This window comes from Deltaproteobacteria bacterium (genome assembly GCA_017302835.1).
In the GTDB taxonomy this organism is placed as follows: Bacteria; Bdellovibrionota; Bdellovibrionia; order Bdellovibrionales; family Bdellovibrionaceae; genus UBA2316.
In genome coordinates this window covers 1-57,241 of sequence record JAFLCC010000016.1, presented here as the reverse complement: position 1 = coordinate 57,241, position 57,241 = coordinate 1, and the positions used below count along the sequence as shown (strand labels likewise).

General features: G+C 37.7%; 63 protein-coding genes and 2 pseudogenes. 34 read left to right on the top strand and 31 right to left on the bottom strand.

Features of this window, described 5'->3' with window-relative positions:
• Positions 1 to 66 precede the first annotated feature (66 nt).
• Together J0M15_14300 and J0M15_14295 are read right to left on the bottom strand one after the other, a co-directional pair.
• Positions 67 to 537, bottom strand: coding sequence for a hypothetical protein (locus J0M15_14300; GenBank protein ID MBN8538221.1), 471 nt, complete (start codon positions 535 to 537; stop codon positions 67 to 69).
• Between the two features lie 403 nt (positions 538 to 940).
• On the bottom strand, positions 941 to 1,813 hold the full coding sequence (locus J0M15_14295; GenBank protein MBN8538220.1) for a LysR family transcriptional regulator: 873 nt from the start codon (positions 1,811 to 1,813) through the stop codon (positions 941 to 943).
• 121 nt (positions 1,814 to 1,934) lie between these two features.
• Between J0M15_14295 and J0M15_14290 the strand changes: the two genes are divergently transcribed.
• Entirely contained in the window at positions 1,935 to 2,345 is a 411-nt protein-coding gene (locus J0M15_14290) for a hypothetical protein (GenBank protein MBN8538219.1), read from the top strand.
• 117 nt (positions 2,346 to 2,462) lie between these two features.
• On the opposite strand, the gene J0M15_14285 is transcribed toward J0M15_14290, so the two are convergent.
• Both J0M15_14285 and J0M15_14280 read right to left on the bottom strand, forming a co-directional pair.
• A complete protein-coding gene (locus tag J0M15_14285) occupies positions 2,463 to 3,173 on the bottom strand; it encodes a pirin family protein (protein ID MBN8538218.1) in 711 nt (236 codons plus the stop codon).
• A 243-nt stretch (positions 3,174 to 3,416) separates the two neighbouring features.
• Entirely contained in the window at positions 3,417 to 4,724 is a 1,308-nt protein-coding gene (locus J0M15_14280; GenBank protein MBN8538217.1) for a hypothetical protein, read from the bottom strand.
• A 288-nt stretch (positions 4,725 to 5,012) separates the two neighbouring features.
• Here J0M15_14280 and J0M15_14275 point away from each other — a divergent pair, with 288 nt between their 5' ends.
• The gene (locus J0M15_14275; protein MBN8538216.1) at positions 5,013 to 6,149 is read left to right on the top strand and encodes a hypothetical protein; all 1,137 of its coding nucleotides are present in this window, start codon (positions 5,013 to 5,015) and stop codon (positions 6,147 to 6,149) included.
• Between the two features lie 59 nt (positions 6,150 to 6,208).
• On the opposite strand, the gene J0M15_14270 is transcribed toward J0M15_14275, so the two are convergent.
• From J0M15_14270 to J0M15_14260, 3 genes are all read right to left on the bottom strand, one after another.
• Positions 6,209 to 6,928 (bottom strand): hypothetical protein, encoded by a 720-nt coding sequence (locus tag J0M15_14270; GenBank protein MBN8538215.1) that lies wholly within the window; start codon positions 6,926 to 6,928, stop codon positions 6,209 to 6,211.
• Positions 6,921 to 8,036 (bottom strand): transglycosylase SLT domain-containing protein, encoded by a 1,116-nt coding sequence (locus tag J0M15_14265; protein ID MBN8538214.1) that lies wholly within the window; start codon positions 8,034 to 8,036, stop codon positions 6,921 to 6,923. Before J0M15_14265 ends, J0M15_14270 begins: the two co-directional genes overlap by 8 nt.
• A gap of 228 nt (positions 8,037 to 8,264) precedes the next feature.
• Positions 8,265 to 8,612: a hypothetical protein gene (locus J0M15_14260; protein MBN8538213.1), complete on the bottom strand. Its 348-nt coding sequence runs from the start codon at positions 8,610 to 8,612 to the stop codon at positions 8,265 to 8,267.
• A 106-nt stretch (positions 8,613 to 8,718) separates the two neighbouring features.
• On the opposite strand from J0M15_14260, the gene pepN reads away from it, so the two are divergent.
• The gene (gene pepN, locus J0M15_14255) at positions 8,719 to 11,394 is read left to right on the top strand and encodes an aminopeptidase N (GenBank protein MBN8538212.1); all 2,676 of its coding nucleotides are present in this window, start codon (positions 8,719 to 8,721) and stop codon (positions 11,392 to 11,394) included.
• On the opposite strand, the gene J0M15_14250 is transcribed toward pepN, so the two are convergent.
• Positions 11,391 to 11,783, bottom strand: coding sequence for a hypothetical protein (locus tag J0M15_14250; GenBank protein MBN8538211.1), 393 nt, complete (start codon positions 11,781 to 11,783; stop codon positions 11,391 to 11,393). The two genes, pepN and J0M15_14250, sit on opposite strands and share 4 nt — an antisense overlap.
• A gap of 8 nt (positions 11,784 to 11,791) precedes the next feature.
• Positions 11,792 to 12,721: an HNH endonuclease gene (locus tag J0M15_14245; protein MBN8538210.1), complete on the bottom strand. Its 930-nt coding sequence runs from the start codon at positions 12,719 to 12,721 to the stop codon at positions 11,792 to 11,794.
• A gap of 147 nt (positions 12,722 to 12,868) precedes the next feature.
• Between J0M15_14245 and J0M15_14240 the strand changes: the two genes are divergently transcribed.
• Positions 12,869 to 13,543: a Crp/Fnr family transcriptional regulator gene (locus J0M15_14240; protein MBN8538209.1), complete on the top strand. Its 675-nt coding sequence runs from the start codon at positions 12,869 to 12,871 to the stop codon at positions 13,541 to 13,543.
• An 8-nt stretch (positions 13,544 to 13,551) separates the two neighbouring features.
• Here the strand turns inward: J0M15_14240 and J0M15_14235 are convergent, their stop codons facing one another.
• Together J0M15_14235 and J0M15_14230 are read right to left on the bottom strand one after the other, a co-directional pair.
• Positions 13,552 to 14,142, bottom strand: coding sequence for a hypothetical protein (locus tag J0M15_14235; protein ID MBN8538208.1), 591 nt, complete (start codon positions 14,140 to 14,142; stop codon positions 13,552 to 13,554).
• A 91-nt stretch (positions 14,143 to 14,233) separates the two neighbouring features.
• Entirely contained in the window at positions 14,234 to 14,635 is a 402-nt protein-coding gene (locus J0M15_14230) for a hypothetical protein (protein MBN8538207.1), read from the bottom strand.
• Between the two features lie 385 nt (positions 14,636 to 15,020).
• On the opposite strand from J0M15_14230, the gene J0M15_14225 reads away from it, so the two are divergent.
• Genes J0M15_14225 through J0M15_14215 form a run of 3 tightly spaced genes read left to right on the top strand, consistent with a single transcriptional unit; the run spans position 15,021 to position 20,183 of the window.
• Complete coding sequence (locus tag J0M15_14225; protein ID MBN8538206.1) at positions 15,021 to 15,650, top strand: TetR family transcriptional regulator; 630 nt, start codon at positions 15,021 to 15,023, stop codon at positions 15,648 to 15,650.
• On the top strand, positions 15,647 to 17,086 hold the full coding sequence (locus J0M15_14220; protein ID MBN8538205.1) for a hypothetical protein: 1,440 nt from the start codon (positions 15,647 to 15,649) through the stop codon (positions 17,084 to 17,086). Before J0M15_14225 ends, J0M15_14220 begins: the two co-directional genes overlap by 4 nt.
• Position 17,087: 1 nt before the next feature.
• Positions 17,088 to 20,183, top strand: coding sequence for an efflux RND transporter permease subunit (locus tag J0M15_14215; GenBank protein MBN8538204.1), 3,096 nt, complete (start codon positions 17,088 to 17,090; stop codon positions 20,181 to 20,183).
• Here J0M15_14215 and J0M15_14210 read toward each other — a convergent pair.
• From J0M15_14210 to J0M15_14185, 6 genes are all read right to left on the bottom strand, one after another.
• Positions 20,164 to 21,294, bottom strand: a complete 1,131-nt coding sequence (locus tag J0M15_14210) for an ATP-binding protein (GenBank protein MBN8538203.1) — start codon at positions 21,292 to 21,294, stop codon at positions 20,164 to 20,166. The genes J0M15_14215 and J0M15_14210 overlap by 20 nt on opposite strands.
• A 152-nt stretch (positions 21,295 to 21,446) precedes the next feature.
• Positions 21,447 to 21,713 (bottom strand): glutathione S-transferase N-terminal domain-containing protein, encoded by a 267-nt coding sequence (locus J0M15_14205; GenBank protein ID MBN8538202.1) that lies wholly within the window; start codon positions 21,711 to 21,713, stop codon positions 21,447 to 21,449.
• 301 nt (positions 21,714 to 22,014) lie between these two features.
• Positions 22,015 to 23,388 (bottom strand): FAD-binding oxidoreductase, encoded by a 1,374-nt coding sequence (locus J0M15_14200; GenBank protein ID MBN8538201.1) that lies wholly within the window; start codon positions 23,386 to 23,388, stop codon positions 22,015 to 22,017.
• A 48-nt stretch (positions 23,389 to 23,436) separates the two neighbouring features.
• A complete protein-coding gene (locus J0M15_14195) occupies positions 23,437 to 23,646 on the bottom strand; it encodes a DUF2892 domain-containing protein (GenBank protein ID MBN8538200.1) in 210 nt (69 codons plus the stop codon).
• A gap of 80 nt (positions 23,647 to 23,726) precedes the next feature.
• Complete coding sequence (gene grxD / locus J0M15_14190; GenBank protein ID MBN8538199.1) at positions 23,727 to 24,032, bottom strand: Grx4 family monothiol glutaredoxin; 306 nt, start codon at positions 24,030 to 24,032, stop codon at positions 23,727 to 23,729.
• Between the two features lie 13 nt (positions 24,033 to 24,045).
• On the bottom strand, positions 24,046 to 24,267 hold the full coding sequence (locus J0M15_14185; protein MBN8538198.1) for a BolA/IbaG family iron-sulfur metabolism protein: 222 nt from the start codon (positions 24,265 to 24,267) through the stop codon (positions 24,046 to 24,048).
• A gap of 76 nt (positions 24,268 to 24,343) precedes the next feature.
• Between J0M15_14185 and J0M15_14180 the strand changes: the two genes are divergently transcribed.
• The 5 genes from J0M15_14180 to cysK all read left to right on the top strand — a co-directional run bounded on the left by J0M15_14180 (position 24,344) and on the right by cysK (position 29,700).
• Positions 24,344 to 26,275, top strand: a complete 1,932-nt coding sequence (locus J0M15_14180) for an LTA synthase family protein (GenBank protein MBN8538197.1) — start codon at positions 24,344 to 24,346, stop codon at positions 26,273 to 26,275.
• Between the two features lie 18 nt (positions 26,276 to 26,293).
• Positions 26,294 to 26,929, top strand: a complete 636-nt coding sequence (locus tag J0M15_14175; GenBank protein ID MBN8538196.1) for a hypothetical protein — start codon at positions 26,294 to 26,296, stop codon at positions 26,927 to 26,929.
• A gap of 7 nt (positions 26,930 to 26,936) precedes the next feature.
• Entirely contained in the window at positions 26,937 to 28,148 is a 1,212-nt protein-coding gene (locus J0M15_14170; GenBank protein ID MBN8538195.1) for a DUF1343 domain-containing protein, read from the top strand.
• A gap of 95 nt (positions 28,149 to 28,243) precedes the next feature.
• Positions 28,244 to 28,720 carry a hypothetical protein gene (locus tag J0M15_14165; protein MBN8538194.1) on the top strand — a complete coding sequence of 159 codons (477 nt, stop codon included), beginning with the start codon at positions 28,244 to 28,246 and terminating at the stop codon, positions 28,718 to 28,720.
• Between the two features lie 2 nt (positions 28,721 to 28,722).
• Positions 28,723 to 29,700 carry a cysteine synthase A gene (gene cysK, locus J0M15_14160; protein ID MBN8538193.1) on the top strand — a complete coding sequence of 326 codons (978 nt, stop codon included), beginning with the start codon at positions 28,723 to 28,725 and terminating at the stop codon, positions 29,698 to 29,700.
• Positions 29,701 to 29,709: 9 nt separating this feature from the next.
• Here cysK and J0M15_14155 read toward each other — a convergent pair whose 3' ends face one another.
• The 4 genes from J0M15_14155 to J0M15_14140 form a co-directional block, all read right to left on the bottom strand.
• A complete protein-coding gene (locus J0M15_14155) occupies positions 29,710 to 30,270 on the bottom strand; it encodes an Hsp20 family protein (protein MBN8538192.1) in 561 nt (186 codons plus the stop codon).
• 82 nt (positions 30,271 to 30,352) lie between these two features.
• A complete protein-coding gene (gene lpdA / locus J0M15_14150) occupies positions 30,353 to 31,762 on the bottom strand; it encodes a dihydrolipoyl dehydrogenase (GenBank protein MBN8538191.1) in 1,410 nt (469 codons plus the stop codon).
• Positions 31,763 to 31,794: 32 nt separating this feature from the next.
• Positions 31,795 to 33,003, bottom strand: a complete 1,209-nt coding sequence (gene odhB / locus J0M15_14145) for a 2-oxoglutarate dehydrogenase complex dihydrolipoyllysine-residue succinyltransferase (protein MBN8538190.1) — start codon at positions 33,001 to 33,003, stop codon at positions 31,795 to 31,797.
• Entirely contained in the window at positions 33,000 to 35,729 is a 2,730-nt protein-coding gene (locus J0M15_14140; protein MBN8538189.1) for a 2-oxoglutarate dehydrogenase E1 component, read from the bottom strand. The genes odhB and J0M15_14140 overlap by 4 nt, the downstream gene beginning before the upstream one ends.
• A gap of 177 nt (positions 35,730 to 35,906) precedes the next feature.
• Between J0M15_14140 and gpmA the strand changes: the two genes are divergently transcribed.
• From gpmA to J0M15_14125, 3 genes are all read left to right on the top strand, one after another.
• Positions 35,907 to 36,653, top strand: a complete 747-nt coding sequence (gpmA, locus tag J0M15_14135; GenBank protein ID MBN8538188.1) for a 2,3-diphosphoglycerate-dependent phosphoglycerate mutase — start codon at positions 35,907 to 35,909, stop codon at positions 36,651 to 36,653.
• Positions 36,654 to 36,826: 173 nt separating this feature from the next.
• Complete coding sequence (locus tag J0M15_14130) at positions 36,827 to 37,255, top strand: hypothetical protein (protein ID MBN8538187.1); 429 nt, start codon at positions 36,827 to 36,829, stop codon at positions 37,253 to 37,255.
• A gap of 239 nt (positions 37,256 to 37,494) precedes the next feature.
• The gene (locus tag J0M15_14125; GenBank protein MBN8538186.1) at positions 37,495 to 37,902 is read left to right on the top strand and encodes a hypothetical protein; all 408 of its coding nucleotides are present in this window, start codon (positions 37,495 to 37,497) and stop codon (positions 37,900 to 37,902) included.
• Positions 37,903 to 37,985: 83 nt separating this feature from the next.
• On the opposite strand, the gene J0M15_14120 is transcribed toward J0M15_14125, so the two are convergent.
• The 6 genes from J0M15_14120 to J0M15_14095 all read right to left on the bottom strand — a co-directional run bounded on the left by J0M15_14120 (position 37,986) and on the right by J0M15_14095 (position 41,369).
• Positions 37,986 to 38,522 carry a hypothetical protein gene (locus J0M15_14120; protein ID MBN8538185.1) on the bottom strand — a complete coding sequence of 179 codons (537 nt, stop codon included), beginning with the start codon at positions 38,520 to 38,522 and terminating at the stop codon, positions 37,986 to 37,988.
• A gap of 415 nt (positions 38,523 to 38,937) precedes the next feature.
• Complete coding sequence (locus tag J0M15_14115; GenBank protein MBN8538184.1) at positions 38,938 to 39,075, bottom strand: hypothetical protein; 138 nt, start codon at positions 39,073 to 39,075, stop codon at positions 38,938 to 38,940.
• 192 nt (positions 39,076 to 39,267) lie between these two features.
• Positions 39,268 to 39,966, bottom strand: coding sequence for a matrixin family metalloprotease (locus J0M15_14110; GenBank protein ID MBN8538183.1), 699 nt, complete (start codon positions 39,964 to 39,966; stop codon positions 39,268 to 39,270).
• A complete protein-coding gene (locus J0M15_14105; protein MBN8538182.1) occupies positions 39,963 to 40,358 on the bottom strand; it encodes a hypothetical protein in 396 nt (131 codons plus the stop codon). The genes J0M15_14110 and J0M15_14105 overlap by 4 nt, the downstream gene beginning before the upstream one ends.
• The gene (locus tag J0M15_14100; GenBank protein MBN8538181.1) at positions 40,355 to 40,840 is read right to left on the bottom strand and encodes a hypothetical protein; all 486 of its coding nucleotides are present in this window, start codon (positions 40,838 to 40,840) and stop codon (positions 40,355 to 40,357) included. The genes J0M15_14105 and J0M15_14100 overlap by 4 nt, the downstream gene beginning before the upstream one ends.
• A 10-nt stretch (positions 40,841 to 40,850) precedes the next feature.
• Positions 40,851 to 41,369, bottom strand: coding sequence for a hypothetical protein (locus tag J0M15_14095; protein MBN8538180.1), 519 nt, complete (start codon positions 41,367 to 41,369; stop codon positions 40,851 to 40,853).
• A 204-nt stretch (positions 41,370 to 41,573) separates the two neighbouring features.
• On the opposite strand from J0M15_14095, the gene J0M15_14090 reads away from it, so the two are divergent.
• A complete protein-coding gene (locus J0M15_14090) occupies positions 41,574 to 42,023 on the top strand; it encodes a hypothetical protein (GenBank protein MBN8538179.1) in 450 nt (149 codons plus the stop codon).
• Between the two features lie 180 nt (positions 42,024 to 42,203).
• Here J0M15_14090 and J0M15_14085 read toward each other — a convergent pair whose 3' ends face one another.
• On the bottom strand, positions 42,204 to 45,104 hold the full coding sequence (locus tag J0M15_14085; GenBank protein ID MBN8538178.1) for a DUF1566 domain-containing protein: 2,901 nt from the start codon (positions 45,102 to 45,104) through the stop codon (positions 42,204 to 42,206).
• On the bottom strand, positions 45,101 to 45,487 hold the full coding sequence (locus J0M15_14080; protein ID MBN8538177.1) for a hypothetical protein: 387 nt from the start codon (positions 45,485 to 45,487) through the stop codon (positions 45,101 to 45,103). The genes J0M15_14085 and J0M15_14080 overlap by 4 nt, the downstream gene beginning before the upstream one ends.
• 109 nt (positions 45,488 to 45,596) lie before the next feature.
• On the opposite strand from J0M15_14080, the gene J0M15_14075 reads away from it, so the two are divergent.
• The 6 genes from J0M15_14075 to J0M15_14050 all read left to right on the top strand — a co-directional run bounded on the left by J0M15_14075 (position 45,597) and on the right by J0M15_14050 (position 49,658).
• Positions 45,597 to 45,980 carry a hypothetical protein gene (locus J0M15_14075; protein ID MBN8538176.1) on the top strand — a complete coding sequence of 128 codons (384 nt, stop codon included), beginning with the start codon at positions 45,597 to 45,599 and terminating at the stop codon, positions 45,978 to 45,980.
• 88 nt (positions 45,981 to 46,068) lie between these two features.
• Positions 46,069 to 46,638, top strand: a complete 570-nt coding sequence (locus J0M15_14070) for a ferritin-like domain-containing protein (protein MBN8538175.1) — start codon at positions 46,069 to 46,071, stop codon at positions 46,636 to 46,638.
• Positions 46,635 to 47,192 carry a hypothetical protein gene (locus J0M15_14065; GenBank protein MBN8538174.1) on the top strand — a complete coding sequence of 186 codons (558 nt, stop codon included), beginning with the start codon at positions 46,635 to 46,637 and terminating at the stop codon, positions 47,190 to 47,192. The genes J0M15_14070 and J0M15_14065 overlap by 4 nt, the downstream gene beginning before the upstream one ends.
• A 24-nt stretch (positions 47,193 to 47,216) precedes the next feature.
• Entirely contained in the window at positions 47,217 to 47,864 is a 648-nt protein-coding gene (locus J0M15_14060) for a superoxide dismutase (GenBank protein MBN8538173.1), read from the top strand.
• A 688-nt stretch (positions 47,865 to 48,552) separates the two neighbouring features.
• On the top strand, positions 48,553 to 48,858 hold the full coding sequence (locus J0M15_14055) for a hypothetical protein (GenBank protein MBN8538172.1): 306 nt from the start codon (positions 48,553 to 48,555) through the stop codon (positions 48,856 to 48,858).
• Between the two features lie 59 nt (positions 48,859 to 48,917).
• The gene (locus J0M15_14050; protein ID MBN8538171.1) at positions 48,918 to 49,658 is read left to right on the top strand and encodes an alpha/beta hydrolase; all 741 of its coding nucleotides are present in this window, start codon (positions 48,918 to 48,920) and stop codon (positions 49,656 to 49,658) included.
• A 215-nt stretch (positions 49,659 to 49,873) separates the two neighbouring features.
• Here J0M15_14050 and J0M15_14045 read toward each other — a convergent pair whose 3' ends face one another.
• Entirely contained in the window at positions 49,874 to 50,752 is an 879-nt protein-coding gene (locus tag J0M15_14045; GenBank protein MBN8538170.1) for a hypothetical protein, read from the bottom strand.
• A 120-nt stretch (positions 50,753 to 50,872) separates the two neighbouring features.
• On the opposite strand from J0M15_14045, the gene J0M15_14040 reads away from it, so the two are divergent.
• From J0M15_14040 to J0M15_14005, 8 genes are all read left to right on the top strand, one after another.
• Positions 50,873 to 51,142 carry a transposase gene (locus J0M15_14040; GenBank protein ID MBN8538169.1) on the top strand — a complete coding sequence of 90 codons (270 nt, stop codon included), beginning with the start codon at positions 50,873 to 50,875 and terminating at the stop codon, positions 51,140 to 51,142.
• A 44-nt stretch (positions 51,143 to 51,186) separates the two neighbouring features.
• Complete coding sequence (locus J0M15_14035; GenBank protein MBN8538168.1) at positions 51,187 to 51,426, top strand: hypothetical protein; 240 nt, start codon at positions 51,187 to 51,189, stop codon at positions 51,424 to 51,426.
• Between the two features lie 10 nt (positions 51,427 to 51,436).
• Positions 51,437 to 52,081 (top strand): IS3 family transposase, encoded by a 645-nt coding sequence (locus tag J0M15_14030; protein ID MBN8538167.1) that lies wholly within the window; start codon positions 51,437 to 51,439, stop codon positions 52,079 to 52,081.
• Between the two features lie 643 nt (positions 52,082 to 52,724).
• Complete coding sequence (locus tag J0M15_14025; GenBank protein MBN8538166.1) at positions 52,725 to 53,210, top strand: hypothetical protein; 486 nt, start codon at positions 52,725 to 52,727, stop codon at positions 53,208 to 53,210.
• A gap of 340 nt (positions 53,211 to 53,550) precedes the next feature.
• Positions 53,551 to 53,691 (top strand): nucleotidyltransferase substrate binding protein, encoded by a 141-nt coding sequence (locus J0M15_14020; protein ID MBN8538165.1) that lies wholly within the window; start codon positions 53,551 to 53,553, stop codon positions 53,689 to 53,691.
• 74 nt (positions 53,692 to 53,765) lie between these two features.
• Positions 53,766 to 54,002 carry a nucleotidyltransferase domain-containing protein gene (locus tag J0M15_14015; GenBank protein MBN8538164.1) on the top strand — a complete coding sequence of 79 codons (237 nt, stop codon included), beginning with the start codon at positions 53,766 to 53,768 and terminating at the stop codon, positions 54,000 to 54,002.
• A gap of 4 nt (positions 54,003 to 54,006) precedes the next feature.
• Positions 54,007 to 54,417, top strand: coding sequence for a VOC family protein (locus J0M15_14010; GenBank protein ID MBN8538163.1), 411 nt, complete (start codon positions 54,007 to 54,009; stop codon positions 54,415 to 54,417).
• Positions 54,414 to 54,851, top strand: coding sequence for a DUF1801 domain-containing protein (locus J0M15_14005; protein ID MBN8538162.1), 438 nt, complete (start codon positions 54,414 to 54,416; stop codon positions 54,849 to 54,851). The genes J0M15_14010 and J0M15_14005 overlap by 4 nt, the downstream gene beginning before the upstream one ends.
• 153 nt (positions 54,852 to 55,004) lie before the next feature.
• Here the strand turns inward: J0M15_14005 and J0M15_14000 are convergent.
• A pseudogene (locus tag J0M15_14000) lies at positions 55,005 to 55,628 on the bottom strand (TetR/AcrR family transcriptional regulator).
• 88 nt (positions 55,629 to 55,716) lie between these two features.
• On the opposite strand from J0M15_14000, the pseudogene J0M15_13995 reads away from it, so the two are divergent.
• The 4 genes and pseudogenes from J0M15_13995 (at position 55,717) to J0M15_13980 (ending at position 57,174) form a co-directional block, all read left to right on the top strand.
• Positions 55,717 to 55,945: pseudogene (locus tag J0M15_13995) on the top strand (hypothetical protein).
• Positions 55,946 to 55,983: 38 nt separating this feature from the next.
• Positions 55,984 to 56,307: a hypothetical protein gene (locus tag J0M15_13990; GenBank protein ID MBN8538161.1), complete on the top strand. Its 324-nt coding sequence runs from the start codon at positions 55,984 to 55,986 to the stop codon at positions 56,305 to 56,307.
• Between the two features lie 42 nt (positions 56,308 to 56,349).
• Entirely contained in the window at positions 56,350 to 56,763 is a 414-nt protein-coding gene (locus J0M15_13985; protein MBN8538160.1) for an extradiol dioxygenase, read from the top strand.
• Between the two features lie 24 nt (positions 56,764 to 56,787).
• Positions 56,788 to 57,174: an SRPBCC domain-containing protein gene (locus tag J0M15_13980; protein ID MBN8538159.1), complete on the top strand. Its 387-nt coding sequence runs from the start codon at positions 56,788 to 56,790 to the stop codon at positions 57,172 to 57,174.
• Positions 57,175 to 57,241 lie beyond the last annotated feature (67 nt).

Sequence of the window (57,241 nt, the reverse complement as noted above, 5' to 3'; positions counted from 1 at the left end):
TCAATCTAGGAATTTTCAAACAATTCCCTGAGCTTTTAATTAAGTTTAGATATCGCCGATCCACACTCACTTTTGAAAATAAAGAGCTCTTACGCAAATCTCCATGGGTTCGACAATGCTAGATACAACCACACCTTGGCTATTTAACTTTTCGTATAAAATAAGGCCGGTCAAGGAAGCACCGAAGTCCTGAATAACTAAGGAAGTTCTTGAACTACCTAAAGTTCCAAAAACACTGTCTGAACGAAGAACCTGACCACTCATTCCTGCTATTGGTCCACTCACAGCTGCAAGTTGATACCTGTAAATATTAGAATAGGATTCTTTTTTTACAATCTCATACCTGGTTTTATCACCACCATTCATTCTCACATTTATAAAAGCACCTTGGGAGCTAGAATTTAGTTCAACTGAATTGTATAAAGCGCCCCCGTGGCCAGAAGAGGTAGGGTTATAACCGTTGCAAGTTAAAGGTGCACTCAAAGCTGTGGCGGTAATTAAACTCGCGAATAAAGTACCAAATAAAATCTTTTTCATAGAAAATTCCTTCATATTTATGGGTTTAAGCAAATGAACCATCCAAAATTGAAATACTAATTAAATTGATTAATTCCTAATCCCTTAGGACAGGTAGAGATATACCTAAATTAATCCTAATTTACACTTCCAAGATGAGACTTTGTAAATTTACCAGTATCAAATTCTAACTTTGGAGCCTTTTAAAAAATTTACCAAGAGATTCTTAATTCAATTTTCAATTCTTTATTCTTCATTCTCTTGATAATATGAGGATTTCTAAACCACTAATAGAATCTACTGAATTAAAAAGTATTTAATCATAGATCAGACAAACTCCATAATTTATACTTAAATATTAAATTTGGAATAGCTTCATGAGTAAACCTCGAAAGTTAACGATTCATCCTCTGGAAAGTACCTATTAAATCTGATCCCAAAGTTTATTCAGCCAACCAAGGGCCGTGGGATTTTTAGTTACAATTCTAATAGTTTGCTGACATGAATAGGGACATCCAGACAATTTGAGGGAAGTAAGCCCAGCACTCTCAACAAAGTAGTCAGGTAAGTACCCCAAAGCCATTCCTTCTTGTATGAGATTTTCCATCAGTTTCAATCCGCAAACTTTGTACCTAATCATCCGCGGAAACTTGTCATCTCGCCAACCGTCAATAGAGAAAGACTTCGCAATTTTTCCTAGAATTGAAGAGTCAGGAGCGACAAAAGGATATTTAAGTACTTCGTCAATAGGGATTGCCTTGTTTCCATATTTTTTAACTAGCGGGTGACTTTTAGAAGCGCAAGTTTTGAATTCAACTTTTGCCAATACACGACTAATAAGATTTTCAGGTGGGTCCAATGTGATAAGAGCGAAGTGGGACTCACCGTCCATAACCTGATTAATAGCGGCTACTTCGCCTCGAATCGTAAACTGTATTTTCGCTTGTGGAAAAAAATTCATGATTTTTTTTGCTATTTCAATTCCGAAGGAAGTCTGCAATATTTCTTCTGAAGAAACATAGACATTGAGACTCCCGTATTCTCGCCCCCTTAATTCAAGACGAGCATCCTCTTCGAGATAAATAATATTAGCTGCTTTCTTTTTCAAAACTTGCCCCTCTGGAGTTAATCTAATACCTCGTCCAGACTTAAAAAAAAGTGGTGTTTGTAGTTCTTCTTCAAGACGGGCAATAGCTTTACTAAGTGATCCAGAAGAAACATTAATCTTTTCAGCAGCTCGATTGACATTTTCAATCTGGGCCACGGCTAAAAAGTATTTAAGCTCAAATATTTCCATAATCGAAACAATTATTTCATTTACATTCCTTTTTCAAGATCAATTTTTAGCTTATAAGCACCAAAACAACAAATGAATAAACAAGGTAAAAAATAAACGCATTACAAAAAAGGAGAACCTAATGAAAATATCAGTTTTTAACATTATATTCGGACTTGTATCTATGGCTGCAGCACACGCCACTGAAGTCAGTCCCTCATTTGAATGTAAACTCCCTACGGGAGAAGTCGCTAAATATCAGACTTTAAAAGATGTTGACCTCACCCGACCTCTCTCTTCAGGTTATGGTGGCATTACGGGAAAGAAAACCATTCCTCTGTTTGTCAATGGTAAAGGTCCCATTTACTACTCCTTGCAAATTGTAACAACTCGAATTGGTGATGAAGTTCATTACACATTCAAAGATCGATATTTTTTAAATGATACAACCTTGAAGTATTTCGCACCTACATACAATCGAAATGAATATGTGACAGGCGAATACAGAAGCGACTATGCTATTTATCGGCTCAATTGTGAAATAAAGAGATAATTTTTTTGATCGCGGAAAGCAATAAAAGGATTATTTGTCTTTTCCCAAAAGTCGGTTTCTTTTCAAGCAAATCAACTTGGCAGCTGTTTTAAAGCTTTAAATCTTCATCGTAGATTCTTAAATTGAAATCATAGGAAGATCAAAGAGCAAAAACTCACAGCCTTGATCGGCACTTAGTTTTAGAGACTTTTCAGCTTCTAGAGCCAGTGCATCACCAGGAGCTAGTTGAAGATCATTAACTAAGGGAACTCCATTTATTATTTGTAAATAGTAAATCCGATCAGGATGAAGTGATTCTGCAATTGAAATTTTTTCATGCGACTTAAATCCATAAAGTTTAATATCTTGATGGATTTTTAAAGACTCTTTTTCCTGCGTCGGCGAAACTAAAAGGGTTAATTTTTTTTCATCTAATGCCCGAGTAAAGGACTTTTGTTGATAAGATGGTGGCAGTTCTTTTTGATCCGGTTCAATCCAAATTTGCAACAGATGAACCGGTGAATCTTTACGATGATTAAATTCAGAATGTCTTACCCCCTGTCCAGCTGTCATCCTTTGAACTTCACCGGCACGAAGTAGTTCAGAATTTCCCAGGGTGTCTTTATGCTCCAAGGTCCCTTCAATCATATAGGTGATGATTTCCATATTTCTATGACTGTGGGTAGGAAAGCCCGCTTCAGGCGCTATGAAGTCCTCATTGATAACCCTAAGAACACCAAAGCCCATATATTGGGGATCATGGTATTCAGCGAAAGAAAATGAGTGATAACTTTTAAGCCATCCGAGGTTAGCCTGGCCTCTCGTATTACTAAGACGATGAAAGATCATAAGAACCTCCTATTTCAATTTAAACTAGAGAAAGTTTTTCCTCAAGTCATTCATTATCCACAGACTTGCTAATTGTCATCAGAAGAGGAAACCACGTGTTAAATGAAAATCTAGAATTTAAATTCTGCCATAAGATTTTATGGCTACTATTTGAAGGAAATTTTCGCAATTGTTTTCCTGAAAGGGCCCTTTCAGATATAATATTGCTATTGCTTCTCCCAAAGAATCAAAATCAAAATTATATTATTTTTGATTTGTGGATCTTTCTAGAAATCCAAAGGAAGAGCTGGGCGTCCAACTTTTCCAAAGTAAAAAAAGGGGAGGATTCCAACCATTGACTAATATATCACCTAAATTGATTAGTTTCGATCCCACTATCTCCGTGATATCTTGGGCTGCCTCCACAATTTTTTCCTTTACTTCGATTGTTAATTTCGAATCCTTGGAAGCATATTCTGTTAAGAAAAATACTGTTGATACCAGTTCACGTAAATAGAGCACTTGAGCGTCTCTAATTTTAGAATCATTGCCATCAACGATAGAAGATAACTGGCTTAGTTTGAACTTTAAAAAAACAAAAATAGGGTTATCTTTAGAGGAAATTGGAGGAAAGGCCAATTTAGTGTCCGTCATCTTTTGCAAGGTATATGCAACTTTAAGAAGATGTGAAAGTCTTTGCCCTTGAAACAATGATTCTTTTGAAGAACTTAGTGACTCCGTGATCTCTTTTCTAATGAAGTCACTGATATTCCGTATTTTTTCAAAATCTCTTTGGTAAGGACTTTCAAATAATGGATTACTCAATCGCCGAGTCACAAAAAGTTTTGCGTTTGGTATACTTACATTTATAATACTAAGAAGGTCACGATAAAGTGAATTAGCAATATCCGGCGTTTTAGCTTTTTTTCTCAAATTTTTATAGGAAAACATAGAAAGAAATTCAGGTCTCAATCTTAACAAAGTTCTAATGGTATTTATATCTGGAAAAAATTCTTTATGGTTTATTGAATATTCATTGAAGAAATGTTTAATCAAAGTATCAATCATTGGGGAGTCATTGATTGTTTTGATTTCATCATTTAGAAAAACTACCAATAAATTTCTATAAATTACGAACTCAAAATCCGTCCATTTTTTTTCAAATCGACTCTCAACAGCCGATACTAAATCAGTCAAATTTACGCCTTCAAAGATCTTCTTAAATTCACTTTCGAATTCATCCCATTTCGCATCCAAATTTAAATCATCACCATTTTTTGAATTTGTGCCCTCCGAGTTCTTCTCGTTTTTTATAATCCAAAGTTTTTGGACTTCTGCTAAAAAGGGCATCAATTTTTGTTCTAGTTCATTTAATTTCGATTCTATCTCGCGAGATTCAGAAGATTTTTGTGGCACAATTGAATGTGCATTGCTTTTTAAATCTATTTTTGGTTCATAATAGTAGGTACAACTTTGGTCAGCAAAAACAGGTGCCGTGGTAAACTGCATGAAAATCGAAAATTTAACAACAGAAAAACCAAATTGACTTGCTTTTCTCTTAATTAATCTCATGTTTAATCCTTACATTCTTACAAAGCATTTAAGGCTGTTCCAAACTTCTTTGGATTTATTTCTCAAGTGTGCCAACCGGACTGACCTTTATTGGTGAGTAGTGCGATTATCTTGCCAAGTGTGAATTACTGTTAGGGGGCATTGTGACGTAAGAGGATTCCCTAAATGAGATCCATGGGCTGACAGCTGTCTTATAAATTGACATCGATTTGCCTCTTTCTCAGGGTTTTAAATACAACCCCTATACTCACCAAAAGATGGCCCACTTTTTGAAAATATAATTTGAGTATGATTAGATTATGCAAATTCGGAATTAACTTATTTTACTTAATACTAAGTACTTATTTTTCTCTTTCTGTCTACGCCAATGAAACCACCATGGAGAGTTGCGCTTTCAAGAATTTAAATGACCGTCTAGGGCCCATTAGGGATCAAAGTGACATGGGTTGGTGTTTTGCCAATACCGCAGCTGATTTGCTGAGCTACGCGCATTGGAATGAAATTGAATCCCATTTAAATTCTCAAAACCAACTCATGAGTTTATCCCCAATAGCTCCTGCTGGGTCTGAGCATCAGGTCTCTGCCATTTATACAGCTCTGAATTATCAATGGGCGCAGATTAAAAGCAATATAAAGCCTGAAGAAATTTTTTCCTCAGGTGGCCTCATTTATGAAACTTTAAATATCATTCAAGAAAAAGGATTTTTTTGCCCGCAATCACTTGATTACTCGCTGCTTAACACGGGATTTAAAACAAAATTACGTGAAAAATTTAATCGTTTCAGTGAAATTCATGAAAACTATCAAAAATACATCTCTACAAAAAACGAAAATTTTAAAGCACAATATGTGAAAATGATTAAGGAGTTAGAATCACAAGGAACATTTTTATCCAATTATGATAAGAAAAAAATCCAATCCGTTTTAGAAGAACCATTAATTCATAATGCCGTGTTAAAATTAACCGAGGTTGTTTGTGAGGATAGAAAAATCGGCATTAGCAAAAGAAAAAAATTTAACCGTCTTGCCTCCTACAGAAACAGCACAGAGGAGTTTTACAACGAAGAATTGCATCAAAAAATAACTCAAAATGAGGTTCTAAACATCATTGACAAGGTTCTTGACAATGAAAAGCCTCTGGGAATTTCGTATTTACTTCAAAATGTTATCAATTCAGAAATGAGTAATACCATAGAGCATGCCTCTATCATCTCGGGAAGAAAATTTACAAACAACACTTGCTATTATCAAATTAGAAATTCTTGGGGAACTGATTGCCATCGCAAAGCTTTCATTAATTCTGTTTATATCCCTGATTACCCGATTTATAAATATGAATGCGAGGGCGGCACCTTTTGGGTCCCGAGAAAGGACTTACCTCGTATTTTGCTAGAAGTTTTTCACGAAGATTTATTGTCGCCCTAATTCATCTTGTTTTATGTAGACTGCGCAAAAAGACTGGTAGAGCAATGTTGGACTGCGAATTAATAGGAATTGGAAGCTAAATTAAACTGTAGAATTTTCTGTTCAAGCAGGCTCAACTGGCAATAATGAAAGGCCATAAAACATTCATTGCTCTTGAAATCATAATGTGAACGAATTTTTTTTGCCAAGGTAGAAAACTGATGACCTTTAACTGTAAACCTAATAAGAACTGGACTTTTAAATCTCTCGATCAAGTTCATTTTCGTCAATTCGTTGTTACTAATTCTAATAAGTATACCCGAACTGGATACATTAACAGATTCTGAAATTATATTTAATTCTTTATCGATATAAACAGCTTCTTGCAAAGAGAATCTCCGAGGAGTCTTCCAATAATGAAGTGCTGGATTGTAAATTAATTTTTGATAGCTAGGATTAAACAAAAACATTAAAGGGATGACAAAAATAACTACAGAAATCATTGATTCCATTATCGTGTAGTTCACCTCTGTCAGGCCCACTGCTAAATTATTTACGGAAACAAGAAGGACCAATCCTACTGCGACGTAATTTATATATTTGTAAACCCTCCATATAAAAATGCTAGCAATCAAACAGGAAGCCATTACCAGCCAATTTATAAGACTTAGCTGTGAAAAACATAAATAAATATCACTAAGTTCATATTCAAATAGATACAAAATTTGCGCTGGAAAGGAAATAACCACTCCTAATAAAAATAGGGATAACCATGAAAAATAAGATGGCTTTTTATTCATAAAGTTTCCCTGAAAAAGCAAAGCAATAACTGGAAATCATGTTAACGTACCGTCGTGCCTCACTTAATTCAACGTCATTAAGCCAACTACTTTTATTTTTGAAAATTGAATTTCTTACACGAGTAAATCCTGAATTATAACTCGCTAATATAATCCATTCGACTTCCTTTTCAAAATTAATATCATCTCCCAAGTTTCTATCTAAAAATTCTTTTTGTTCATTTTTGTTCCAGTAAGTTTTTAAATAATTTAAATAGGCCAATCCTCCTTGAATTGATTTCTTAGGGTCCAATCGCCACTCGTTAGTCGCATTAATTTTTCCAAAAGAAATTAAAGATTTCAATTTCAAAAAGCTAAGATTATTTATTTTTGGAAACCTTGGAAATTCTGGATATTCAGATATAATTTCCTTTTCAGCAATTGGAGTGATTTGAGTCAATCCAAGAGCTTTAGAATAGCTTAAAGCCTTCGTGTTAAATCCAGATTCTTGAGCAATCAACCCCCCAAGAAGAATGGGGTTAACTCTTTCTTTTTCACCTAAATAATTGATCCATTTTAACATATCTGAATGAACCGAAAACCATTCTGTTGATTTAATTTCATTTAGCTCATTCCAAAAGCAAGTAGGAGGAGTGATATCGATTTTTAATTTCTTATTTTCAGCTGACTTAAAAGAAAAATTAATTTTATTTTCTTGTTTGGGATTTAATTTAAAATTTTCAAATTCAAAAACTAAATTGTTATTGTTATTTAAAATCACTTGGGCTTTTTTATAAAACTCGTCAGTCATATTAACACCGTTAAATTTCACAGTGATCTTATTTTTCATATTTAATTTCAGGGAATCATGCAGATGGACTCGCAAATCCTGTTTTTTATGAAAAACTTGATTCTTTGGACTAACGGCAATGTAGGCATTATTTGTAGCTGCTATCCCACGGGCCGGCATTAAAGGGTCAGACCGCATGTCTGGGTCACTCAATTCATCTGGAAGCCCCTTTGAAATTCTATAGATTTCCTTTATGGGAACGGCACCAAATGGAGTCGCTGGTCCAGCACACCCCAGCAGAAATAGAAATGTTATGCCAATCATTGTAAGTTTAACCAAAGTAATTACCTCAAAAAGATTGATGACTACCCTCTTATTATTAGCTATTTATCGACTTGTTTTTAAATTATTTTACAAAATGGAGTGGATTTATTATCAATGCTTTATGTAGATTCACTTGACACCTTTAATCCATTGCGAATTCAAAAAGATATTCTTCTGTGTATTTTGTCTCTACATTTTTTAAAACATTTGTCTTCATTTTTTATTAAAAAAATGAGACAAAAATTAGTAACTCGTGATTTCTACGGACCGGCCATCAGGATCCATAAGAATGGCTTTTTTACCCTCTTTATCGTCTATAGGATCTAATATCCCTATAAAACCGGCCTGGGTTAACTTATTAAAAATGCTATTTATATCTGAAACTTTAAAAGAAAAAGTATAGTGTGGTTGAGAGTCCACCCTTATATTAATTTTTTCTATAAATGAAATTTCTAAATTCTCAATTTGGGAAGTGTAAAACTCGGTACCCAGACTGACCTGATTCCTTTGAAAAACCAACCCAAGTAATTCATAAAAATTTAATACTTTTTTTAATTGCGAACTCGCAATGATGACAGATCTTAATCTCATATTTTACTTTCTCTGAAGAGCATCTTTTTAATCTACCGTGAAACTTTAAAAGTGACAATACAAAGTAGCTCTTATACTTTATTTAAATACAGCTAAGGACATTTAAATGACTACAGATCCGCTTACATCTCAAAAAGTTTTTTTAAAAGACTACCAGGCTCCTCATTTTGAAATCAAATCTACAGAGCTCATTTTTGAAATTTGGGAAGACAAAGTCCTCGTTACCCAAAAATCACGTTATCGTCTTTTTGAACTTAAGCCTATCTATTTAAATGGCTCTCAATTAACCCTTCTGAGTATTTCTCAAAACAATCATGTTCTGACTCCAAATGAATTCACTTTAGAGACGGACAAGGAACTACTTGTGCTCCGTCCAATGGAAATGGAGTTTGAACTTTTAATTAAAACAGAAATCGACCCATACAACAACAAGTCACTTGAAGGTCTTTACAAAAGCAATAAATACCTTGTCACCCAATGCGAAGCTCAGGGCTTCAGAAAAATAACTTACTTTCCCGACCGCCCTGACATCATGACAAGTTTTTTAGTTACTATTGAAGCTGACAGAACGATTTTTCCAGTTTTACTTTCAAATGGAGAACAGATTAACAAAAAGGATATCTCTTTAAATAGACATCGAGTCACCTGGCAGGATCCTTGGAAAAAACCTTGTTATTTATTTGCGCTTTTTGCTGGAAATGTTGGCAACATCAAAGACAGTTTTACAACAATGACTGGGAAAAAGGTTTCCTTAGAAATTTATTGCGACCATGGAAAAGAGTCTCGTTGTCATCATGCCATGGATTCTTTAAAAAAAGCCATGCTCTGGGATGAGCAAGTCTTTCATCGTGAATATGATTTATCTCAATATCTCATCGTAGCTATTGATGATTTTAATGCCGGAGCCATGGAGAATAAAGGATTAAATATCTTTAATTCTCGACTCATTTTTGCTGATCCAAAAACAGCAACTGATATGGATTTTTTTAATATTGAATCTGTTGTCGCCCATGAGTATTTTCATAATTGGACAGGGAATCGCATCACCTTAAGGGATTGGTTTCAGCTTTCTTTGAAAGAGGGTTTAACAGTTTTTCGAGATCAGGAATTTTCAGCAGACATGACAGAAAAAGGGGTACAGAGGATAAAAGATGTCGACACCCTTAAAGAGAAACAATTCCCTGAAGATGCTGGCCCCAACGCCCATCCAGTGAGACCAGACTCCTGTTTCAGCGTTGATAATTTTTTTACATCTACTATCTATGAAAAGGGTGCAGAGATCATCCGCATGATGAAAAATCTTTTAGGAAAAAAACAATTCCTAATTGCCATGAACAATTATTTTAATAAATTTGATGGTCAGGCCATTACCACTGACGATTTTAGAAAAATTATTCTAGATGACTCTGGAATCATGTCAGAAATATTTCGTCGGTGGTATGAGATTTCCGGAACTCCAGAAATCATCGTTAAAGAGACTTTCAATGAAGCTACCAAAAGCTACACTCTTTCGATTGAACAGAAAGACAATCTATTTCATTTTCCTATTTTTATAGATTTTTTCGACAAGATCGGAAATAAGTTAGATATTCTTAACAAAGACATTCATATCAATTCGGATGGGGAAAAATTTATTAACTTAAAAGAACCCTTGTTTTTTTTACAGCTGAATGATTTAGCCACTAAACCAGTTATCTCTTTTTTAAGAAATTTTTCTTCCCCACTTAAAGTAACCTGGGAAAGAACTTTAGACGATTTATTTATTCTGGCAAATCATGACGATGACACTTTCAACCGAAGGGAATCACTTTCTACTATTTACATTCAGCTCTTTAATGGAATCTATAAGAGTGCTAAAATAGATCCGCATAGGAACCTCATGGAATTGGTTGATGAAGATCAGGATCTTCTTTCATACTTAAAGACATTCAGTGAATTGGTTTTATCCTGTATTAGAAATGAAAATTTGTCCGCTATCGTAAAATCAAAATTATTACTATTTCCAAACCCTCAAATTGTCATCCAAAATATAAAAGTTCTCGATTCAAGTCTTTTACAAAAGATCGAGAATTTCATAAAAAAACATATTGTTGAATCAAGTTTTCAAGAAATTAAATCTTATTTGCTTAAACTCAAAAATGAAATTTCAATCTTAGAATCAGCTCCAGCATATGATTTCAAAATGGCGGCCCAAAGAGAATTATTAAATAATCTTTTCGAACTCTTATGTTTCTCTGACCAAAATGAGAATCTGTTAGCTTTGCTTTCGGAGCTCAAAATAGACCATAATTTTAACCAAGAAATTAATTATTTTAAGTTTAGAATGCGATTGCTAGATGATACTAACAAAATTTCGGAAATGAATTCTTTTTTAAAAAAATGGGAACATGAGCCCTTGGTTATCCAAAAATGGATGCAAGTCATTGCCGACACTAATTCTGAAACCACTTTCGAACTTGTGCAAAAAATTTACCATAGTGAAGGTTTTAATATTCAAAATCCAAATCAAGTTTATTCTTTAATTCGTACTTTTGGACAAAATATTTATGTTTTTTACTCTAAAGAAAACTACTGGGATTTTTATCTGGAGGTTATAAAACGAATTGATTTATTCAATCCTCAAGTTGCTGCGAGACTCGTTTCGGCATTTCAAATTTCAAACTTATTGCCTCAAGAAGTCAAAACACTCTTATCTGCTAAAATTTCTCTTTTTGTTAAAGATAATAAACTTTCTAAAAATACATATGAGTTATTATCCAAATACGAGGCGCTCGTTGGTTAAAACTGCTTTGTGTTGATCCTCAGAAAAAACTCATGGATAAGATTGTTAGTTTTGATGTTTATTAAATTAAATTGAATCAATATGAATTCTGTCGAGGCCGGTTCATCCATAAATACAATTTCTAATCTATAAATCCCCTTTTTATTTATCTTTATAAACGGAAGGTCGCCCAACAAATGACTGCTTTTTTTAGATTGATATTTATACTTTACATTTTTTATTAAGCTCCAATCCTTTGGCAGCTCATGGCTCATCTCTTTTTTTTCAATTTCATTTACAAGATATGTTTGAAATGGGTTTAGTGGCTTTTTCTCTGTCTTTAAATATAAATAGCCAAAAAGACTTAATGAAATTGAAATTAAAAAAAGGGCAATAATATTTTTTATCATAACATAAATTAATGTCTTATACTTGTCGCTGGCAAGCTAGGTTCCAAAGGGCTTACCTGTTTTTTTTCATAGGATGGAGCCACATTATAATCGCAGAGATTGTAATTATCTTTCATCCACTTTCTTTGGGCGGCTAATTCATCTAAACTAACCTCAAATAGGATCGAACTACAGCTATATTTTTTGTAAGCATCCGCGATTGCCTGAACTTCTGGAGGAATCAAAGCCAAATTCCAAATCAATTTTATTCTTAACCATTCTGCCAGATAGGTACAGACGTAATTGGAATTAGGAGGTAAATAACTATAGGGGGAAGAGTCTCCTTTTGATAAATTTTCAAAGGCCGAAGACGATACCAAATGACCTCTATATCCCATATAATTTGCATACAGACATCTGAGTTTGTTATCCCATTTCCATGCCCCCGCAATATAGGCGTGTTTTAATGGGACCATGTGGTCTATTTGAATTTCTTTAGATAAAACGAATAACCGATTACTATAGGGATCTAGCCACTTACCCTGAGAAACAAAGCATTTATTTCCTGGAACCAAACCTACTGGATCTTTTGAATCACGAACAAGCACAATTCCTCTTTGGTTTAAACAAGTGCCATTTCTGCTATCGACAATCCAGGTACCAAATTGCTTCACTCTATCATAGGGCACTAGAGGTACCTGTAGGGGTTGATGAAATTTCTGCCAAATTAATAAATTTAATTGATTGGTTACAGGAATCAATCCTGTTTTTATGGCACTTCTTGCAAACTCAGTTGGATTTTCAAAGCGACGACGATCCACAGTTTTATCAGAAAAAAAATAATAATGATCGTAGGCTTGATTGTTTTCTGGGGCCGAACCCGAATGCTGAACGGTTGAATACAATCTAAGGCTGATTAAGAGCACTGCAATGAGAATCTTACTATATAGATTGTTCATCAAAACACCGCCTCGAGATCAATTAAAGTCTGAAAAGAGTGACTTTGGCAATACCGATTCTGCAAAAATATCTATTTCCAAAATGTTTAGACTCATTGCAGTCAATAATTCCTCGCTTTTTATTTTTTTTTCATTTAAAACCACCCTATGTCATTAAAGAAAGACTCCTGTGAAAATTGCGAAAACCACACCGAGAGTGTGTTATGTGTTTTTTCTGAAGTGAGCACTCTATTAGATAAAATCAAAGTAAAATGTAGATACAAACACGGCCAATCTATCTTTATGGAGGGCAATGAACCCTTGGGAATTTTTATTCTCCAATCGGGATTAGTGAAATTGGAAGTCAATTCCTGTGAGGGAAATTCCCACACATTAAGAATTATTGGACCTGGTGGCATTATAGGGTACAGATCTCTTTTGGCTGGCGAATCTTATAAAGCGAATGCTATCGCCATTGAAGACTCTGATCTATGCTTTATCCCAAAAAATGAATTCATTGAGATTTTAAAAAAACATCCCGAATCCTCTTTAAAATTTATGCAATTTATTTGCAAAGACTTACGCCAGGCTGAAGAAAAATGGATAGACCAAATTGATAAAGGGGCCCCTCAAAGAGTTGCCGAAGCCATTTTGTTTTTACAAGACCAATTTAAAGATCAACAATGGACTCGAAAAGAAATAGCACAATGGGCCGGCACAACTCCTGAAACAGTCATGCGAACCCTTGCTCAGTTTGAACGGGATGGGCTTGTTGATCAATCTGGAAGAAAAATTCTAATCTTAAAACGCGATAAAATTATAGAGAAGTCCCATCATTTATAGTTAAAATGCTAAAAATACCCTATAAGGTTGGCACTTGTTGCCGATTCAGCATATTGGTTAACTTTGGTGTTTAATTCAAAACCAATTAAATTATCATAATTATAAGATACAGCAGCTCCATAATTTAATAAGGTCTTCGATGTACTTGCCGAAGTATCCATAACTCCTCCAAGCAAACTTACTTGGACTAAATTCCATTTGTTTACAGAAAGGTTAACGATGGAATACTTTCCATAGGCTGAAAGAACATGAATATTTTCTTTATATTCTCGGGCTGTTTGATTTCCAAAATCATCTTGATTTAAAAAACTAGAATCACTAGCGATAACTCGCATATTGGCATAACTCGCCCCAGCGGACCATCTATCAGATAAAATTCTTTCAATCCCAACTCCCAGGCCATTACCAGTTCGGCTGATACTCCCATTCTGCATCGTCAGACTTGAACTACCAACAAGAACCTTCCATTGCACTGCCTGAAGAGGCTTAAAATCTTCCCTTTCGACATTAATCAAAATCTGGTTAGGCTGCTGAGCGTGAGCCAAAGTAAGAGCTCCAAAACTGAACAAAAATATTAAACAAAATACCATTTGATTCATAAAAATCCCTTCTTTGAATTTCAATTGTCATTAAAATTCAAAGCTGAGTTTTTGTCTATAAAAAAAATTAGCAATGCTTTAAGCAAGCCCCCTAACAACGATTTCTAGATATGACATTTGTTTCTTTTTGGCAACCCTTGGGTTCACATCTTTCATATCTTAAGTAATCGCAACGATCCATAGCCTTCTGTTCGAGCCTCCACTGAGAGGAACCTTCCTCAATAAACTCACGAGTGGTCCCATAACGATCAGTGCCGAGAACAGTACACTTATAGGTCTCTTCGTAACATGTCCTAATACATTTTCCATGATGCTTTAAGCATTCTCCACAACTGTCATGGCCACCTCCATGCTCTTCCCAGCCTTTATCTTCAAATGAGCATTGATAATTGCCGTACCCACGGTGATCCCTGTCCCTCGCAACTGCTGAATTTAATACTCCCATAAATAGAATCATTGTTGCTAACGCAAGTTGATTTAATACCATTTTCACATTTCCCCCTTTTGTTTTATTTGATTAATTGATTAGAAAACTTATCTGTTCTACTTAGCAATTACCAAGCTAAGCAAAACTAAAGCCAAGATAATTTGACACCATTAATCTGCTTAAGTTTCTGACGCAGGAACTTTACTCTCTTACTTCCAGGATCTTTCGCCTGTCTTTACATTTAGGAACGAAATGCACAAAATGCACAAATCAATCATAATTGCACAAAATGAACAAACTGGCTGGAATTGATAGCTTCTGTCGTGAGCTTAGTCTGAATTTAATTTCAAATTTCGACTTAGGTCGGTCTAAATAGAATTCTCAATTTCAAACGATTGCTTGAATTTGATTGACTTATTTCAAACAATCGTTTGAAATGGTGGTCATGTCTATGAAAGTTGAGGAAAACAGCGCAAAAAGTGTTATCATGGAAAAGTCACTTAGGCTTTTTGCCGATTATGGTATTGAGGGTGTCAGCGTCAGAGACATAGCTAAGGAATCCAAGCAGAATGTGAGTCAGATAAGTTACTATTTTGGTAGCAAAGAAGGCTTGTATCAAGCTATCATCAAAGAACATTCCCTTTTAATTTCATCTAAAATTCATAAGGTTATCCAAGGTCTTTCCGCTGAGGATTTAAATGAAATTCTTTTTGAAAGAGAAATGAAAAAATTTATTTCTATCTTTGTGGATATGAGATTAGAAAATCCATATATTGCCAAAATCATGCAGCGGGAAACCTTAGAAGGAATGCCATTTGCTAAAGAAATTCATAATGAATCTATTAAGCCATTAGTTGTCTTACTTGAGTCGATTATGAAAAAAGCTCAACAAAAAAAAATAATAAAAAAAAAGATTCCAATAAAAGTTTTTTTTATTCTTCTGACGGAATCGATATGGGGTTTTATGTCGAAAAAGGAATGTAAATGGGATTTGATGGCAAATACTTTTGTTTTTCCAAAGGATAGAATTAGATTTATTCAATCCATTTATGAAATTTTTTTTAAAGGGATCATCGTGTGAAAAAAAATAGAATGATAGTTAGTATTTTTGTAACTTTAACCGTAATGATGTCTTCAGCACAATCACAAAAGCCTATGAGCTTAGAAGAATTCATCCTTAATATCCGTGCAAAGAATACCTTATTTAGGGTATATCCAGAGTCCAAGGAAGCCTCGTTGTTAAAGCAGAAAAGTGGAGATATTTCCCTCGCTCCTGTTTTGTTTTTAAGTGCCGGGTATTTATCAGATAAAAAACAACCCAGTCAATTATCTGCTAATGAATCCTTGGGTAAAAAATACTCTTTGGGATTAAGTCAGAAATTAGCTACAGGGACGCAGATAAAAATTTCCACAGATTTAATGGAAGTTGAAAACAATGGGATTCAGAGCCCCATCTTTTCTTCCTACGCTAAGTATGCAACAGGATCCTTGGGGGTCAGTCTTTCGCAATCGCTATTGAAAGATTCCTGGGGACGCTTAACTTCTATCCGGCGAGAACGAGAAGTCATCCAGAAAGATCTGGAATTAGTATCATTAACATTACAAGAAAAGCAGCAAGTTTTCGAGGCGGAATTGTTATTTTGGGATTCACTTTATTTAGATCTAGAAGTCCTTCAGCGAGAAGCTTCTTTACAAAGAGCAACTAAAATTGAAAATTGGATCCAAAAAAGGTATGCCGATGGTATCGCCGATAGAGCTGACTTAATGAATGCCAAAGCTTTAAAAGCGAGCAGAGAATTACAATTAATTTCGAGCTTAGACGAAAAGAAAAGCAATAATCAAAAAGTACGAGATTTTTTAGAATTGAAAGAAAACGAAGTGAGCCCAGGTTTTGTTGGCGATATTAATAAAAGCCGATCACTGATCCATTATTTGCCTGGAATAAAAAATATTTCTCGAATGGAAATTCAAGTTTCTTTATTAGAAACAGCCCTCAGAAAATCTCTGGTCAATGAAATTTCTGAAAATCAAAAGTCTGATTTACAACTTTCAGCTTCGTACAACACCAACGCCTATGACACAACGAAAGCCGCTTTTTCTTTAGGAGGGGAATTAACAAAAACCCAAACCCCTACAACCCAATTGGCATTGACCTGGACTTATTTATGGGGGACCGACGCAAAGAATGCACTGACCTTGCAATCTGAAAAAGAACTTTTAGTCAGTGAGTTGAAGCTAAAACGAAAACAAATTGAAAGTAAAACTTTGTGGGACGAATTAAATCGGCGATTTAATGAACTTACAAACAAAATCAATGCTCTAGCTAAAGTTACCGAATATCAACGAGAACGAGCGAAGGCGGAGCAAGATAAGTTAGCGAAAGGACGATCGATTACCTCTCAGGTTATCACTTCAGAACAAGAGGCAAGCGAATCTGAACTAAGTCTCATCAAATTGAAAGCCGAGCAACGAAAACTTGAAACTCAGGGACTGTTGTTTACAGAGATTAAGGAATAATATGAATTTAGCTGAGCTATCCATTAAGCGTCCTATTTTTATTACATGTGTAGTGAGTTTGATGCTCATTTTAGGTTATATTTGTTTGAAAAAAATGCCCGTGGATTTATTTCCAGATGTGACCTTTCCAACGATTTTTATTCAAATAGCCTATCCGGGAGCTTCTCCCGTCGATGTTGAAAAACAAGTTGCCAAACCTATTGAAGATGAATTGGGCTCCTTGTCTGGACTAAAAACTATCACTTCAAATAATTTAGATTCCGCTTCCATTATTATCCTTCAATTTAAACTAGGCTCGGATATTAAGGAAGTGGAACAGCAGGTAAGAAATCGAATCAGCAATGTGCGACGAAAACTACCAAATGATATTAAAGAGCCTATCATTCGACGTTTTGATCCTGCCGACCAAGCCGTTATCACCTTAGCCGTTATTTCTAAGATGGATGCCGCAAAAATTTATGACATTGTTGATGAACAGATAAAGGCGCAAATAGAACGAATTCCCGATGTGGGGCAGCTAAATATCATTGGCGGTAGAAAACAAGAGATTCACATTTCAGTAGATAAAACTAAACTGCAAGATAGAAATTTATCCATGTTACAAGTCTCTCGAAGAATTGAGGAGACCTCAAAAGATGTTCCCATTGGCAAAGTGGAAACCTTAAAACAAGAAACAGTGATGCGAACCCTAGGGGAATTTGCTGATTTAGAACAAATCAAAAATATCTCAATTAATTTTCTTGGTTCCGATCGTTCTGTTAAGTTAAAAGAGATTGCCCAGGTTGAAAGATCTTTAGCTGATGTCAAAAGAATTTCAAGTATTGACAATCAGAACGCTATTTTTCTTGATGTTTTCAAACAAAGTGGAACCAATACAGTTGCCGTCAGCGATGCGGTTAAAGCGAGCATGGAAAAGATCAATGAGTATTTAAAAAGCAAAAACTTAGATGCTAAATTAATTCTCATTAGAGACTCCTCTATACCTATTCGACTGAATATCGCTGATGTCAAAGAAAGCATCACTTTTGGAATCTTGTTATGTATTGTCGTTGTCTTTTTCTTTCTAGGGTCCGTAAGATCTACCTTTATCACTGGGATGGCGTTACCAAACTCTCTTTTAGGTGGATTTGTCATTATGTTTATCATGGGATTTTCAATTAATATCATGACACTTCTGGCATTGTCCCTTGCCGTGGGATTGTTAATTGATGATGCCATTGTGGTACGAGAAAATATTTTTAGACATTTAGAAATGGGTAAAAAACCTTTTCAAGCGGCTCTTGAAGGAACTGCGGAGGTCGCCCAAGCCGTAATCGCAACGACTTTGGTTGTTGTTGCGGTTTTTGGTCCAATTGCTTTTGTTCAAGGGATGGTCGGTCAGTTTTTTCGTCAATTTGGATTGACCGTTGTTTTTACGATGCTGATATCCTTATTTGATGCCTTTACCATGGCGCCAATGATGTCAGCTTATCTAGCAACAAAAAATGAACATGAAAAAGGCAAAGGACCCATAGCCAAACTATTGGCACAGTTTGATCGCTTGCAGACCGGTCTTGAGCGGTTGTATGAAAAAACAATTATTTTTACTTTAAGGTACCGTAAATCCGTTTTGTTGCTTGCACTGATCGTTTTTATTTTTTCATTGGTATTGGGAAAATATGTGCCTAAAACTTTTCTGCCTCCCAATGACATCGGGGAATTTGCAGTCAGTGTGGAAAAACCCGTAGGAACTTCGATTTTTGAAACAGAAAAATTTATGAAAAAAGTGGAAGACTTGATTCGTACGGAAGCGGCTATAGATTTTGTAGCCCGAACGGTAGGAAACAATGAAGGAGAAGGGAATAAAGGAAACTTTTTAATTAAACTAGTTCCAGCGAATAAAAGAAAGGCAAACACAACTGAGTTAAAGGATATTATCAGGAAAAAATTAAAGATTTTTCATGATGAAGCTGTATTGGCCGTAACTGATATTGATATTTCAGGTGCAGGACAAAAACCATTAAATCTGTATTTAACGGGTGAAAACTTGGAGGTTCTGACTCAATTTGCAGACAAACTCAAATCTCGAATTTCTCAAATTAAAGGATTTGTGGACGTCGATACCAATTTTCGAAGTGGAAAACCGGAATATCATGTTCGCTTTGATCGAGAAAAATCAGAGTCATTAGGCATCTCCACAGGCACAGCAGGGGCCGAGTTGCGAGCTCGCACTGAAGGCACTGAACCTGCCATTTTCAGAGAGAATGGTATTGAATATCAAGTACGACTTAGGTTTCAAGAGGCTGACAGAGACTTGCGAACGCAATTTAACTCAACCTTTCTTCCTAATTCTAATTTCAACATGATAGCTTTAAATAAAGTGGCTAAAGGCGAAAATAGTTTTGGTTACTCACAAATAAATCGACAAAATAAAAATAGATTTATTGCTATCACCGCTAATTTGGATGCCAATGGGCGACTCGGTGATGCCTCTCAAGAGATTGAGCAACTTTTAAAGGCAGAGTTAAAACCACCCCTGGGAGTCGAGTACGCCTTCGTAGGTCAAGCAGAAGATTTTAAAGATTTAATGGCAAATATGATGTTAGCAATGGGATTAGGAATTCTGTTTATTTATCTGGTATTATCTTCACTGTACGAAAGCTTTATCACACCGATCACTATTTTGTTAGCTCTGCCCTTAGCCGTAAGTGGCGCGATGGGAGGTTTATTTATCACCCATAAAACGATTGATATTTTTTCATTAATTGGGATTGTAATGCTTTTAGGAGTGGTGGCTAAAAATTCGATACTATTAGTGGATTACTCAAAGAAACTTCTAGATCAAGGAATGGACATGAACCAGGCGATAGTGACATCTTGTAAGACCCGCCTTCGTCCCATCTTGATGACATCTCTGGCATTAATAGCAGGAACCTTACCTATTGCTATTGGTTTGACGGAGCTTGGAGCGCAGAGACAATCCATGGGGGTTGCCATCATTGGAGGTGTTGCGAGCTCAACCTTATTAACACTTATCGTGGTACCAGCCGCATTTGGATATATTGAAAATATGGGTCAATGGATAAAAGGAAAGATTCTTACTTCACAAGATCTTTAAGATGGTGAATATTTAAAAATCTAATTTGATGCCCATTTATGTCTTTAGAATAGGAGTCTTTAATATCAGTTGCAATGCACCAGTTCTCATTTCCGTTATGAATTTTTCTAAAACTTTCCACCCGGTTGGTTGCAAATGATTTTGCTTGCAATTTGCATTCTATGGTAACAGGGTCACGCCCTCTTAGTTTTAAAATAAAATCTATTTCAGTTTGATTTTTATCTCGCCAATAATAAATTGAATCAGGATGATAGAAAGATAGAAGTTCATTAAGCACTAGATTTTTCCAATAATGTCCCTTAAGCTCACTAGACAGCTGAGAAATACCGCGAAAATAGCTGATAAATCCTGTATCAAAAAAATAAACTTTTGGGGCCGCAACGACTTCTTTTCCTGAGTTTTTATGGAAAGGACGCAATCGATAAGCAATAAAACTTAACTCCAAAATATCAAGATATTTCTGAATTGTAGGTCGAGACACTTCACATTCACTAGAAAATCTCGTAGCTTCAAATAAGTCTCCAGATTGAAGGGCTAAAAGTTCAAAAAACTTTATAAAACCATGACGTTTTTCGACTTTAAAAAGCTCCTGAATATCTTTAGCCCAAAAGGAATCAATCCAATCCTGATAAAAGTTTTCATTAAAGCGTTCGGACAGAATTGCCGGCGGCAAACCTCCTTTTATCATTCTCTCATTAAGACTTAATCCAAAGTCTTTTAAATCGACAGAGTTCATTGGGGTAAAAAAAAGAATTCTTTTTCTATCCGTTAAGGAGTCTTTAAATTTATTCAATGCTTGAATAGAGGACGAACCTGTTGCAATAATTTTTATTTTAGGAAAATGGTCAGTTGCAATTTTAAGAACATTTGATGGGTCAGGCAATTTATGAATTTCATCAAGAGCAATAACCGGTGATTTCATATTAGTAAAAAATGTCTCTGGGTCTTCGAGCTGAAGACGAACAGAGCCTAGTTCACAGTCGTATATTGGCAATCTTAAATTTTTACATAGAGTTGTTTTTCCAGAACGCCTGACTCCTGCAATCCAGATCAGATTTTTTTCTTTCCACAAAGCATCTATCTTATCTTCCCAAAAAGTTCTATTGATCACCACGGGCCCCCAACTTAAGAGTATCAAGCTCCTTTTCCAAACGCAACTAAACTTTCATTTAGCTACTCTAAACGAAAGTTTAATTGCGTTTGGAGTAGCTAAAGATGGCAATATTTAAGAAAATAAGGATACCAAAAAGTCTCAACCGCTAATTACCTGGAATAAAGCAGGGATTCTAATTTTCCTTCTTCATCGAGTGCTTTTAAATCCATATAACCGCCAATGACTTGATCATTAATCAATATGATAGGAACTGTTCGCCATCCTGTTTGGTCTTTAATTTTTTGAATTTCATCCGGTTTGTCTGTAAGATCAATTTCAGAAAAATCTAGTTTCTTTTCTTCCAATAAATTGATGGCCCTATCGCAATAAGGACAAGGGACCTTAGTATAAATCACAATTTTTGCTGTTTGCTTCATAGTCGATTTTTTCCTTATTTAAAAATAATCCAGAATGATTTTTTGTTTTTATTTCCTAAGCGGCAAACAAGTCAAGTTCTAGCTGTTGAATCATCCTGGTATCCAGTAATCTCGTAGTTACCTTCACTAATGGACAAAAAAAGGAGGTGGATTTTTCTCGTTTTTTGAAAAATCCACCTCCTGTTTTTAAGGCTCTTCAAGATAAAAATGAAGTCAAAAAACTTCTGTTAATCCCGTGGGTGGAGTTCAGTAGGATTGTGGTGCTGACCGAAGTGCTGGTTTTCTTTTTTCTGCCTAAAGTTCAATCCAAAAGTTTCCCAGGGTTGATGATACCTTGAGGGTCGAAAATCTTTTTGATCTGTTTTAAAATTTGGATTTCTTCGGGACTTCGGCTGTAGTGAAGAAAATTCTTTTTTGTTAAGCCGACACCATGTTCTGCAGAGATACTGCCAGAATATTTTTTCAAACATTGAAAAATTTCAATATCCACTTTACGACATTCCTGTACGAAAAGTTCCTTTGTCATTTCTGGCGGGCGTAAGATATTTAAATGAAGATTTCCATCCCCTACATGACCAAACCAGACAACGGTCCAATCAGGATAATGTGTCTTGATGATATTTTCCAATTCAGCAATAAAGGGAATCATTTTAGAAATTCTGACAGAGATATCGTTTTTATAAGGAAAAAATTTAGCTAGGGATTCACTGGTATCTTCTCGGTAGCGCCAAAACGTCTTGGCTTGTTGTTCTGATTGAGCGATCAAGCCATCTGTGATAAAGGATTCCGTGAAGGCTGTCTCTAGGGTGGATTGAATTTTATTTTCAGCTTCTTCAGAGGGTTTTTCTATTTCAACAAGGAGAAAAAAAGGATATTTATTTTCAAAAGGGGAAGGCAAATGAGTATTCAGTAGAACTTTTTCAAGAGCGATATCCGAGATCATTTCAAAAGCAGACAGTGAAGTTTCTTGATTGAACAGTCTAAAGGTATGAAGAACATTTTCCATAGAACTACATGCCAGTAAAAGAACTTCCAAGGGAGGTGGCGGATTTGTAAGTTGTATGGTTGCTTCGGTGATAAAACCCAAGGTGCCTTCGCTCCCAATAAATAAATGTCTCAGATCATAACCGGTCGCATTTTTAACAAGATTATTGTTGAGTTTTAAGACCTCACCCTTTCCAGTCACAACCGTTAAGGACGTGACCCAGTCCCTGGTAAGACCATAGCGAATCACTTTAATTCCACCCGCATTAGTCGCAATATTTCCTCCAATTTGCGAGGAGCCACGGGCGGCAAAATCAACCGGATAGAATAAATTTTTGCTTTTGGCAAAATTTTGCAGTTCTTCAGTGATCACTCCCGCTTGGCAAACAACTGAATTTTCAGAGGAGTCAAATTCTAAAATTTGGTTCATTCTTTCAAAGGAAACAATCACTTCATTTTGGATGGTGCAAGCCCCGCCAGATAATCCTGTTCGACCGCCCGAGGGCACCAGAGCTACATTTTCTTTATTGGCCCACTGGACAATTTGGACAACATCTTCAGTGGTTTCGGGGAAGACCAGGGCAGAACTTTGAATATCAAAGTAAGTTGTCCAATCCTTTCCATAAATTTTTAATTGTTCAGGATCAGTAGAAATTTGATTTTTAGCGAGGTTTAATTTTAATAAATTCATAGGGGCATTTAATAGGAAATTACTCAAAATTTCAATCTCTGGTTCGAACTATTTTTTAAAGAACTCCCTTGAAACATTGCCTTTTAGAGTCTGAATCCTAAAAAAAGCGTAGAGGGCGCAAAATCCCCACGCGGCGGTAAAAATAAAATAAATTCCAAGAAAAAGCCATGGAGGGCCGCCAGCAATGGCGTAGGCAAGAGTCAAAACTCCTAGGAGAAATCTTAAAATGCGGTCCCAAGTAGCTAGATTACATTTCATATTTACATTTCATATTTACATTTCATATTTAAAATTCCTAGGCTGTCCTATCTCTCATAGGATGTTATTTTAAACAGGGTTTACTTTAATAAATCTTGAAGCTCGCCAGTCTCGTACATTTCCATCATGATGTCAGAACCGCCTACTAGTTTTTTATGTACATAAAGCTGTGGAATGGTTGGCCAGTTACCATATTCCTTGATTCCAGCTCTCATTTCTTCGTCTTCCAGGATATTGACATCGTGGAAGTGGACACCCAGGTCTTGAAGAATGGCACAGGCTCTGGCAGAAAAGCCACACATAGGAGAATTTTTCGTCCCTTTCATAAAGAGAACTACTTTGTTTTCATTTAATAGATTATCGATTTTTTCTTTAACTAACGGCATAGAAGCTCCTCATTTAAATAATTTTTGTTTTGATGGCGATGGCGTGCAATTCCCCGCTCTTAAGCTCTTGATCAACAGCCATCATGACTTGTTGATGCTGTTCAATACGACTTAAGCCGGCAAAAGAACTGCTCTCGATATAAACTTCAAAATGGACATTGTCCTCTGAATGGACTTTAATATGAGCTTGAGGGTACTTTGATTTTAACTTTAATAAAAGTTCGTCTTGAGTCATAGGCTGATCCTATAACATAAAAACTAATTTAAATGCAAGACTAATGGGCAAAATTATTGTGTTAAAGAATAGAGAAATGAATTTCGAAAAAAAAATTTTAAATTGGCAACTTTTGAGGGTTTATTTCTGGGCTCTGATAATTTTAATGTTCAGTTACTCTGTTTTGAGGGCTTGTTTTTTGTATTGGAATTGGAACCAATTCAAAAATATGAATTTCATTGATATCACCTATGCATTTTTTATAGGTCTACGATTTGATTTGTGTGCTGTGGGACTATTGTTTTTACCCGCGTTTCTCTTGACCTTTCTTGTTGGTATTTGGTTGGAATCCCGGACTTGGAAAAAATTTTTCCTTTTTTCGGTACTTCTTATTCAAATTCCTTTTTGGATTTTAAATTATATTGATATCGAGTTTTTTAATTTTATTGGCAGGCGAGTCACTTTGGCTGGTCTTTTTATTTTTACCGAAGCCAAAGGGAAAATGACCAGTTTTTTTTCTACCTACGGGTTCTGGATTTTTATTATTTGTCTCATGATTCTTGGATTTATTTATCTTCTGATGAGATTTATTAAGGTTATAAAATTTGAAAATGATCCTAAAAACTCAAAACTTTCCTATGCCTTGACCCATTTTCTATTTTTGATTCCATTGATTGTTTTTGCTAGAGGAGGCATACAATTAAAACCCATCGATTTTGTTTTTGCAAGTGTGTTTACCTCTCCGGTACTGAATAATCTGGTCTTGAACTCCACTTTTTCCATAATTAAAAGTGCAGATAAAGACAAAATTTCTCCTGTTCAATTTTACGCCAAAGAAGAAGAGTATTTCTCCCTTCTGAATGGTTACAAAGAAAAAAAATCTCTACTTGAGGGACATCGGCCATTAGAAAGACAAAATGTGGTTATTTTTATTCTTGAAAGTTTCGCCTTTGAATTTATGGGAGATGTAAATAATCAAAAAGGTTATACCCCCTTTCTGGATGATATAGCTAAAAAGGGATTATTATTTAAAAATGCCTTTGCCAATGGAAGAAGGTCTATCGAGGGAATATCTTCGATCATGGCAGGAATACCAGCGATGATGAGTGAGCCATTTATCTCATCAGAATTTTCTTCAAATTACTTTTTAGGGGCTGGTTCACTGTTAGAGCCTTTGGGTTATGAAACCAGCTTTTTTCATGGGGGCCATAATGGAACTATGTATTTTGACAAATTCATTAACAGTGCAGGAATTCCAAAATATTTCGGGGCAAGCGAATATCCTGGGATAAGTGACGACAATGATAAAGTCTGGGGAATATTTGATGAGCCCTTTTTAAAATTTTTTGGCGAAAAATTGGGGGCCGGAAAAAAACCATTTTTTTCGGCTTTGTTTACCTTAAGTTCTCATCATCCTTACACGGTTCCTGAGGCTTTAAAAGGAAGATTTATAAAAGGACCATTGGAAATATTAGAGTCTATTCAGTACACAGATTACGCATTAAAAATCTTTTTTGAAACTTACAAGAATCAAAAATGGTTTAAAAATACTTTATTTATTTTTACGGCTGATCATACCCAAAAGAATTTACTCCCTGAGTTTAATAATGAAATAGGCAGATACAAAGTTCCTATTCTATTTTATCATCCCCATTTTAAGTGGCCACAAGTTGATTTAGATTTACCTGTCCAGCATATCGATATTTTGCCGTCAGTAATGGATTTTTTAAACCTGCCAATGAAACAAAAGATTTTATTAGGAGAAAGTGTTTTTAAGCCAGATCCTGAAAAAACGGTGACACTTTTTCAAGATGGCAACTATTTCTTAATAAATAAAAAAAATATTCTTTTTTGGAATCAAAGGGATCCAGTAAAAATATTTGATTCTACAGACTGGAATCTCAAAACAGATAATTTGGAGTTAGAAAAAAAAGAAGATGTGGATCATCTAGACCGGAAGCTCAAAGCCTCCATTCAGTATTTTAATAAGGGATTGTGGGACAATCGATTGTATTTCCCAAATAAATAAGGAGATCATGAGTAAGAAATGAAAACTATCACGTTAAGACCCTATTGCGAAGCAAATCGAAACAGCGAAGCAAATCGAAACAGCGAAGCTGTTGAAAAGTTTAAAATTCAAGTTCAGGCAGAAATTGAGTCTGGAGTTCTTAAAATTAACTTTTTAATAGAAGACCCACAAAGAAAAATGGACTCCTTCTACCCCCCTCTATCTCAAGATTTGAACTTACTTAAACAAACCACCTTTGATCGCTCCTATCAAATGGATGAATTGTGGAAAAAAACTTGCTTTGAGTTTTTTGTTAAAAAACAAAATCAGGAAAAATATTTTGAATTCAATGTTAACACCCTCGGCAATTGGAATTTTTATAAATTTGTGAAATACCGGAGTCCAATTCAAATTGAAGATAAAATTCAAAAAATTAGGTATTCTTTTATTCCTGCCAGGAATTACTCCTATGACTTAAGCTCAAGCGGAGTCTCCAAATTAGCAATAGAAATAGACTTAAATCCTTTATTTAAAGTCGGTGATGAGCTTGAATTTAACTTTTGTTCCATCATTGTATGCGAAGAACAGATCACTTATTGGTCTCAACAACATTCTTTAGAAAAGCCAGACTTTCATGACTCTAATAACTTTACAATTTATCAAAAAATGAAATAATTTGAATATGAATATAGATAGCCATCATCAAGATTTTAAATTTGGAATAGATGTTTTACTTTCGAACTCTCAACTTAAAAATGATTTAAGAAATAAAAGGGTTTCCTTGGTGGCTCATCCAGCTTCCGTGACGAGAGGTTTAACCCACAGCCTGGATGCTTTGATCCATAATGGATTTTCAATGGTATCCTGTTTTGGTCCTCAGCATGGAATGAGGGGTGAAAAACAAGATAACATGATTGAAAGTGACGATTATCTTGATCCGATCCATAAAATTCCAGTCTATAGCCTTTATGGAAAAGTGAGAAGACCTAAATCTGAGTGGATGACTTCCTTTGATGTCTGTTTGTTCGATTTGCAGGATGTGGGAACTCGTATTTATACTTTTCTTACGACTTTACTCTACATGATGGAAGCTTGTCAGGCCCATCAAAAAGAACTTTGGATTCTGGATAGACCAAATCCAGCTGGCAGACAAGTCGAAGGCTTAACCTTACGCCAGGGCTGGCAAAGTTTTGTGGGGGCCGCTGAAATTCCCATGAGGTACGGAATGACCTTGGGTGAAATCGCTTTTTGGTTTAAAGATCATTTTAAATTCGAGTTGGAATTAAAATTGATTAAAATGGAAAATTACGGCTTTAAAAAACCATGGCCTGAAAACACACCGTGGGTAAATCCAAGCCCCAACGCATCGAATGTTTTTATGGCTCGATGTTTCCCTGGTACCGTACTGTTTGAAGGGACCACCCTTTCTGAGGGAAGAGGAACGACGAGACCCTTAGAATTATTTGGAGCTCCAGAAATTAATATGACCAAGGTATTGAAACTCATGAATGAAATGGCTCCACAATGGATGAAAGGCTGTTTGTTGAGACCTTGTTTTTTTGAGCCTACATTTAATAAACATCAGAAAGAACTTTGCAGCGGAATTCAAATCCATGTCGATGGTAGTTTTTATAAAGAAGAAGAATTCCAGCCATATAGGCTTGTTGTTTTATTTTTAAAATCTTTGAGAGTTATTTACCCTGAGTACCCAATTTGGAGAAATTTTTCTTACGAGTATGTTGATGACAAGTTAGCCATAGACATTATCAATGGAAGTACGTTGTTAAGGGAATGGGTTGATAATCCAAACTCGCAAATTTCAGATTTTGAAAAAATGTGTCAAGAGGATGAAAGAAATTGGCTTAAGGAAAGAACGAAATACTTGCTTTACTGAAGTTACCTTCATGCGAAGTCTATAAATTTTTATTTCTAAATTTTTTCCTTGATGAGTGCTGTTTGAATTACTCATAATGAGTTTCAGGAGTTTTTTTGCCAAAGTTTTCTTTTAAAAAAGTAGAAGAGCTGACTTTTGTAACTTTTTATTTTGAAGGTATTATTGATGAGTCCTTTTCTTTAAGTAATTTAAAGTCTCATCCAAACAAAGCTGTCAAAGTGGATTGTCAAAAAATCACCAGTATTAATTCCATGGGAATTAGAAATTGGATACTTTGGATAAATTCAAATCCAAAAGTCAAATATACTTTTACAAATTGTCCTGTCTGTATTATCGAGCAAATCAACGCCGTAAAAGGATTTATTCCTTCAAAATCAATTATTGAGTCTTTTGATGTTCCCTATTTTAGCGAGACAACCGGTGAAGAAAAACATGTCTTGTATGAATTAAAAAAAGATTTTAGGCCAGGAAAGAATCCAACGATTAAATCCGTTAAAGATTCAACAGGAATGAAGATGGAGTTAGATGTTGCCCCTCAGAAATATTTTAAATTTTTAGTAAAAGGAATATAGCTGTGAGAGTTTTTGAAGACATTACCAAAACAATTGGACAAACACCCTTGGTTAAAATGCAACGATTAGGTAAGGATTTACCTGGACAATTGCTTTTAAAATTAGAATTTTTTAACCCTTTGGGTTCAGTCAAAGACCGCATTGGTCTAAATATGATCGAGCAAGCTGAGCTCAGTGGAAAATTAAAATTAGGAATGGAAGTCATTGAGCCTACAAGTGGTAATACAGGTATTGCATTAGCTTTTGTCTGTGCCGCCAAAGGGTATTCTTTAACCTTGACGATGCCAGAGACCATGTCAAAAGAAAGAAGGACTTTGTTATTGCTCTTGGGTGCCAAGGTGATTTTGACACCAGGTCTTTTAGGTATGAAAGGTGCTGTCGCCAAAGCAAGGGAATTAAACGAAAAAAATTCCAATTCCTTTATGCCGTCTCAGTTTGATAACCCGTCCAATCCCGCAATACATAAAGAAACCACAGCGCTCGAAATCTGGCGTGATACCGACGGTCAAGTGGATGTTCTGGTGAGTGGAGTAGGAACCGCCGGCACCATCTCGGGAATTGGAAGTGTTTTAAAAGCAAAAAAACCTTCTGTAAAAGTCATTGCCGTGGAGCCAACGGAGTCCCCAGTGTTGAGTGGAGGTAAACCCTCACCTCATAAAATTCAAGGGATTGGAGCCGGTTTTATTCCTAAAAATTATGATTCTAAAATTGTCGATGCTGTTGAGCAGGTCTCTTCCGAAGAGTCCTTAAGCACGGCCCGTGAAGTGATAAAAAAAGAAGGAATCCCTGTAGGCATAAGCTCGGGAGCTGCCATTGCTGTTGGCCTCAGAATAGCTGCCAAAGCTGAAAATGCTGGAAAAAAGATTGTGGTTATCGTTCCCAGTTATACCGAAAGATACTTGTCGACTTTGCTCGCTCAGGCAGAGCGAGAACAGGCAGAAAGTCTTCCTGTTGCAAGCATTGACGAGAAGTATTTATAACGAGAATTTCTACTGAGTCTTGGGGATTTTAATGAGTACTTTGGAATCTTTATTTTCCACCTCTATTTTATCTAATTGGGCATTGGGTGGCGCAGGGAAGGATTTTGTGAAGCTTTGAGAGACCGAGTGAGATGAGTTTTCATCCGACTGGCTACTTTCTAATTGTGCCTGGATAATGACTTGGTTATTCTCTACATTCACATTGAGAGTTTTTGCTTTGAGGTCATTTAATTTTAGGGTGAAATAGTAAAACTTTTCATCTTCACTAGTTTCTATCTGTTGATCACTATTTATTCCAAAATTAAAATGAAAATTTTGCGGATCTTCATTGGGCTTTTCATTATCCATTTCATCCATCGAATTTGAGAATTTTTTTGAGAACTCTTCAAAGGGGCTGCCACCCATTAAAAGATCTGCTAATGATTTTGGTTTATTATTTCTTAGTAATTCACGGATATTCCCATATTTAGTATTAAAAGGTTTAAAATAATTCAAAATAAGTACCGAAAAAGATCCTGTTAAAACTCCCAATACAAATAGAAAAATTCCTAGCCGCTTTGATTGATTCATCTAAATTCCCTTTTTTAATACGATCTTTATTAATTTTATGACTATCTGTAATGGCTCACTATCATTTTTTTTGCTATCGCAGTTACATTTGTCGTTGTCGTCTATCCACCGCCAGGGCCGCTTCCCTGATGACTTCGCTGAGGGTGGGGTGGGCGTGAAAACTGCGTGCTAGGTCTTCACTGCTTCCACCAAACTCCATACAAACTACAATTTCGTGGATAATTTCAGAAGCGCTGGGACCAACAATCGCAGCACCTAAAACTTTATCTGTCTTTTGATCCGCAATGATTTTTACAAAACCTTCCGTAAAACCTTTCGCTCGAGCGCGGCCATTGGCTAAAAATGGAAATTTTCCAATATTTACGGTTAGCCCTTCCTTTTTTGCTTGCTCTTCTGAAATCCCAACCGTGGCAATTTCGGGATGAGTGTAGATAACGCCAGGGACGGTGTTATAATTAACATGCCCTGCTTTTCCAGCAAGTAATTCAGCCAAGGCGACGCCTTCTTCTTCAGCTTTATGAGCGAGCATTGGACCGTGAATGACGTCTCCAATTGCATGAATGCCTTTGATATTTGTTTGATAGTGGGAATCAACACTGATGCGCCCCTGAGGGTCTTTCTGAATTCCAAGCTCTTCGCAGCCAAGGCCTTGAGTAAAGGGTTTTCTCCCCGTGGCAACTAAAACCACCTCTGTAGAAATTTTATTTTTCTTCCCGTCGGTTAAGGATTCATATTCAATGTCAATGCCTTTGCTCGTTTTCTCTGCGGCAAAGACTTTTGTAGACATCAAAAATTGTATACCTTCTTTTTGTAGATTCTTTTTTAGAACCTGCATGCATTCGGCATCAGTGGTGCCTCCCAGACGATCGGTGTACTCTATAATCGTGACTTTAGAGCCAAGTCGAGCCCATACAGATCCCAGCTCAAGGCCAATCACACCGCCACCAACAACTACCAAGGTGGCAGGGACTTGCTTTAAAGTGAGGGCACCCGTATTGGAAACAATGTTTTCTTCATCGTATTTTAGAAAGGGCAATTCGGAAGGGACACTGCCCGTGGCAATCATGATATTTTTAGCTGTTAAAACAGTACTTGTACCATCGCTCGCAGTTACCTGCACCGTACCTGGTTGAGTGATTTTTCCATATCCCTTGTAAGGCGTGATTTTATTTTTTTTAAAGAGGAAGGCTATGCCCTCGGTATTTTGCTGAACCACTTTATCTTTTCGAGAAAGCATTTGTGATAAATTTAAATCCACCTTCGAAATTTCAACTCCATGGGATTTGAACTCGTGGAGCGCCGCTTGGTAGTGTTCGCTGGATTCCAGCAAGGCCTTAGAGGGAATACAGCCTACATTTAAGCAAGTGCCACCAAAATTTTTATCTTTTTCCACAACCGCCGTTTTTAAGCCTAATTGCGCCGCTCGAATGGCCCCAACATACCCACCGGGTCCGCTGCCAATAACAATCAAATCATATTGAGTTTCGCTCATTCTATTTGCTCTCCTTAAATTTGAAAGACGTCTTAAATTCCAATGAGAAGTCTTTCAGGATCTTCAACCCCTTCTTTGATCTTAACCAAAAAACTAACACTTTCTTTGCCATCAATAATCCGATGATCATAGGAAAGTGCTACGTACATCATAGGTCTCACTTCAATTTTACCATTGATAACAACGGCCCGATCTTCCACCTTGTGCATTCCTAGGATGGCACTTTGGGGAGGATTCAAAATCGGAGTGCTCATCAAAGAGCCAAAGACACCCCCATTGGTAATTGAAAAAGTACCACCGGTTAAATCATCGACTCCAATTTTTCCATCCCTTGCTTTTAAAGCAAATTCTCTGATGGCCATTTCAATCTCTGGTAGCGACATCTGGTCTGCGTCTTTTATCACAGGGACCATGAGGCCTTTTTCGGTGCTCACTGCAATTCCAATATTGTAATAATTATGATATTCCAAATCAGTTCCCTGAATAAAAGCATTCACGGCTGGGTAGGCTTTAAGGGCCTCGATAGCCGCTTTGGTAAACAAACCCATCATTCCTAAGGAGATTCCGTATTTCTCTTTGAATTTATCTTTATACTTATTTCGAATCTCATTGAGTTTTGATAAATCAATTTCATTAAAAGTGGTGAGAATCGCCGCTGTGTTTTGCACTTCAACCAATCGCTCGGCAATTTTCTTGCGGATGGTGGTCATCGGAATAATTTTTTTATCCCCTTGCTTGCTTTGTCGAGAGCTTGTTGGAAATAAATTCACCGCCGCCGCTTTCGTAGGTACAGGCACTTGTTTCGTTGTATCGATGGCGGCTAAGACATCCCCTTTAGTCAATCTGCCGTCCTTACCCGTTCCAGAAATTTGCGAAGGTTTTAAATTATTTTCGGTGACGATTCTTTGAACCGCAGGACTTAGTGTTGCTGAAGTTTGTGTCGGAGCTGTTGCCGCTGTAGGCGATGCCAAAGTGGAGGATGCCGTGGTCGTTGCCGAAGCTTTTCCCTCTGTATCGATAGAGGCTACGGTGGCACCAATTTTCACAACTTGTCCAGCGGCCGCGAGTATCTGAATCGTTCCTTCATTTTCAGCGACCACTTCAACGCTGGCTTTATCTGTTTCGAGTAGCAATAAAACATCATTTCTTTTAACAAACTCCCCATTTTTTTTATTCCAACTTCCAATAGTTGCTTCCGTCACCGATTCTCCAACAGCTGGGACTTTGACTTCGATATTCATACTAACTCCTTCATCACACCTTGAATGATTTCATTTTGTTCGGTTTTGTGTCGATAGATTGAACCTGTGGCAGGGCTAGATCTTTCGGGTCGTCCGATATATTTCAAATTCCAATTTAAGTTCTCTTTCTTGAACATGTCCATAAATTTAAAATAAACATGCTGGTAAGAACCCATATTTTTGGGTTCTTCCTGAGTCCACACCACGCTGGTTAACTGAGAATAGGATTTGATCACTTCTAAAATTTGTTTTTCAGGAAAAGGATAAATCTGTTCAACGCGAACAATGGCAAGATCCTCTTTTTTTTGTTTTTCTTTTTCTTCAAGCAATTCATAGAATAACTTTCCAGAAACAAAGGCGAGAGTTTTTACTTTTTTATTATCTTTAACACTATCATCTTTGATGACTTCCTGGAATTTTCCTTGAGCTAGGTCCTCTAAGCTGGAAACCGCACGGGGGTGACGTAATAAAGATTTTGGCGACATCACAACAAGGGGTTTTCTAAAATCTCTTTTCATTTGCCTTCTTAATGCATGATAAACTTGAGCTGGAGTTGTCAGGTTCATAACCTGCATGTTTCCATTGGCGCAGAGCTGTAAAAATCGCTCTAACCGTCCACTGGAGTGTTCAGGACCTTGCCCTTCATAACCGTGGGGAAGAAGTAAGACGAGTCCGGTCATTTGCATCCACTTCGCTTCTCCGGCTGATAAAAATTGGTCGATGATAATTTGAGCTCCATTACAGAAATCACCAAACTGAGCTTCCCAAATAGTTAAGAAGGTAGGATCACAGGTGGCATTTCCATATTCAAAACCCAGAACGGCATATTCTGAAAGAATGGAGTCATAAACACAAAACTCAACCTTATCCCCTTTGATTTGATCTAAGGCCTTGAAGGATTCGCCTGTTTTAAAATCGTAAAGTGCGGCATGGCGATGGGTGAAAGTTCCACGGACACAATCTTGTCCTGAAAGCCTGACGGAGGTTCCTTCAGATAATAACGACCCATAGGCCAAAAGTTCGGCGGTTCCCCAATCCAGAAGTTGTTTACCTTCAGACATGGACTTTCTTGTTTCAAGAAGACCCTTCACCAATTTAGGATGAGGTGTGAAGTTTGCTGGAACCTCAGAAATAATTTTGCAAAGTTCTTTTAATTTTTTAAGATCAAACTGAGTGTTCACTTCTTTTTCGAGATCAGATTTCGAACCCTTCCTGAAACCTTTCCAAAAACCATCAAATTTATAGGGTTTGTTTTTGGGTGGAGTTTTTTTTGTATTTTCATAGACTAATTGAATGTCATCGATTTTTTTCTGATAAAAATCCTCAAAATATTTCTGATCAATGATATTTTCTCTGATTAATTGCTTTCCATAAATTTCGCGCAAGGTGGGATGAGTTTTAATAATTTCATACATTAATGGTTGAGTGTAAGCAGGTTCATCCCCTTCATTGTGACCAAATCGACGGTAACAAACAATATTGATAACCATATCGCGACCCCATTCTTGACGAAATCGCAAGGCCATCTTCATGGCCCGCACACAGGATTCCACATCGTCTCCATTGACGTGCAACACAGGAGTCGCTAGGACCTTCGCCACATCGGAAGAATAGTGGGAAGACCGATGGTTTTCAGGATTGGTCGTAAAGCCAATTTGATTGTCGACTACAATATGTAGAGTTCCGCCGACAGTATAACCTTTAACATGAGCCATTTGAAAAGTTTCAAGCACGACACCCTGACCGGCAAAGGCGGCATCCCCATGAATCAGGACAGGGATGACTTTTTTTCTTTCCTTTGTGTCTTTACGTCTTCTTTGCGCCGCCCGGGTCATCCCCAAAACCACAGGATTGACGGCCTCTAGATGTGAGGGGTTGTAGGCTAAGGTCACCTGGCACACTCCATTGGGAGTTTCTTTTTGAGCGACATAACCCAAATGGTATTTAACATCTCCATCAAAATCATCAATGGGTTCAGCCAGCTCGGTAGGTCCATTGAAATCAGCAAAAATATATTCAAGACCCTTACCCATAAAATTTGCAAGCACATTTACACGCCCTCGATGGGCCATGCCAATCATGATTTCCTCAGCTTTAAGTGTCGTGCATTCTTGGACCAAGCTTTCTAACATGGGCATTAAAGAATCGCCACCTTCAACTGAAAATCTCTTTGTTCCCACGTACCTGGTATGGATAAATTTTTCCAAGGCTTCTGTTTTGGCTACAGAATGAAAGACTTCTTTTTTTTCTGAAGGAGTGAGCTTAAATTTCGGATTTTCAATTTCAAATTCTTTGATAAACCAATTGCGAACTTCGGGCAGAGCCTCGGCACACTGGACCGTCAAGCGTCCACAGTAAACCGATCTTAAATGAGCTATGATTTGCTTGAGACTGGCGTTGGGTTTGCCAACGATACTGCCGATTTGGAATTTAGATTCTAAATCTTTTTCATTGAGATTAAATTTTTTGAGTGAGAGCTGTTCACTCGAAGGGGGCGTGTTAGATAAGGGATCAAGCGAAGCCTCGAAGTGACCATAATTTCTATAAGCTTGAATCAAATGATAGACATCCAATTCTTTCTCAGAAAGCCCAAGGGCGCCACCTTGAACAAAATCAACACCTTCAAAAAATCGTTTCCATTCAAGAGAAACAGATTCAGGATTTGCCTGGTAATCCTGGTAGAGGGATTCAATATATTGTAAATTGGCATGGGTGATTGAACTCATGGAGGGTGGTTCCTTTCTGATTTCAGAACAATTTTTCAAAGAGTCATGTATTCGTCACTAGTTAATGCTCTATGACTTACAAGATCTTTATAACAAACGTTATTGTATCTTGATTTTTTTATTTATTATACTAGATTGAAGCCAAGTATTGGACCAGAAGAAGAATGAGGAAAAAATATGCATAAATTAGTTATTGTTAGACACGGGGAAAGTATTTGGAATCAAGAAAACAGATTCACAGGTTGGCATGATGTTGGATTATCAGAAAAAGGAATGATGGAGGCAAAAAAGGGCGGTCAGGCTTTAAAAAAAGAGAACCTTATTTTTGATGTGGCCTATACCTCCGTATTGAAGCGGGCAATTAAGACCTTAGATTTTATATTGGAAGAAACAGATCAAGTATGGCTGCCTGTCCTAAAGGAGTGGCGTTTGAATGAACGACATTATGGAAATTTGCAAGGCCTGAATAAATCGGAAATGGCTCAACAACATGGCGAGGAACAAGTTAAAATTTGGCGCCGAAGTTATGATGTTCCCCCCCCGGAAATGAGCCTAACGGATGCCCGGCATCCAAAAAATGATATTCGTTATAAAAATGTGGCATTGAAGGACCTACCAGGTTCTGAATCCTTGAAAGACACCGTCGCTCGATTTATTCCTCTATGGACTGAAAAAATTGTTCCCGATTTAAAAAGGAACAAAAAAGTATTAATTGCGGCCCATGGGAACTCTTTAAGAGCCTTAATTATGAATTTAGAGGGTCTCAGTCCTGAAGAAATCATGCAAGTCAACGTCCCAACAGGAATTCCCATTTCTTATGAGCTGGACGAAAGCTTTAAAGTAATTTCTAAGAAATTTTTAGGTGATCCTGAAGAGGTAGAAAAAGCCATTCAATCTGTTGCTAACCAAGGTAAAAAAAATTAGACTTTAAAGAGCCTGTCCCCAAAGGGTCATCTACTTCGTTGGCCCGTCAAAAAATTCGTTCCAACTTACATAAAGTAAGCCTCCACGAATTTTTTGACGGAATCACGCCTTGTATCTGACCTTTTGGGGTCAGGCTCTTAAACTATAGAATTAAATTTGTTTGGAGGAATTTAATGGCAAGCCCTGCTAGAAATTATTTTGGTTTTGTATCCAATCCCCGAATTCAATTTAAGTACGCCATATTAAATTCCTTGTTTGTCTCTGGTGTTATATTATTAACCAATTTAATCTTTGTTTATCAGCTTAAAAGTTTTACTTCAACTCAAGCTGATTATGAAATTGATATGGGGCTATTAAAAAACATGACTGATTTTACGATTCAGCTTGGGATCATCTGTTTTCTGATGTCTTTTATTGTGACTTTTTTCTCAAGTTTAATCATCACTCACCGTTTTGTAGGTCCTTTCATTGCCATCAACAGATATGTCGAAAGCTTAATTAGCAATAAATTTGATGAACCCTTAAACCTCAGAAATACCGACGAAATGCATGAAATTGCAGGAAAACTAAAAATCTTAGGCGAAAAATTAAAAGCAAAATAATCTGACCACTGGTTTTGGCATGTAATGTAACCTAACCCAACGTTCTGGTAGAGAAGGTAGCGCCACTGCGTGCCGGGGCCTGAGCCGCGCCCAAATTGTCATTCTGTCTAAATCTCTACAGGTGAAAACCTTAAAGAAATAATTTATATTACGCTCCAGTTTAATCTTACTGATTAATCTTACAGACTGAAAAGTGGGAGATAAATCCCGTGGAATTATTATTTTATAAAGGAGAATTTATGAACAAGAAACTATTTTTACCCTTGGCTATGACTCTTTTGTTATCCTCATTTTCATTTGCTAAAGACTCGCAATTGAGTGTTTGCGACTTTAACAATAAAAATAAATTCACGCTAACTGTGAATATGTTTGATGGGAAGCTAACTTTTATTTCTTCTCAATTCCCGAAAGCGCCTGTAGAGATGTCGAACATTAAATCTAATAGTCTCCCTACGACTGGAGGATATTTCACTTATTCTGGAATAACTGAATCAAATCTTGCATCCGTGATGAGCTATACAGGTTTGTTCAAAAATAAAACAACAAATTTTTATTTATTTACATATAAAAATAATGATTTAGGTGTAGGTGTTGATGACTCTAATAACGGAACATTTTTTGGTAAGGCTTCATGGTGTAACAAGTAAAGGCTCTGAAAAAAATCATCGAACCCATATTCCAAGAGACTCCGCAAAGAATGGAATGGAATTGAATAGAATTTAAATAATTCCTATTTTTTCATGAATACCATGATTGAAGCTTTTGAGGCCTGTGCTTTCATTTCAAATAATCCCGTATTGCCGTCAGTCGGAGCAGCACCTGTTGATTCTGCTGCAGTTTTTACTTTGGCATCATTGGTGTTAAGTAATTTTTGTAGTGCATTCGGACGTTCTGTCATGTTGTGAGTTTCAACATTCGAAACTTTTAACTCATCTTTTAAAAACTTTTTAAGTGTTTTAAGACGGTTTTTTGCAAGGCCAACTTCTTGTTTTGTTTGTTTCCCATTTTCTGGAGGGTATTCTTTATCGGACCAGGCTAAAATTTTCACTTCAACAATCTTCCCTTTTTGAGATGCCTCATTTATTACTTCCCTGATATCTTTTTTTAGAGAATCGGAAAGGTTACTTGAGTTTTTGTCGAAAGTAATCTCTCTAACTTGCTCGGCACCCAGTCTACTTGCAGCATCTTGAGTCGTCGTCCAACTATATGCAGAAATTGAAAGACCCACAGAAACTAATACTGACAGAACCACTAGAATCTTTGTCATTTTTTCTCCTTTTTTAAATTTTTTTTATTACAGTTCAACTGGGAAACTTGAAGTATCCTCTAAAGCCTCCAAGAAGATTGCTTCAACAAAAAATCCACCTTTAGAAAGCGTTCGTGCCTCTTAAGTGGCTGTATTTGAGAAGTGTAACAAAGCAATAGGGATGCCGACTTTTTTCAAGAGGTTTCAGTCACTTACAATTTACAATTGGGGAAAGTTTGGACTTTCATGTGGAGATTTTCAACTGCAACTATTTCTAAAGTGAAGAATCTTACCACTTTTCTTAAAGTAATTTTCATATAATATTCATGTAATATTCATGTAATATTGAAAGTGACGACACAAAGGAAATACTTGATTGAAAGGTACTAAGTATAAACTAATTTTAAAACTTAGTCTAAACTCGAATTTAATGTTGTTAATTTTTACTATGAACGACGACGAAAGACAAGGTGTTCGTAATTTCTTGAAGATGCTTTGCTTGATCTAACAAACTCTCCGAATGCTTTTCAGTTTTAGCAACGACATTGGCCATTTCATGACTAGTCGTTTCCATCACACAAAACAGAACCACCCACTGGTTCTAATAATGCTGCTAAATTTTCTCTTAGCATTTTATAAAAAGACATTCGAAAAACTCTAGCTGTATTTGTAAAGCGTAATATTAAATTTCATTTAAAAAAATAAAAGTTGTCTAAAAATAGTCTATGAATAATATAGAATCTGGATCAGAGTCTAGACTCAAAAATCAGTTCTTGGGGGAGCATCCTGAAAGACCCATAGTGTAGGACTCTTTAGAGTATTCATCATCCTCAGGATATTTATAAGAAAGCCCTGCATAGTCATCATTTTTTAAGCGCAGTATCAGATCTTTGTAAAAATACGACATAACAGATTTAGTGCCCTCTTGAGGATGCATAAGCCCAAAACAATGTCCTAGTTCATGTGTTAAAAGATGGGTTAAGAATTTAGCTTTTTTGGCGTATTCACTTTTTGCCTGAATGTTACAGCCAATAAGATTGCCACCTTCGTATTTTGGTTGAGCATAGCCTCCAGAAATGCCAGCGGTGGGATTGGTTTCGCCAAAGCAAATTTCGATCGTTCTTTTTTCTGCCAAAGCCGTCGTAAAGGATGAATCGCCTGCAGCAGGAGTCCCTGGATTGTTAGGATCAGACGGATAAAGTGCTAATCTTAAATAAGAGCTGGGAACATTATTATAATCATCGATCACAGATTGAATAACTTGATTGAAAGTTAATCCTGAAATACCGGCCAAGGGGTCATTTTCGGTAATATCATTTTCTTCGACTATCGCTGAGCCACTGCATAGTTTTATCCAGATAGTAGGGTCCGATTTTGAAACATCCCACTTACCAGGAAACACACGAAAACCAAAAGACATCAAAAGAATGAAAAGCCATGTAAAAAATTTTGTAAGCTTGTTCATAAAATGAAAACTCCCCCGAAGCTAACAAACCCCTGAGTTTGAAAAGCTTTGTCAGTGCTGACCGTGATATCTGTTCTCCATCTAAAAAAAGAGGTTGTATTCCACTCCATACCGCCCCCGCCAATGATACCGCCGCCACCATCAGTCGTCAGGGCGCCAATTTGAAAAAACAAAGACGTTTGAGTTCTATTCACATACACGATCCCAAATCCTGTATTTTGCAGAACCCCTAATTCCACGCTTCCAAAACCTAAGCGAGCATTTCCTAAAAGGCCAAAGTTAGGACCTAATCCCCAGTACAGATGTCCAATGCGGCTTTGCATTGGCTCGGCATTTACAGAGTTTAAAGAGAAAATAAAAAAAGAAAGAATCAGAATAACTAATAATTTCACAACGAAATCCCAAATGTTATATGCGAGACATCTTGAAAATTCAGTAAAATATGCTGAACAATATTTGTAGAGAGCCCAAGGAGAGTATCAAAAGCCAAAAAGGCAGGACCAAATTGAATTTTAAATAGCAAATGGGGACCTATGACAGTTTCATTATAGGAATCTGTGGTCGAGGAAGGTGATTGTCTATAAGAACGCAAAATATAGCAAGTGCCAAGACCAGCACCCATGAATGCTGTTGTGATGCCCATTTTTTCAGCGTAAATATTTTTAATGCCTGCGATAGTCCAAGAATTTTGAGAATAAATAGTCGTTTGAACGCCAACGCTTCTGTACAATAGGCCCCAGTTTCCCGTATCAACCCCTAAGGCCAAGGTAGGTGCGGCTCGCCCTGAAGTATAACTGGAAGTTCCAACTCCAATGTCAATTGTGGCAAAAGCAGTAGAACCGATAAAAATTAAAAGAATATAAATATATTTCACACTTAAAATGTTAACGTGTGAAATATAAAAAACAAGGTATTTTTTTTTTAAAAACTCCGCGTCCCCGCTCCACTGTGGGAATCAAAAAAGTAAAAATGATTAAGGAAATAAAAGAAAAAGTTATCTCCTCGCACAACGGACAAAGAAGGCGTTGTTCTTTGATGTTTAATTCATTTTTCGATGGCAAATACCAATCTGTGTGGCCATCCTGACTCAGGTTTTCACAAATCGTAGCCGCTGCATAGGGAGAGCCAGCATCAGCACTTGCAAATAAGCCAGCTGAATTTGCTTTACCGGTGTTGTGATTGCTATACCCAGTCGTTGTCCAATTTGTCGTTCCATTATTCCAATTCTGAGGAAGTCTTGAACCAATGCAAGCAGAACCATTCCAGGTCTGTCCATAATCACATCGGGTGGCGAACATTTTCGCTGAAGTGTCAGGGGAAATTCCCGCGTAGATGGTGCCATCCGCGCAGTCACCGATTTGATTACATAAATCACCAGTACGAACAATAGGATAAACATTCACATTTTTGTGTAAAACTTATTTAGTGTTCCAATCTAATACGATCACAACTGAATAAATATGAAGAAAAATCTTATTTCACAAGAAGAAATCAAATTGATATTGAAACTCGGTCATTAGATAAAAAACCTAAATTAATTTGACTCTAACATCGATCAAATGATAGCCCAATCTGTAGTTAACAACATAACAAGAAGAGGCAAAAAAATGATTTTTAAACTAATTACAGCAATTATATTGACGTCTACCCTAGGTTTTGCCGGAAACCTTGAAGGTCTCTGGTCATTTAAAACTATGACATGTAAAAGTGGCGCAGCGGTTTCTCCATTTGCCTATCAATTTCTTAAAAACAGCTATATCCTTTATAAACAAGGAACCATGACACAAACGATACCAATTAGTCCAGATTGCATTTTTTCCCTGACGGGTCCTTACTCTTTGAATGGTGATCTTTTAGAAATGGGATTACTGAAGGCCGCCAAGTCGTCAACATGTCCTCCTGGTATAAGCATTACAGATTCATCTCCTAAAAATGCCAAGATTGAAATTGATACAAATACCATGACGGTAAGCACCTTAGCAGGAGCTGTTTGTACAGTGGCCAACGACGTTTTAGTAACAAGCTATTTTCGAAGCCAGCTTCGTCGATATAAATAATTTCAAAAACGGGCCAATTGTATAAAAATCGGTCCATGAAAGAAATTATTTTTACCCTGCTTTTAATATTTTCTACTTAGGCCCGCGCAGCAAATGCTCACGAACAATTGTTTGCGCCATTTTCATCTACTGTAGTGCGGGGGAAATCAAAAAAAATGATTAAATAATTAAATGAATAAGTTATCTACGAGAACAGCGGACAAAGAAGGCGTTGTTCTTGCTGGCGATGTTCTGGCTGCCGTCAGAGATCCGCTGGTTCCACGAGTCGAAACTGTTGTTCTCCGTCGAGGACCAATAATAAGTTCCACTCGTATCAAAGTTTCGGATCGTATTTTTGCCCGCATACATGATGTTTAATTCATTTTTCGATGGCAAATACCAATCCGTGTGGCCATCTTGATTTAGGTTTTCACAAATGGTTGCTGCAGCATAAGGGGAACTCGCATCAGCACTTGTAAATAGGCCCGCAGAATTTGCCTTACCTGTGTTGCTATTGCTATAGCCAGTCGTTGTCCAATTTGACGTTCCGTTATTCCAATTCTGAGGAAGTCTTGAACCAATGCAAGCAGAGCCATTCCAGGTCTGTCCATAATCACATCGGGTGGTGAACATTTTCGCTGAAGTGTCAGGGGAAATTCCCGCGTAGATGGTGCCATCAGCGCAGACAGTACCAACGGGAGGAGTCGTTCCCACACAATCACCACCGGCAGTTGAGATGCTCCAGATGCTGGCTGTCGTCCCCGCAATGATTGTGGCCTGGCTTGTAGCCCCACCTGCGGCATCACTGGTCTGACGAACCTGTAAGTACTGACCGCTGACAATGGAAGAAGGGCTGCTCGTCCAGCCCTGCACCACACTTGAACACCCGGAATCTGAGCAAATTTGGAATTGGGGTGAGCCGACTCCAGAAACGGTGACGGGGATGGTGCAATTAATGCCGCTCACTTGAACGATGTCTGAAGTAATTTGTGTTGAAGTTGTTTGATTCGATTGGTCTGTGAACACAAAAACATTCGGAGTCGCATCACTGCAAGCCGCTGCCTGAATCAGATTCCAACTCGTGCCATTGCAGAACTCAAGAACACTCGAGGCATTGTTGTAACGAATTGATCCTTTATTTGTGGACGAGCAAGAAGCACTGCTATTTCCAATCTTCACATCTCCCGCCACATCAAGGGGGGCCGCTGGTGATGTAGTTCCTATACCGACGTTGCCACGCGTGGTGGCAAGAAGAACATTCCCGTCGGCGCCAGACCCAGCCTTTGCCCCTCCCAATATAGTTAGGTCGCCTCCGTTCCCATTTGCGGTGCCGGTGCCGCCAGCTAAATCAATCGTCCCCCCTTGACCACCACCGAAGTTATTGCCCCCTTTGAGTGATAAAGTGCCACCAACAGATCCATTCTTCCCGAGACCGCCAGACAAAGTGACCAGGCCGCCGGGTCCGCCCCAATTCCCGCCCTCTATCGTCAGGTATCCGCCAGAGGCGCCAAAAGTATTGTCACCTCCTGTTAGATAAATATTGCCGCCACGATCCCCCAGACCACCTTTGAGACCTATGGCCCCACCACTGGCTCCGCTGCCGGCAGTTGATGTGCCACCGTTGACTATAAATGCTGCCGGGGCATTGCCAACGGTGGTGTTTGCACCAAGAACATCCAGCGCCGCAGCTGGAGTCGTCAGTCCAATCCCCACTTTCCCAGCATTGTAATAAATATCAGACCCCGTGGTTGTCCATTGGCTAGAGCCACCGGTGCTATCGGTGCCACACCCTGCAAAGCCAGAGGCATCAAACTTGATGATTTGTCCGATGGTGCAATTCAATGAACTTATCGCAGAGCCTGTGCCATTCGAAACCAATACACTGTTGTTCCCATAACTCGTGAGTCCGGTTCCACCTCGAGCCACAGGCAATGTTCCTGTCGTGATTTTTCCAGCATCCAAGCTAGGGATATCTGATGAACTTAAAGTTCCAAAACTGAGTTGACCAGATCCGTTGGTTTTCATCAAAGTACCGGAAGCTCCATCTGTGGAGGGTAGTATGAAATTCAAATTTCCAGCACCTAGTGCCGGCGCTGCCAGTTGAACATAATTAGCGCCGTTGTAGGCTCGCAGATTCGTCGCACTCACTGTGGCTCCTTGAACTGTGCCCGTGGTCACAAGATTTCCAGAGGAATTGATGGCGGTGCTTCCGGCCAAGGTGCCTGCATTGATAGCGCTGCCGCTGACTTTTCCCGCAGTGGAAAGTGTCGGGATATCTGCTTCCACTAAGGCGGCTCCTGTTGTCACTCTGCCCTTTGTATCTGTCGTTACTTTCGCATAAGTCCCTGGAGTTCCCACATTGGGTAAACCTGCCACTACCTGTGCGTCCACATAGGTTTTGTTGACAAGATCATTGGCTCCCGAAGGAACTCCATTCCACTGGGGAGCTGCCGTGAAATTAGCCGATCCCGATTTCACATACTGAGTGGTGGTTCCACCAATCAAAGCTAGAAGCTCGGTCCATGAAGCACTATTGAGTTCTGTTCCTGTTGTCGATACCCCATCAGCAATCTTTATAAGTTGCTCTTTCTTGTAACCACCCACTTGCATGCTTTCTATTGCCATAGGAACAAAGTTAATTGCCATCGGAGCCACGGGTTCCCACTGGCCTATGGGAAAGGTTCCATCATTAAAGAAAACCTGAATCTTCCGACTGTCCGTTGCATTGGGAGTGTAGGTTGCCCCAGCGGCGCAATTGCCTCCAGCAAAGGTAAACGAATTTCGATTCGCAAAGATTTGATCCAGAGCAAATCCTGTAGAATCAAGCCTTGATCCCGTGCCATCATTGATAGTCACCGCATAAGCTCCACTAGTCATAGAGAGATCTTTATTTTGGACTTCCTCATACATCAAACAGTTTTCATTACCAGGAGTCTTGATCTGTAACCGAAATTGAACATTGCTACTCACAACGGGATTGCCATTGGGATCTATAAGCCTACCGTGATAAGTAATCCCTGCCCCCGTTGCATGGGCTTTCTGGATTCCTATGAATATCACAACGACCGATGATAGGAGAATAGAACACAATTGACTAGTCATGGGCTCGCCGCCTTGGAGGAAATCAAGGTCCCTTGCACAGAAGAAAAGGCCTTGTACCCACGAGGAGTGATTGATTGAATTTCTTTGGAGATACTTCCAACAGAAGAAATATTTCTGTAATTTCGAAGGAGTGTGTGCTCATACTGACTACTTCCAGCAACAAACTCCGCACCAGTCACTTTATCAAAAAGGCTGGAAGAGGGGGATGTTGAACTAGTAGGACTCATGTCTTGAATACTAGCATTCAAATAACATCCAGGCAGAACACTCAATGAAAACAATAACAAGAAGTTTCGAAAATACAAACACATTGATGCCTTAAAAAACCAAGAATTTTCACCACATGAAATTTTTAAATGTTCTAAAACAGGTTCTTTGTCCATACGTTTAACTTTCGACAGATTTTGACTTAACTTGAATATCAAATTGAGAAATTCATCGAAAAGCCCAAACAAATCACCAGCAATGACAATAGGATAAACATTTATATTTTTGTGTAAAACTTATTCCGTGTCTCCATCTAAAACAATGGGATTTTGCCGATTGCCATCGTGTTGTCGCCATTTTGTCGCCTACTGGCCACATGGATCACTCCTGCATTTGATTGTTAAAGAAACTGAAGACAGTAATGCGGGTCGATACCGTCAAGGCAATGTATTGATAACTGGCTCAAGTCATAAACCACCCGATGCCTTTAAGATTCCCAAACTGATGAAAGATCTACTGACCATGAATATATACTACGAGGATTTTTGCCCCATTTCCCCACTTAATACGATGATCGTAGAGTCGGGAATTTTCCCAAACTGGAAAACTCATCTTATTTCTGCGCTCTGCGCTCTGCGCCTCTTGGTTAACAGGACACATATTTTATAGGAATCAAATTTGGACACATTCTTGCAATAAATATTTTGGATGGCTGCATGAAGCAAAACTCATAACTATTTAGAAAGAGGCAATGTCTATGGAAAACTCAGTAAACAAAGAATCAACCCTTGATATTCTCGAAATACGAAAGCACGCAATGAAATCATTGGAGAGCGGCGCGGTTACAATAGACTACCCTTTGGATCTGACACAAGCCTGCCTCTTGTTGAATCAGGCTTTGGCGAGTGAACTTCTCTGCGTCCTACGATACCGACACCATCAAATCGCCGCAAAAGGAATCGATTTTCCGCAAGTAGCCGCTGAATTTAAAGAGCATGCTGAAAGTGAAGAGGGTCATGCATTAATGATTGCTGAAAGAATCAGTCAACTGGGAGGAAAGGCCGACTTTGACCCAGCTCATATTTCCGCACGATCGACGACAGAGTTTGGAAAAGCAGAGGATCTGTTATCAATGATCAAAGAGGATTTAGTTGCCGAACGGATCGCAATTGAGGTTTACCGAAAAAACATCCAATGGTTTGGAGCTGACGACCCAACAACAAGACGGATGCTCGAAGACATTCTCGCCGACGAAGAGGATCATGCAGATGAAATGGCCAATTTACTAGCCAAAGTCGATCAACACAACTCAGGTTTTAGATCATGAACTCGCAAGATGCTACTTTTGCAATTTACCGAAGTCGGGAAGAAATCAAAAAGGCTGTGCAATCATTCACAAAATTTGGGTTCGATATATCGTCACTTTTAGTTTTTCAATCGAAACGAAATGGATCAAAAGACTTTTCTCAAGTTCAAAAATATCAGTTAAAAAATGGTGCAATCATCGGTGCAATTGCAGGCGCAGCAATCGTGGGAGCTATCGCACTGTCAGGCATTGGGGGATTGAATGGAGGCCGATGGATAATGTTGACAGGGGGAATTATAGTCGGAGGGATACTAGGTGCCACTGCAGGAACGTTAGTTGGGGTCGGCACACCAGATCCTGCCGCCAAACGGTATGGTCAATATTTACAGTCAGGAGGCATTCTAATATCGGTGCATAGTGAAAGTCCTCAACAAATTCAACAAGCAAAAAAGATCCTTTCCGCAACTGGTGGACAGGATATTCAATTATTAAACGAAACAAACACTTGGGCCAAAGCAAATTTGGAAATAATTGATCTCCAGAAATTACAGGCCGAAGCTCCACTCGAACCCTAGGACACATTCAACGAAGGAAAAAATATGACTTTTGAACCGATGAATCTACCTTTCGAGACCAATGCCTTAGAGCCTTATATTTCAGCCAGAACAATGACATTTCATCATGACAAACATTACAAAAAATATATCGAGACTCTCAATGTTCTCATGGCCAAATCAGTCTTGTCCTATGATTCACTTAAGGAGACATTGATTAAGAGTCACGACATTGACATTGCCATTTATCAAAATGCCGCACAGGCTTGGAATCATGAATTCTATTGGAAGTGCCTAAGTCCAGCCAAACTACAGCCCACAAACAAAGTTTTAGAAACTCTCGAAGAACAGTTCGGTTCTGTTCAGGAATTTAAAGAAAACTTTAATCAGGCTGCTTTGACACTTTTCGGCTCAGGATGGGTCTGGGTGATTGGTAACATGAACGGAGACATTGAAATTAAAGGTCTCGAAAATGCCGAAAATCCTCTGACGAGTGGACAGGTTCCATTGTTGGTATGTGATGTCTGGGAACATGCATACTATTTGGATTACCAAAATGACAGAACTAAATATATGAGTCAGTTCTGGGAGATCCTGAATTGGAAATTTTTTGAAAAAAATATAGTGGCTTCGAAAACTCATAATATTCACACATTGAAAGGAGGACAAAATGAGATACGAGCTGGGCTTTGACACAATCGTGTTTCGCAAAAATTTATCGCAGATTTTGGAATATGACTACGGTGACTTTATGAGGTCCGCGAATGTATATCTCAATAAACTTCGCGCTGAGCTTCATGTTATTAACGATAAAAATATAGATTGCCGTTTGGACAGGATGCAGATGTACCTTGTGTTTACTCCGAATTGGGACATTGAATTAACCAGGAAATTGCTCGCTAAAGATACAAAATACATCGACGATCTACTACTTGGACATAACCAGGACTGGGAATCCGCCAGTTCGAGCTTTAATTTTCTAGGTTCCTGCAAGGTTCAATCATTATCTGATGTACAAATTAATCTCCTAACAGAGCATTGAAACAGAGAATGAAGTGACGTAAATTCTGAACATGGTTGAAAAGATTTTTGATCACCTGAATTTCAGAGGCGGAAGTCATGTACTTAGCGATTTGAAGGTAGAGACTTCACATTTTCAATACAGCTATTCTGGATCTTGAGGATTTTTTCCTCATTAAATGGGTATTTCATCCACTACACAGAAGGACCGGTGATATCCTACGCCACACAATAATCGGCTCGAATGTTGCACTGTCGATCATAGATAAATAAGGAGCATCAAATGATCAAACTGAAAAAGGACAAAATGGGAAAACACCATTTAAAGATATGAAACTAGTTTGTCAGTTGGAAGGATAAAGTGAAATTACAAAGTCTATTTTTAATTGCTATCATAATGGGTTTTTCGGTTACTAGTTTAGCAGAAGAGGCTCAAAAGGCCTCTGAGATGCCAAAACCATTTTCAGAACCGGCAAGCAAAGCTGCAAAGAAAAGAGCACATAAAAATGAAAATAAGAAAAAAAAAGAACTATTAATAAAACTTAAAAATCACGAATCCCCAGAGGTAATTGGGAATGCCAAGGCACGTGTTCAAATTGAAAGAACCGAAAGTAATAGACAAGATTATCTTAACAAAGAAAAAGATAGTCCAAGCAAGAAAAAGTAGATTTCAACATTTCAACATTTCAACATTTCAAAAGAAGAAAGTTCAAAATTGAGGCATCAATGTCAAAAGTAAATCTAATTTTCCTTCATGGGTTTCCATTCAACTCATTAATGTGGATGGACCAATCAATAGCTTTTAAAAGTAAGTACAATGTTTTCACTCCTGATTTGCGCGGTCATCGTTACGGGCCGTCAGATATAGGCCCGTGGATGATCGCGCATTTTGCTGACGATATTAAATTATTGATAGATCAGAATGGTTTAGAAAAAGTAATTCTTTGTGGCTTATCCATGGGCGGATATATCGCACTTCATTTTGCGCATAAGTATCCAGAATACTTATCTGGACTCATATTGTGTGATACCATGTCGGCCACTGATAGCAATGCAACTAAAGATAAGAGATATGAACTCATTTTAAGAATACAAAAAGAAGGTTTGCTCGGATTTGCTCAGGAATTTTCTATGAGTGTCTTGTCTGAAACAACTATTTCAGAAAAACCAGAAGTACAAAAGAAAGTAATGAATATGATTACGACAAATTCTTCCGAAAATATTGCCATGGTCGCCGGCGCTTTGGCCTCTCGACACGATTGCACTCCATATCTGACCGAAATTACTTGCCCCACTTTAGTGTTAGTAGGTGCTGAGGATAAAGTAACGTCTGTTGATGTAAATTTGAAACTATCAAAAGATATTGAACATTCGAATTTTAAAATTATCGAAAATGCTGGTCACTTGTCGAATATAGAACAGCCTGAAGTTTTCAATAAGTATATAGAAGAATTTATAGTCTTTTAGTGACGAACACCAGACCGCTGTCATCATAGCACAAAGCCTTGAAATGCCTAGTAGGTGTTGCTTTCTGAAGTGGATTTAAGTTACCAGGGGAGAGCATTGTAAGGGGCACCACCCTTTTGAAAACTACCTTCATGGGTTACGTAATCTACACCGCTGGCTAATCCTTAAATCCACAACATTTGGAAATATCTCGTCACATCGTAATCAAAAGCTCCTCAAAAATCTTTGGCTAACAGTACGTCTTGAACGGAAAGTCTTGGAACTGGCATGTCTGCAGTTTGCGGTGACAAGCCTGTCCGAAACATCCAAACCGGATAATCATCATCGGTTAGATTGAAATAGTCATTTAAAACTTTTTTTCCATCGGTAAAAACTTTTTGTTCTTCTAGATTTGATTGGCCGATCATGGCACCTGATCTTTGATCCGCCACTGAGGATGAAGAGAAAGACAAAGGTTGCACCCCGAATCCATGGGAATTTAAAATCAACCAGGCTCGGTAGGCGCACTGACCTAGTCGGCACAATGATACAGGATCCATTGATCGAGATACAAAACACAAAAGAGCCGCCGAAGATTCGATGGCTTTTTCCGCATTACTTCTAATTTTAAATCCAAATCCCAACGACCACAAAAGGCGCGGCAAGATGGGCATTTTTCGTATCAATCGAAAAATTAAACTCTCAATGCGATTAAGGCCAATGCTTTGAGCCGTCATTCCATCACGGGACTGAGCTTCGCGCTTGGTTAAGCGTAACCATTTACATAAATCTCTGACAATTTTAGAGTTCTTCCAAAGTAGCTCCTCGGTCTTTAGAAAGTATTGCATAAATGTTTGAGACCTGGTCGCTTGTATTCGAATTTTGCATCCGGGGAATTCATCTTCAATTTCTGACAATTTTTGTCGAATAACCTCGTCAAGCTCGCCACCTTGGTAAATTCGGCGATCTGTCCGACGCTGAGTTATGAAATCTGCTAATGGATCGGCAGTTACCTGACATGCTACAAAACGCACCTCGGCCCAAGCTGAAAGTGTTTGCCCCGTCTCAAAAATATACTTTGTATTTATAGCAAATCCTCGACTCGTAGCTGACAATCGAAGCGATTCTAAAAGCCCCCCTAATGCCAGTTGTGAAGCATGGTTTCTTTTTAACCCCCTATATGATGTGGACAGATTCGGTGCGAACATCTATATAGGAAGAAAGGGTTAGAAAAGATGAAAAAACACTACACAGATGCTCAGAAGCAGCAAATTATGAAGGAAGTTACAGAGACTGGTAACTTGACATTGGTAGCTGAAAAACACGGATTTCCAAAGAGCACGGTGGCTTCTTGGATTTCCAGGCAACAGCCCCATCATATTGAAAAGCATAAGCAAAATTCAGAGCTAAAAGATATGAAAAAAAAGTTAGCCGATGCAGAGCTTAAGAATAAAGTCTTAACAGAGCTTTTAAAAAAAACATACCAAGTTTGGAGCAACGATTAGAGGTTTGTTCTCTGGTTTTAAAAGAAAATCCAAAAGTAAATAAAGTGAAATTATTTCAATATGCAGGAGTTAAGAGATCTACCTTCTATTCCCAGAAGGAGGAGGGACTTCCCATTGCCCCAATGGGAAGTATAGGCCGAAGGCCTACTGATTATGGTTATGATGTTCACGGTAATATGGTCTTGGATGCTTCTATTAGAAAGGCTTTACATGATTATAGGGATAAGGTGGAATTTGCCAACGGAGGTGGAGTGAAAAAGTTAGTTCATTATTTAATAAGATGACTATCGGTTTATTGTAAACCATAAAAAGCTCTATAGGCTTTGCAAAGAAGAGGGTCTTTTATTACCAAGAAAGAAAAAGTTAAAGAAGAACTTTAAGAAATTACCTGCCAGTAATCATGTGGTAAAGGCTCCATTAAGGGTTTGGCAATTTGATATCAAGTACGGTTGGATACAGGGAGAGAATAGATTTTTTTATTTGCTAGCATTTATTGATGTCTTCTCAAGGGAAATTATAGATTTTTATATCGGCTTAAATTGCAAAGGTGAAAGTCTTGTCAATTTATTAGATTCTGCTTTATCTAAAGCTGGTATTGAAGATCCTACAGGGTTAGTTATCCGCAGTGATAACGGCTCACAGATGACCTGTAAGGCCTTTAGAAAAAAAGTAGAGGATCTGGGTTTAGAACATGAGTATATTCCCCCAGCAACTCCAAATAAGAATGCATACATTGAATCCTTCTTCTCAATCTATGAAATTGAATTCTTACAGGTAAGGTATTTTGCTACCTTCCAAGAAGCTTACAAGCAAACCATGGAGTTTATTGAATTTTATAATACTAAAAGAAAACATGGCTCCTTGAAAATGATGGCTCCATTAGATTTTAAAAAATGTTATAAAAACTATTCTAATACTGAAGTGGAAGTGAGACTTTAGCATGAAGAATTTAAATCAAATTTTAACACAAGTGTTCGCATCGAAAATGTCCATAATTAAGGGGTTGACAGGGTGGGTAATCAATAAATAATCAAGCCGGTCCATTTGCGATTTTAAAATTGGGCCGATTGGTTTAAGTTTACTTATCAGATTAATCGCAAACATCACCATATTGGTAACCGAATGGGTTATCCACGAAAGTATCGCCGACCTAAAATAATAAAATTGGATGCCAATCAAAAATCTAAAAAGAGTGGTCAGAAAAACCCCTATTCCTCTTGCAGGAAACCCACCTTGATAGCCCATGCAAGTAAAAACTAACGAAGCACAAAGAATTGCCGATTGAGGAGACAAACACTCAGTTAATTATCTTTGAAGAGTGAACCGAAAATATATTTCTTCTCATAAGCGCGTCCTAAGCTTAACTCGTTTGGCTTTAAACGCAAAACTTTGTATTCGTTACTGTACAAAATAAAAACAGTTTTCAAGATTCAAGTTTTAATTTAGCATCAGCTGCAATAAACAATACTGTTTCTTAAAACAAAAACAATAACAATACGGTTTCTTGGCGTTAGCATGAGAAATGAAACCCATTAGTTTTTAAATGGCATCCTTCAATTTGATGCCAATTAGAGGAGAATTTATGAAAAAATCTGCAAAGTTTGCTTTTTCGATTTTGGTAATAGCTTTAGCTCAATTCTCTTATTCAGCTTCTGCTTCTGCAACTGGTGGATGGTTCAATAACAGACCTGTTAAATGTTCTTACCCTCGACAAACTGTGCAATTTCTAATTCAAAAAAATTCTACTATTGCTAGTCTGATTGAGTTTTACTACGAGCGTGGCCCAATAGCAATAATGGCGGGAGAAATTTCTTCAGAAAATGTATTCTTTGGTTTCTGTTATACGCAAAACTGCAATGGATCTATGGATAAAATGAAGAAAGCAACGCGTGCATTTGTTACAGTGGACGATGAAGGTATTTTGAAAATCGATGTTAGAAATGGCGATACTACTGATGATACCAGGATAAACCTTTATATTAAGGGCTTCGGAAGTAGTGGAAATCTCATTGAATATGGAGTTTCCTCAGTCCTTGGCATGTGCATGACAACCTCTTTAAATAACTAGATTATTATTATGTCCATACGATTAACTTTCGACGGATTTTGACTGAACTTGAATAGCAAATTGAGAAATTCATCGAAAAACCCAAACAAATCACTAGCAATGACAATAGGAAAAACATTTATACTTTTGTGCAAAACTTATTAAGTTTCCTTAATTTTATATCGGTTAATTTTTTCCTAAACCATATTAAGAAAAATAATGAATCGTCGGGGACACGTAAATCTTTTATGGCAATTTTGAAGTCTATATTGAATTCACTGGAGGCCAATCTCTCATTGGATCAAAAGATACAACAAAAGAAGCTTTTCAAAAGGGCCTCATTGCAAAAGGTGATGTTTAGATGGAGATGATTAAGAATCGAAATCTTTCTTCACACACCTACAATAAAGACACCTTAAAAATGATCACTGAGAATATAACTCAACTTTACGTCGCCTGCTTTGTTGAATTGTCTCAAAAGATGAAGAGTCTCTTACCGTGATTTCTGAAGAAAAGTGTGGACTCAATTCATTAACACAAGAAAAACTGAAAAACATTTTTGATTAGTTCCCGAATATTGACGAGGTCGTACTCTATGGATCAAGAGCAAAAGGAAATTTTAAACCAGGCTCTGACATTGATCTAACTATTAAGTCGCAACAGATGTCCTTGAGCGAGCTGTTTAAAATTGAAAATCAGATCGACGATCTTTTCCTTCCCTACAAAATTGATGTTTCACTTTTTCAGCAAATTGACAACCCCAACTTAGTTAATCATATTAATCGAGTCGGAATTATCTTCTATAAAAAATAAGCCAATGGCATCCACTGTAATTCCAACCTTGCGATATAATGATCCAAAGAGGGCCATTGAGTTTCTCTGCGTTGCTTTTGGTTTTGAGCGGCACCAAGTGCACGAAGACGGCAAGGGTGCCGTCATGCATGCTGAATTAAGACATGGCACAGGTCTGGTTATGATTGGCCCCAATGTCGAATCGAAGTTTGGGAAATACATTCGGCTGCCAAAAGAGTTCGGCGGATTTGAAACCCAAGTTACGTTTATAGTCGTTGAAAATCCTGAAGCTCATTTTAAAAAAGCAAAAGAGAATGGGGCTGAAATCTTGATGCCTTTGACCAAAAAAGATTACGGGGCCAGCGACTATGCTTGCCGTGACCCCGAAGGTCATATTTGGAGCTTTGGCGACTACAATCCTTGGGCAAAGAAATGAAAAAGACGAAAACAACTACAGTTAAGAAATGTAAAACTATTTCGAATAAGATAGAAATATCAAAATCACCCTCTAAATTAATGGATGCGCGAATCAAAGAGTTGGGCAGTTGGCGCGGCGGAATTCTTGCTCAGATTAGAAAAGTCATCAAAGATGCCGACCCCGAAGTGGTTGAAGAATGGAAATGGAATGTTCCTGTTTGGTCCCACGATGGTATTAGTTGCACCGGCGAGTCTTACAAAAATGCCGTGAAGATGACCTTTCCCAAGGGGGCCTCATTGAAAGATCCTTCTTGTCTATTTAATTCAAGTCTTGGGGGAAACACCAGGAGGGCGATCGACTTTCGTGAAGGTGATAAAATTAATGCGAAAGCACTGAAGGCGCTCATTCTTGCGGCTGTGACATTGAACGCGTCAATGTTGAAGAAGCTCTAATCTATGAAAACTAAAGTTTCAGAGCAAATACTGTCTTTCAAGTCGCTATCTCTTTTTAGAAAATGGCCTGGTCCAAACGAAACACCGATATTATTACAAAACTAATTGAAGAGAATCCTGTTCTCATGGTGAAACAGATATTTTGGAATTTTCTTAGATGGAAATTGTTTTGAAGTATCGATTCATTGATTCATAGAGGGCCGAAAAGATCTCGGGATCATCCAGCCCTTTAAGCATCCCATAGAACCCTTCGTGAGCCATGACAACAAAGTGGGCAACGTGCCTTGTGTTAACGTCAGCATTCAAATATCCCGACTTTTTAGCACGCTAGAGATGCTTACCCATCTCATCAATCCAGAGATTCAAAGCTATCTGAAATCGTTTATGAAAGCCTTTGTCGACCGGAGACATTTCTTGAACCAAATTATTCAACGGACAACCAAGTTTCAAATAAGCCGGATCGCAATTGCCAATCAGTGCCTTCATCTGAACCAATATTCCGTCCAACGGATTTTCATGGGCCCCTAGTGGCCTGATCCAACGATCTATAATCATGGGCTTAATAACTTCGTCGACCAAGGCATAGCCCAAATCAAGCTTAGTTGGAAATTGATGATAAAATGCGCCTTTTGTAAATCTCGTTTTGGCAACTATCTCATCAATACTTACGCCCTGAAATCCCTTAGTAAAGACCTCCTTAAAAGCGGCATCGAGGATCTCTTTTCTAGATCGCTCAAGATCGCGGTTCTTTTTCGAGTCTTTTCTTTTTGCGTTCACTGAAATAGGGTACCAGAATAGACCACACTTGACAACATACTAATAGGTATGTAAGATTACCTCCATACTTGGTTGGAGGTATGGACGTATGCAAAATCCAGTTCGTTGGTTTGAAATGTATGTATCGGACATGAATCGTGCGAAAGACTTTTATGAATCACTTCTAAGTATTAAGTTGTCTGAAGAAGGAAGAAAAAATGATTCCCAAATTGGACGGTAGAATTCATAAGTCCAAAATGTCTATTGGTCAGGACGGATTCATCACTTTAGCTATAGATACAGAAGGCAACATGATTGGCCTTCACTCTATGAAATAGAATATTAAAATTTTAACTTTTTTGATTCAGTAGGATTTGTGATCAAGAAAATACTTTTCGGTCTGGGGTTTGTACTATTGGTTTTCGTCGCTATTGCCGCTCTGAAACCAGAAGATTACTTGATTAAAAGAGATGTCTTGATCAACGCAAAGCCAGAGGCAGTTTTCCCGTTTCTCGTCAGCATGAAGAACGCAGATACTTGGATGCCATGGAAAGAGCAAGATCCGCAGATCACTAACTCATACTCTGGTCCCGAAGAAGGATGGAACATGGCGCACTCGAGTATTACGAGTGTCTTGCTGAGAGCGATCCCCGACTCAAAATGGAAATGGATAAGATGCCATTTGACGGCAAACGAATGATCTGGGGCGGGTTTAAAACAATGGTCGCCTTTGGAGGTAAAAATGGAAAATGAGTTTTGGATAAATCTATCCTCTAAAAACTTACCAAAAGCTAAAGAGTTCTTTAGTAAGCTCGGTTTCACCATGAATGACCGTCACCAAGCTCCGCATATGGTCAGCATGTTCGTTGGCAATAAGAAGACAGTTCTGAATTTATTTACTGAAGAATTATTTAAAGGTTTCTCTGGCGGTCACCCAATAACAAATACCATCCAGTCGACTGAAATTCTGTTTTCTATCGGCGCAAGCTCACCAAAAGAAGTTGATGATATAGCCCAAAAGGCAATCGATGCTGGTGGCATTCTTTACGGAAAGCCTGGATACAAAGATGGTTGGATGTACGGCTGTGGTTTTATAGACCTCGATGGTCATCGCTGGAATGTGTTGTATATGGACATGAGTAAGATGCCTCAGTAAGCGTATTTAATTTTAGAGGGCCCAATGACGACTGATATTATAATTGATTCAAAACTAGATTTGGTATTTGAGCGAACTACATCGATTCCAGTTGAAAAACTATGGAAGGGATGGACCCATCCAGAAACCTTGATGAAGTGGTTTTGCCCGAGCCCATGGAAGGTCACCGAATGCCGAATTGATCTTCGCGCAGGTGGTGAATTCTTCAATTTGATGGAAGGTCCAAGCGGCGAGAAAGTAAACAATCACGGTTGTTACCTTGAGGTCGTAGAAAGCAAAAAACTGGTATGGACAGGAATGATGACCAAGGGGTTTCGTCCAGCACCTGCAGACCATTTGGGATTTCAATTTGGCAACGTCCCGAAAGTGGTAGAAATTAAAAAGGGAGCACTCCATAATGATTTAACTTAAACACATAAATCATTAATAACAAAGGAGAACTCCCTAATGAGAAAAAGTAAGCCATCACAAGTAAAAT

Excerpts from the sequence above, each read along its gene's own strand:
- J0M15_14300 (MBN8538221.1), bottom strand. The coding sequence starts at position 537 with ATGAAAAAGATTTTATTTGGTACTTTATTCGCGAGTTTAATTACCGCC.
- J0M15_14295 (MBN8538220.1), bottom strand. The coding sequence starts at position 1,813 with ATGGAAATATTTGAGCTTAAATACTTTTTAGCCGTGGCCCAGATTGAA.
- J0M15_14290 (MBN8538219.1), top strand. The coding sequence starts at position 1,935 with ATGAAAATATCAGTTTTTAACATTATATTCGGACTTGTATCTATGGCT.
- J0M15_14285 (MBN8538218.1), bottom strand. The coding sequence starts at position 3,173 with ATGATCTTTCATCGTCTTAGTAATACGAGAGGCCAGGCTAACCTCGGA.
- J0M15_14280 (MBN8538217.1), bottom strand. The coding sequence starts at position 4,724 with ATGAGATTAATTAAGAGAAAAGCAAGTCAATTTGGTTTTTCTGTTGTT.
- J0M15_14275 (MBN8538216.1), top strand. The coding sequence starts at position 5,013 with ATGATTAGATTATGCAAATTCGGAATTAACTTATTTTACTTAATACTA.
- J0M15_14270 (MBN8538215.1), bottom strand. The coding sequence starts at position 6,928 with ATGAATAAAAAGCCATCTTATTTTTCATGGTTATCCCTATTTTTATTA.
- J0M15_14260 (MBN8538213.1), bottom strand. The coding sequence starts at position 8,612 with ATGAGATTAAGATCTGTCATCATTGCGAGTTCGCAATTAAAAAAAGTA.
- pepN (MBN8538212.1), top strand. The coding sequence starts at position 8,719 with ATGACTACAGATCCGCTTACATCTCAAAAAGTTTTTTTAAAAGACTAC.
- J0M15_14250 (MBN8538211.1), bottom strand. The coding sequence starts at position 11,783 with ATGATAAAAAATATTATTGCCCTTTTTTTAATTTCAATTTCATTAAGT.
- J0M15_14245 (MBN8538210.1), bottom strand. The coding sequence starts at position 12,721 with ATGAACAATCTATATAGTAAGATTCTCATTGCAGTGCTCTTAATCAGC.
- J0M15_14240 (MBN8538209.1), top strand. The coding sequence starts at position 12,869 with ATGTCATTAAAGAAAGACTCCTGTGAAAATTGCGAAAACCACACCGAG.
- J0M15_14235 (MBN8538208.1), bottom strand. The coding sequence starts at position 14,142 with ATGAATCAAATGGTATTTTGTTTAATATTTTTGTTCAGTTTTGGAGCT.
- J0M15_14225 (MBN8538206.1), top strand. The coding sequence starts at position 15,021 with ATGAAAGTTGAGGAAAACAGCGCAAAAAGTGTTATCATGGAAAAGTCA.
- J0M15_14215 (MBN8538204.1), top strand. The coding sequence starts at position 17,088 with ATGAATTTAGCTGAGCTATCCATTAAGCGTCCTATTTTTATTACATGT.
- J0M15_14205 (MBN8538202.1), bottom strand. The coding sequence starts at position 21,713 with ATGAAGCAAACAGCAAAAATTGTGATTTATACTAAGGTCCCTTGTCCT.
- J0M15_14200 (MBN8538201.1), bottom strand. The coding sequence starts at position 23,388 with ATGAATTTATTAAAATTAAACCTCGCTAAAAATCAAATTTCTACTGAT.
- J0M15_14195 (MBN8538200.1), bottom strand. The coding sequence starts at position 23,646 with ATGAAATGTAATCTAGCTACTTGGGACCGCATTTTAAGATTTCTCCTA.
- grxD (MBN8538199.1), bottom strand. The coding sequence starts at position 24,032 with ATGCCGTTAGTTAAAGAAAAAATCGATAATCTATTAAATGAAAACAAA.
- J0M15_14185 (MBN8538198.1), bottom strand. The coding sequence starts at position 24,267 with ATGACTCAAGACGAACTTTTATTAAAGTTAAAATCAAAGTACCCTCAA.
- J0M15_14180 (MBN8538197.1), top strand. The coding sequence starts at position 24,344 with ATGAATTTCGAAAAAAAAATTTTAAATTGGCAACTTTTGAGGGTTTAT.
- J0M15_14175 (MBN8538196.1), top strand. The coding sequence starts at position 26,294 with ATGAAAACTATCACGTTAAGACCCTATTGCGAAGCAAATCGAAACAGC.
- J0M15_14170 (MBN8538195.1), top strand. The coding sequence starts at position 26,937 with ATGAATATAGATAGCCATCATCAAGATTTTAAATTTGGAATAGATGTT.
- J0M15_14155 (MBN8538192.1), bottom strand. The coding sequence starts at position 30,270 with ATGAATCAATCAAAGCGGCTAGGAATTTTTCTATTTGTATTGGGAGTT.
- lpdA (MBN8538191.1), bottom strand. The coding sequence starts at position 31,762 with ATGAGCGAAACTCAATATGATTTGATTGTTATTGGCAGCGGACCCGGT.
- odhB (MBN8538190.1), bottom strand. The coding sequence starts at position 33,003 with ATGAATATCGAAGTCAAAGTCCCAGCTGTTGGAGAATCGGTGACGGAA.
- J0M15_14140 (MBN8538189.1), bottom strand. The coding sequence starts at position 35,729 with ATGAGTTCAATCACCCATGCCAATTTACAATATATTGAATCCCTCTAC.
- gpmA (MBN8538188.1), top strand. The coding sequence starts at position 35,907 with ATGCATAAATTAGTTATTGTTAGACACGGGGAAAGTATTTGGAATCAA.
- J0M15_14130 (MBN8538187.1), top strand. The coding sequence starts at position 36,827 with ATGGCAAGCCCTGCTAGAAATTATTTTGGTTTTGTATCCAATCCCCGA.
- J0M15_14125 (MBN8538186.1), top strand. The coding sequence starts at position 37,495 with ATGAACAAGAAACTATTTTTACCCTTGGCTATGACTCTTTTGTTATCC.
- J0M15_14120 (MBN8538185.1), bottom strand. The coding sequence starts at position 38,522 with ATGACAAAGATTCTAGTGGTTCTGTCAGTATTAGTTTCTGTGGGTCTT.
- J0M15_14115 (MBN8538184.1), bottom strand. The coding sequence starts at position 39,075 with ATGGAAACGACTAGTCATGAAATGGCCAATGTCGTTGCTAAAACTGAA.
- J0M15_14110 (MBN8538183.1), bottom strand. The coding sequence starts at position 39,966 with ATGAACAAGCTTACAAAATTTTTTACATGGCTTTTCATTCTTTTGATG.
- J0M15_14090 (MBN8538179.1), top strand. The coding sequence starts at position 41,574 with ATGATTTTTAAACTAATTACAGCAATTATATTGACGTCTACCCTAGGT.
- J0M15_14085 (MBN8538178.1), bottom strand. The coding sequence starts at position 45,104 with ATGACTAGTCAATTGTGTTCTATTCTCCTATCATCGGTCGTTGTGATA.
- J0M15_14080 (MBN8538177.1), bottom strand. The coding sequence starts at position 45,487 with ATGGACAAAGAACCTGTTTTAGAACATTTAAAAATTTCATGTGGTGAA.
- J0M15_14070 (MBN8538175.1), top strand. The coding sequence starts at position 46,069 with ATGGAAAACTCAGTAAACAAAGAATCAACCCTTGATATTCTCGAAATA.
- J0M15_14065 (MBN8538174.1), top strand. The coding sequence starts at position 46,635 with ATGAACTCGCAAGATGCTACTTTTGCAATTTACCGAAGTCGGGAAGAA.
- J0M15_14060 (MBN8538173.1), top strand. The coding sequence starts at position 47,217 with ATGACTTTTGAACCGATGAATCTACCTTTCGAGACCAATGCCTTAGAG.
- J0M15_14050 (MBN8538171.1), top strand. The coding sequence starts at position 48,918 with ATGTCAAAAGTAAATCTAATTTTCCTTCATGGGTTTCCATTCAACTCA.
- J0M15_14040 (MBN8538169.1), top strand. The coding sequence starts at position 50,873 with ATGAAAAAACACTACACAGATGCTCAGAAGCAGCAAATTATGAAGGAA.
- J0M15_14025 (MBN8538166.1), top strand. The coding sequence starts at position 52,725 with ATGAAAAAATCTGCAAAGTTTGCTTTTTCGATTTTGGTAATAGCTTTA.
- J0M15_14020 (MBN8538165.1), top strand. The coding sequence starts at position 53,551 with ATGGAGATGATTAAGAATCGAAATCTTTCTTCACACACCTACAATAAA.
- J0M15_14010 (MBN8538163.1), top strand. The coding sequence starts at position 54,007 with ATGGCATCCACTGTAATTCCAACCTTGCGATATAATGATCCAAAGAGG.
- J0M15_14005 (MBN8538162.1), top strand. The coding sequence starts at position 54,414 with ATGAAAAAGACGAAAACAACTACAGTTAAGAAATGTAAAACTATTTCG.
- J0M15_13985 (MBN8538160.1), top strand. The coding sequence starts at position 56,350 with ATGGAAAATGAGTTTTGGATAAATCTATCCTCTAAAAACTTACCAAAA.
- J0M15_13980 (MBN8538159.1), top strand. The coding sequence starts at position 56,788 with ATGACGACTGATATTATAATTGATTCAAAACTAGATTTGGTATTTGAG.